General features: G+C 72.4%; 56 protein-coding genes (2 of these 56 only partly in view). 16 read left to right on the top strand and 40 right to left on the bottom strand.

The window, feature by feature from the left end; all coding sequences use genetic code 11:
* From J2S22_RS06550 to J2S22_RS06570, 5 genes are all read right to left on the bottom strand, one after another.
* Window positions 1-246 carry the beginning of an SIMPL domain-containing protein gene (locus tag J2S22_RS06550; RefSeq protein ID WP_272780549.1) on the bottom strand. 480 nt of this gene lie to the left of the window's left edge, so only the first 246 of its 726 coding nucleotides appear in the window; the start codon lies at window positions 244-246; the stop codon falls past the left edge of the window.
* 25 nt (window positions 247-271) lie between these two features.
* Complete coding sequence (gene rpsP, locus J2S22_RS06555) at window positions 272-661, bottom strand: 30S ribosomal protein S16 (RefSeq protein WP_370878183.1); 390 nt, start codon at window positions 659-661, stop codon at window positions 272-274.
* Between the two features lie 154 nt (window positions 662-815).
* Window positions 816-2,489 carry a signal recognition particle protein gene (gene ffh, locus J2S22_RS06560; protein WP_272780550.1) on the bottom strand — a complete coding sequence of 558 codons (1,674 nt, stop codon included), beginning with the start codon at window positions 2,487-2,489 and terminating at the stop codon, window positions 816-818.
* A gap of 153 nt (window positions 2,490-2,642) precedes the next feature.
* The gene (locus tag J2S22_RS06565; protein WP_272780551.1) at window positions 2,643-3,344 is read right to left on the bottom strand and encodes a hypothetical protein; all 702 of its coding nucleotides are present in this window, start codon (window positions 3,342-3,344) and stop codon (window positions 2,643-2,645) included.
* Window positions 3,345-3,453: 109 nt separating this feature from the next.
* Window positions 3,454-3,714 (bottom strand): hypothetical protein, encoded by a 261-nt coding sequence (locus J2S22_RS06570; protein ID WP_272840460.1) that lies wholly within the window; start codon window positions 3,712-3,714, stop codon window positions 3,454-3,456.
* A gap of 241 nt (window positions 3,715-3,955) precedes the next feature.
* On the opposite strand from J2S22_RS06570, the gene J2S22_RS06575 reads away from it, so the two are divergent.
* Window positions 3,956-4,978: an MBL fold metallo-hydrolase gene (locus J2S22_RS06575; protein WP_272779937.1), complete on the top strand. Its 1,023-nt coding sequence runs from the start codon at window positions 3,956-3,958 to the stop codon at window positions 4,976-4,978.
* 119 nt (window positions 4,979-5,097) lie between these two features.
* Here J2S22_RS06575 and J2S22_RS06580 read toward each other — a convergent pair whose 3' ends face one another.
* Window positions 5,098-5,769 carry a GyrI-like domain-containing protein gene (locus J2S22_RS06580; protein ID WP_272779933.1) on the bottom strand — a complete coding sequence of 224 codons (672 nt, stop codon included), beginning with the start codon at window positions 5,767-5,769 and terminating at the stop codon, window positions 5,098-5,100.
* Window positions 5,770-5,948: 179 nt separating this feature from the next.
* Between J2S22_RS06580 and dapF the strand changes: the two genes are divergently transcribed.
* From dapF to J2S22_RS06600, 4 genes are read left to right on the top strand one after another with little or no spacing between them, the layout of a single operon-like run.
* Complete coding sequence (gene dapF / locus J2S22_RS06585) at window positions 5,949-6,869, top strand: diaminopimelate epimerase (RefSeq protein WP_272779932.1); 921 nt, start codon at window positions 5,949-5,951, stop codon at window positions 6,867-6,869.
* Window positions 6,866-8,128, top strand: a complete 1,263-nt coding sequence (mtaB, locus tag J2S22_RS06590) for a tRNA (N(6)-L-threonylcarbamoyladenosine(37)-C(2))-methylthiotransferase MtaB (protein ID WP_272779931.1) — start codon at window positions 6,866-6,868, stop codon at window positions 8,126-8,128. The genes dapF and mtaB overlap by 4 nt, the downstream gene beginning before the upstream one ends.
* Before the next feature lie 10 nt (window positions 8,129-8,138).
* Window positions 8,139-8,510, top strand: a complete 372-nt coding sequence (locus tag J2S22_RS06595; protein ID WP_272779930.1) for a lysozyme inhibitor LprI family protein — start codon at window positions 8,139-8,141, stop codon at window positions 8,508-8,510.
* A gap of 55 nt (window positions 8,511-8,565) precedes the next feature.
* Window positions 8,566-8,985 carry a MaoC family dehydratase gene (locus J2S22_RS06600; protein WP_272840462.1) on the top strand — a complete coding sequence of 140 codons (420 nt, stop codon included), beginning with the start codon at window positions 8,566-8,568 and terminating at the stop codon, window positions 8,983-8,985.
* Window positions 8,986-9,084: 99 nt separating this feature from the next.
* On the opposite strand, the gene J2S22_RS06605 is transcribed toward J2S22_RS06600, so the two are convergent.
* Window positions 9,085-9,876: an RluA family pseudouridine synthase gene (locus tag J2S22_RS06605; protein ID WP_272840463.1), complete on the bottom strand. Its 792-nt coding sequence runs from the start codon at window positions 9,874-9,876 to the stop codon at window positions 9,085-9,087.
* Between the two features lie 27 nt (window positions 9,877-9,903).
* Between J2S22_RS06605 and ftsY the strand changes: the two genes are divergently transcribed.
* On the top strand, window positions 9,904-10,860 hold the full coding sequence (gene ftsY, locus J2S22_RS06610; protein WP_272779927.1) for a signal recognition particle-docking protein FtsY: 957 nt from the start codon (window positions 9,904-9,906) through the stop codon (window positions 10,858-10,860).
* 194 nt (window positions 10,861-11,054) lie between these two features.
* Here ftsY and gcvH read toward each other — a convergent pair whose 3' ends face one another.
* The 4 genes from gcvH to J2S22_RS06630 form a co-directional block, all read right to left on the bottom strand.
* A complete protein-coding gene (gene gcvH, locus J2S22_RS06615) occupies window positions 11,055-11,420 on the bottom strand; it encodes a glycine cleavage system protein GcvH (protein ID WP_272779926.1) in 366 nt (121 codons plus the stop codon).
* Between the two features lie 17 nt (window positions 11,421-11,437).
* Window positions 11,438-12,622 carry a glycine cleavage system aminomethyltransferase GcvT gene (gene gcvT / locus J2S22_RS06620; protein ID WP_272779925.1) on the bottom strand — a complete coding sequence of 395 codons (1,185 nt, stop codon included), beginning with the start codon at window positions 12,620-12,622 and terminating at the stop codon, window positions 11,438-11,440.
* A gap of 172 nt (window positions 12,623-12,794) precedes the next feature.
* Window positions 12,795-13,859, bottom strand: a complete 1,065-nt coding sequence (gene gmd, locus J2S22_RS06625; protein WP_272779924.1) for a GDP-mannose 4,6-dehydratase — start codon at window positions 13,857-13,859, stop codon at window positions 12,795-12,797.
* Window positions 13,860-13,956: 97 nt separating this feature from the next.
* On the bottom strand, window positions 13,957-14,595 hold the full coding sequence (locus J2S22_RS06630) for a septation protein A (protein ID WP_272779923.1): 639 nt from the start codon (window positions 14,593-14,595) through the stop codon (window positions 13,957-13,959).
* Between the two features lie 244 nt (window positions 14,596-14,839).
* On the opposite strand from J2S22_RS06630, the gene J2S22_RS06635 reads away from it, so the two are divergent.
* The gene (locus tag J2S22_RS06635) at window positions 14,840-15,091 is read left to right on the top strand and encodes a hypothetical protein (RefSeq protein WP_272779922.1); all 252 of its coding nucleotides are present in this window, start codon (window positions 14,840-14,842) and stop codon (window positions 15,089-15,091) included.
* Window positions 15,092-15,299: 208 nt separating this feature from the next.
* Window positions 15,300-16,325: a hypothetical protein gene (locus J2S22_RS06640; RefSeq protein WP_272779921.1), complete on the top strand. Its 1,026-nt coding sequence runs from the start codon at window positions 15,300-15,302 to the stop codon at window positions 16,323-16,325.
* A gap of 22 nt (window positions 16,326-16,347) precedes the next feature.
* Here J2S22_RS06640 and J2S22_RS06645 read toward each other — a convergent pair whose 3' ends face one another.
* From J2S22_RS06645 to J2S22_RS06655, 3 genes are all read right to left on the bottom strand, one after another.
* Window positions 16,348-17,955: a serpin family protein gene (locus J2S22_RS06645; RefSeq protein WP_272779920.1), complete on the bottom strand. Its 1,608-nt coding sequence runs from the start codon at window positions 17,953-17,955 to the stop codon at window positions 16,348-16,350.
* 177 nt (window positions 17,956-18,132) lie between these two features.
* Complete coding sequence (gene ertE, locus J2S22_RS06650) at window positions 18,133-19,395, bottom strand: N-carbamyl-l-glutamate amidohydrolase ErtE (protein ID WP_272779919.1); 1,263 nt, start codon at window positions 19,393-19,395, stop codon at window positions 18,133-18,135.
* A gap of 184 nt (window positions 19,396-19,579) precedes the next feature.
* A complete protein-coding gene (locus tag J2S22_RS06655) occupies window positions 19,580-19,711 on the bottom strand; it encodes a hypothetical protein (protein WP_272779918.1) in 132 nt (43 codons plus the stop codon).
* A 253-nt stretch (window positions 19,712-19,964) separates the two neighbouring features.
* On the opposite strand from J2S22_RS06655, the gene J2S22_RS06660 reads away from it, so the two are divergent.
* On the top strand, window positions 19,965-20,435 hold the full coding sequence (locus tag J2S22_RS06660; RefSeq protein ID WP_272840522.1) for a GIY-YIG nuclease family protein: 471 nt from the start codon (window positions 19,965-19,967) through the stop codon (window positions 20,433-20,435).
* A gap of 15 nt (window positions 20,436-20,450) precedes the next feature.
* Here the strand turns inward: J2S22_RS06660 and J2S22_RS06665 are convergent, their stop codons facing one another.
* The 7 genes from J2S22_RS06665 to J2S22_RS06695 all read right to left on the bottom strand — a co-directional run bounded on the left by J2S22_RS06665 (window position 20,451) and on the right by J2S22_RS06695 (window position 26,667).
* On the bottom strand, window positions 20,451-22,400 hold the full coding sequence (locus J2S22_RS06665) for a multicopper oxidase family protein (RefSeq protein ID WP_272779916.1): 1,950 nt from the start codon (window positions 22,398-22,400) through the stop codon (window positions 20,451-20,453).
* Between the two features lie 173 nt (window positions 22,401-22,573).
* Window positions 22,574-23,065, bottom strand: coding sequence for a hypothetical protein (locus tag J2S22_RS06670; protein ID WP_272779915.1), 492 nt, complete (start codon window positions 23,063-23,065; stop codon window positions 22,574-22,576).
* Between the two features lie 58 nt (window positions 23,066-23,123).
* On the bottom strand, window positions 23,124-23,564 hold the full coding sequence (locus tag J2S22_RS06675; RefSeq protein ID WP_272779914.1) for a DUF1924 domain-containing protein: 441 nt from the start codon (window positions 23,562-23,564) through the stop codon (window positions 23,124-23,126).
* A 23-nt stretch (window positions 23,565-23,587) separates the two neighbouring features.
* Complete coding sequence (locus tag J2S22_RS06680; protein WP_272779913.1) at window positions 23,588-24,154, bottom strand: cytochrome b; 567 nt, start codon at window positions 24,152-24,154, stop codon at window positions 23,588-23,590.
* Between the two features lie 85 nt (window positions 24,155-24,239).
* Entirely contained in the window at window positions 24,240-25,607 is a 1,368-nt protein-coding gene (locus J2S22_RS06685) for a sensor histidine kinase (RefSeq protein WP_272779912.1), read from the bottom strand.
* Window positions 25,604-26,278, bottom strand: a complete 675-nt coding sequence (locus J2S22_RS06690; protein ID WP_272779911.1) for a response regulator transcription factor — start codon at window positions 26,276-26,278, stop codon at window positions 25,604-25,606. The genes J2S22_RS06685 and J2S22_RS06690 overlap by 4 nt, the downstream gene beginning before the upstream one ends.
* Window positions 26,278-26,667, bottom strand: a complete 390-nt coding sequence (locus J2S22_RS06695; RefSeq protein ID WP_272779910.1) for a PepSY domain-containing protein — start codon at window positions 26,665-26,667, stop codon at window positions 26,278-26,280. The genes J2S22_RS06690 and J2S22_RS06695 overlap by 1 nt, the downstream gene beginning before the upstream one ends.
* A 127-nt stretch (window positions 26,668-26,794) precedes the next feature.
* Between J2S22_RS06695 and J2S22_RS06700 the strand changes: the two genes are divergently transcribed.
* On the top strand, window positions 26,795-27,133 hold the full coding sequence (locus J2S22_RS06700; RefSeq protein ID WP_272779909.1) for a hypothetical protein: 339 nt from the start codon (window positions 26,795-26,797) through the stop codon (window positions 27,131-27,133).
* A 60-nt stretch (window positions 27,134-27,193) separates the two neighbouring features.
* Here J2S22_RS06700 and J2S22_RS06705 read toward each other — a convergent pair whose 3' ends face one another.
* Complete coding sequence (locus J2S22_RS06705; RefSeq protein ID WP_272779908.1) at window positions 27,194-27,631, bottom strand: hypothetical protein; 438 nt, start codon at window positions 27,629-27,631, stop codon at window positions 27,194-27,196.
* Window positions 27,632-27,862: 231 nt separating this feature from the next.
* On the opposite strand from J2S22_RS06705, the gene J2S22_RS06710 reads away from it, so the two are divergent.
* Both J2S22_RS06710 and J2S22_RS06715 read left to right on the top strand, forming a co-directional pair.
* A complete protein-coding gene (locus tag J2S22_RS06710; RefSeq protein WP_272779907.1) occupies window positions 27,863-30,466 on the top strand; it encodes a sensor domain-containing phosphodiesterase in 2,604 nt (867 codons plus the stop codon).
* A gap of 124 nt (window positions 30,467-30,590) precedes the next feature.
* Entirely contained in the window at window positions 30,591-31,211 is a 621-nt protein-coding gene (locus J2S22_RS06715; protein ID WP_272779906.1) for an HdeD family acid-resistance protein, read from the top strand.
* Between the two features lie 114 nt (window positions 31,212-31,325).
* Here J2S22_RS06715 and xdhC read toward each other — a convergent pair whose 3' ends face one another.
* From xdhC to xdhA, 3 genes are read right to left on the bottom strand one after another with little or no spacing between them, the layout of a single operon-like run.
* On the bottom strand, window positions 31,326-32,312 hold the full coding sequence (gene xdhC / locus J2S22_RS06720; RefSeq protein WP_272779905.1) for a xanthine dehydrogenase accessory protein XdhC: 987 nt from the start codon (window positions 32,310-32,312) through the stop codon (window positions 31,326-31,328).
* 18 nt (window positions 32,313-32,330) lie between these two features.
* Complete coding sequence (xdhB, locus tag J2S22_RS06725) at window positions 32,331-34,649, bottom strand: xanthine dehydrogenase molybdopterin binding subunit (protein ID WP_272779936.1); 2,319 nt, start codon at window positions 34,647-34,649, stop codon at window positions 32,331-32,333.
* A gap of 13 nt (window positions 34,650-34,662) precedes the next feature.
* The gene (gene xdhA / locus J2S22_RS06730; protein WP_272779904.1) at window positions 34,663-36,171 is read right to left on the bottom strand and encodes a xanthine dehydrogenase small subunit; all 1,509 of its coding nucleotides are present in this window, start codon (window positions 36,169-36,171) and stop codon (window positions 34,663-34,665) included.
* A 299-nt stretch (window positions 36,172-36,470) separates the two neighbouring features.
* Between xdhA and hydA the strand changes: the two genes are divergently transcribed.
* Window positions 36,471-37,883: a dihydropyrimidinase gene (gene hydA / locus J2S22_RS06735; protein ID WP_272779903.1), complete on the top strand. Its 1,413-nt coding sequence runs from the start codon at window positions 36,471-36,473 to the stop codon at window positions 37,881-37,883.
* Between the two features lie 170 nt (window positions 37,884-38,053).
* On the opposite strand, the gene ureG is transcribed toward hydA, so the two are convergent.
* The 3 genes from ureG to J2S22_RS06750 all read right to left on the bottom strand — a co-directional run bounded on the left by ureG (window position 38,054) and on the right by J2S22_RS06750 (window position 40,038).
* Entirely contained in the window at window positions 38,054-38,668 is a 615-nt protein-coding gene (gene ureG / locus J2S22_RS06740) for an urease accessory protein UreG (RefSeq protein WP_272779902.1), read from the bottom strand.
* Window positions 38,669-38,768: 100 nt separating this feature from the next.
* Window positions 38,769-39,470, bottom strand: coding sequence for an urease accessory protein UreF (locus J2S22_RS06745; protein WP_272779935.1), 702 nt, complete (start codon window positions 39,468-39,470; stop codon window positions 38,769-38,771).
* A complete protein-coding gene (locus J2S22_RS06750; protein ID WP_272779901.1) occupies window positions 39,463-40,038 on the bottom strand; it encodes an urease accessory protein UreE in 576 nt (191 codons plus the stop codon). Before J2S22_RS06750 ends, J2S22_RS06745 begins: the two co-directional genes overlap by 8 nt.
* A gap of 206 nt (window positions 40,039-40,244) precedes the next feature.
* Here J2S22_RS06750 and J2S22_RS06755 point away from each other — a divergent pair, with 206 nt between their 5' ends.
* Window positions 40,245-41,255: a TRAP transporter substrate-binding protein gene (locus J2S22_RS06755; protein WP_272779900.1), complete on the top strand. Its 1,011-nt coding sequence runs from the start codon at window positions 40,245-40,247 to the stop codon at window positions 41,253-41,255.
* A 364-nt stretch (window positions 41,256-41,619) separates the two neighbouring features.
* Here the strand turns inward: J2S22_RS06755 and J2S22_RS06760 are convergent, their stop codons facing one another.
* Window positions 41,620-42,978 (bottom strand): UbiD family decarboxylase, encoded by a 1,359-nt coding sequence (locus J2S22_RS06760; RefSeq protein ID WP_272780587.1) that lies wholly within the window; start codon window positions 42,976-42,978, stop codon window positions 41,620-41,622.
* A gap of 192 nt (window positions 42,979-43,170) precedes the next feature.
* Between J2S22_RS06760 and J2S22_RS06765 the strand changes: the two genes are divergently transcribed.
* The gene (locus tag J2S22_RS06765; RefSeq protein WP_272780586.1) at window positions 43,171-44,169 is read left to right on the top strand and encodes an ABC transporter substrate-binding protein; all 999 of its coding nucleotides are present in this window, start codon (window positions 43,171-43,173) and stop codon (window positions 44,167-44,169) included.
* 119 nt (window positions 44,170-44,288) lie between these two features.
* On the opposite strand, the gene J2S22_RS06770 is transcribed toward J2S22_RS06765, so the two are convergent.
* The 4 genes from J2S22_RS06770 to J2S22_RS06785 all read right to left on the bottom strand — a co-directional run bounded on the left by J2S22_RS06770 (window position 44,289) and on the right by J2S22_RS06785 (window position 48,271).
* Window positions 44,289-45,182 (bottom strand): NAD(P)-dependent oxidoreductase, encoded by an 894-nt coding sequence (locus J2S22_RS06770; protein ID WP_272780585.1) that lies wholly within the window; start codon window positions 45,180-45,182, stop codon window positions 44,289-44,291.
* 287 nt (window positions 45,183-45,469) lie between these two features.
* Window positions 45,470-46,438 carry a Bug family tripartite tricarboxylate transporter substrate binding protein gene (locus J2S22_RS06775; RefSeq protein ID WP_272780584.1) on the bottom strand — a complete coding sequence of 323 codons (969 nt, stop codon included), beginning with the start codon at window positions 46,436-46,438 and terminating at the stop codon, window positions 45,470-45,472.
* 70 nt (window positions 46,439-46,508) lie between these two features.
* Window positions 46,509-47,603, bottom strand: a complete 1,095-nt coding sequence (locus J2S22_RS06780; RefSeq protein ID WP_272780583.1) for an Ldh family oxidoreductase — start codon at window positions 47,601-47,603, stop codon at window positions 46,509-46,511.
* The gene (locus tag J2S22_RS06785) at window positions 47,600-48,271 is read right to left on the bottom strand and encodes an RraA family protein (RefSeq protein ID WP_272780582.1); all 672 of its coding nucleotides are present in this window, start codon (window positions 48,269-48,271) and stop codon (window positions 47,600-47,602) included. The genes J2S22_RS06780 and J2S22_RS06785 overlap by 4 nt, the downstream gene beginning before the upstream one ends.
* Before the next feature lie 232 nt (window positions 48,272-48,503).
* On the opposite strand from J2S22_RS06785, the gene J2S22_RS06790 reads away from it, so the two are divergent.
* Window positions 48,504-49,451, top strand: a complete 948-nt coding sequence (locus J2S22_RS06790; RefSeq protein WP_272780581.1) for a LysR family transcriptional regulator — start codon at window positions 48,504-48,506, stop codon at window positions 49,449-49,451.
* A gap of 132 nt (window positions 49,452-49,583) precedes the next feature.
* Here J2S22_RS06790 and ureC read toward each other — a convergent pair whose 3' ends face one another.
* The 7 genes in view from ureC to urtE are tightly spaced (at most 29 nt apart) and all read right to left on the bottom strand, a layout consistent with a single transcriptional unit that may run on beyond the window.
* Window positions 49,584-51,293, bottom strand: coding sequence for an urease subunit alpha (ureC, locus tag J2S22_RS06795; RefSeq protein WP_272780580.1), 1,710 nt, complete (start codon window positions 51,291-51,293; stop codon window positions 49,584-49,586).
* A 28-nt stretch (window positions 51,294-51,321) separates the two neighbouring features.
* Window positions 51,322-51,657 (bottom strand): DUF6980 family protein, encoded by a 336-nt coding sequence (locus tag J2S22_RS06800; protein WP_272780579.1) that lies wholly within the window; start codon window positions 51,655-51,657, stop codon window positions 51,322-51,324.
* Window positions 51,657-51,962, bottom strand: a complete 306-nt coding sequence (locus J2S22_RS06805) for an urease subunit beta (RefSeq protein WP_272780578.1) — start codon at window positions 51,960-51,962, stop codon at window positions 51,657-51,659. The genes J2S22_RS06800 and J2S22_RS06805 overlap by 1 nt, the downstream gene beginning before the upstream one ends.
* A gap of 11 nt (window positions 51,963-51,973) precedes the next feature.
* Window positions 51,974-52,546: a formylmethanofuran dehydrogenase subunit E family protein gene (locus tag J2S22_RS06810; RefSeq protein ID WP_272780577.1), complete on the bottom strand. Its 573-nt coding sequence runs from the start codon at window positions 52,544-52,546 to the stop codon at window positions 51,974-51,976.
* Between the two features lie 8 nt (window positions 52,547-52,554).
* A complete protein-coding gene (locus J2S22_RS06815) occupies window positions 52,555-52,857 on the bottom strand; it encodes an urease subunit gamma (protein WP_272780576.1) in 303 nt (100 codons plus the stop codon).
* Window positions 52,858-52,875: 18 nt separating this feature from the next.
* The gene (locus tag J2S22_RS06820; RefSeq protein WP_272780588.1) at window positions 52,876-53,712 is read right to left on the bottom strand and encodes an urease accessory protein UreD; all 837 of its coding nucleotides are present in this window, start codon (window positions 53,710-53,712) and stop codon (window positions 52,876-52,878) included.
* Window positions 53,713-53,741: 29 nt separating this feature from the next.
* A protein-coding gene (gene urtE, locus J2S22_RS06825) for an urea ABC transporter ATP-binding subunit UrtE (protein WP_272780575.1) crosses the window boundary here: on the bottom strand, window positions 53,742-54,072 show its 3' portion. It continues 365 nt past the right edge of the window; the window shows 331 of its 696 coding nt (coding positions 366-696); its start codon lies beyond the right edge, outside the window — the gene reads right to left on this strand; it ends in the stop codon at window positions 53,742-53,744.

Below are 54,072 nucleotides of genomic sequence, written 5' to 3' on the forward strand. Positions count from 1 at the left end.
CGCCTCGTGGGCCGAGGTCGCCTTGTCGAGCGTGTCGCCGGGGGTCGCGACCTCGACGGTGAGAACGGCGAAGCTCGGTTTCGCCTCGTGCTTTCCGCTGCCCTGCACCGTGACGGTCGGCTCCGCGCCGCCGCGCCGCTCCTGGGCGGCGGCGGGCAGGGCGAGCGTCAGGGCGAAGGCCAGCGCGCAGGCGACCGCCGCGCCGATCGGCGCGATGGCGAAGCCCCGGTCCGGTCCGTCGCGCATCGGAGATCCCCCGTTTTGCTCCGGATCAGCCGGCCGCAGCCGCGGCCTTGGCCTTGGCGGCCGCGGCGGCCTTGGCCTCGGCGGCCTCCTTGGCCTTCTGCTCGGCGATCACCTTGCGCTCCTTGCGCGGGATCGCCCGCTCCGGATTGTTGCGCGGCTCGCGCTTCTGGATGCCGGCCTCGTCGAGGAAGCGCAGGATCCGGTCGGACGGGGTGGCGCCCTTGGCGAGCCAGGCCTTGGCCTTGTCGAGGTCGAACTTCAGACGGTCCGCCTGCTCCTTCGGCAGCAGCGGGTTGAAGTAGCCGATGCGCTCGATGAAGCGGCCGTCGCGCGGGCTGCGCGAGTCGGCGACCACGATGTGGTAGAATGGCCGCTTCTTGGTGCCGGCACGGGCCATCCGGATTCGCAGAGACATTCTCTCGTCCTCTCTTCTCGTCTAGGTCTGCCCGTCATTCCGGGGCGCCGCGAAGCGGCGAGCCCGGAATCCATACTCACAGACAGGGGTTATGGATTCCGGGCTCGCGGGCTTCGCCCGCGCCCCGGAATGACGGATGGGGTGGTACGCACTTTCACTTCTTCTTCCCGAACCCGGGAAAGCCCCGGAAACCACCACCGAGGCCGCCGAGCCCGGGCAGGCCCGGAATCTTCGGCAGGCCGGGCAGCGGCGGCGCCGCGGCCGGCTTCGCAGCCGGTGCGTCGCCCTTCGCGGCGTCGCCCTTGGCGGCATCGCCTTTGGGCGCCGGCAGCTCGGGCATTCCGGGCGGGACGCCGGGCATTCCGGGGGGCGCCCCCGGGAAGCCGGGGAGACCGCCGGGCGGCAGCCCGCCCGGCATGTTGCCGAGCACGCCGGGCATCCGGTCGGCGAGCTTTTCCAGATCGGCCTGGCTCGGCATGCCGCCGCCGAAGCCGAGCGCATTGGCGAGCCCGGCCAGCGGCCCGCGCTTGCCCGAGCCCATCTGCTTCATCATGTCGGCCATCTGCCGGTGCATCTTCAGCAGCCGGTTGATCTCCTCGACCTTGGTGCCGGAGCCGGCCGCGATGCGCTTCTTGCGGCTCGCCTTGAGGAGGTCCGGGGTGCGGCGCTCCTTCGGCGTCATCGACTGGATGATGGCGATCTGATGCTTGATGATGCGGTCGTCGACATTCGCGGCGGCGATCTGGTTCTTCATCCGGGCGATGCCGGGCAGCATGCTCATCATGCCGCCCAGCCCGCCCATCTTCAGCATCTGGTCGAGCTGCTCGCGCAGGTCGTTGAGGTCGAACTGGCCCTTGCGCATCCGCTCGGCGGTGCGCCGCGCCCGCTCGGCGTCGATGGTGGCGGCCGCCTTCTCGACGAGCGAGACGATGTCGCCCATGCCGAGGATGCGGTCGGCGATGCGGTTCGGGTGGAACTCCTCCAGCGCGTCGAGCTTCTCGCCGACGCCCATCAGCTTGATCGGCTTGCCGGTGACGGCCCGCATGGACAGGGCGGCGCCGCCGCGGCCGTCGCCGTCGACCCGGGTCAGCACGATGCCGGTGAGGCCGACCCGCTCGTCGAAGGAGCGCGCCAGATTGACGGCGTCCTGACCGGTGAGGGCGTCGGCGACCAGCAGCACCTCGTGCGGCTGCGCCGCTTGCTTCACCTCGGCGGCCTCGGCCATCATGGCCTCGTCCAGCGTGGTGCGGCCGGCGGTGTCGAGGACGACGACGTCGTAGCCGCCGAGCCGGCCCGCCTCGAGCGCGCGGCGCGCGATCTGCACCGGCGTCTGGCCGGCGACGATCGGCAACGTCTCGACGCCGACCTGGGTGCCGAGCACCGCGAGCTGCTCCTGGGCGGCCGGGCGGCGGGTGTCGAGCGAGGCCATCAGGACCTTGCGCTTGCCCTGCTCGGTGAGCCGCTTGGCGATCTTGGCCGAGGTCGTCGTCTTGCCCGAGCCCTGCAGGCCGACCATCATGATCGGCACCGGCGCCGGCGCGTTGAGATCGATCGGATCGGCGGTCGCGCCCAGCGTCTCGATCAGCTGGTCGTGGACGATCTTGACGACCATCTGGCCGGGCGTCACCGACTTGATGACCTCGATCCCGACGGCCCGCTCCTTCAGCTTGTCGATGAAGCCGCGCACCACGTCGAGGGCGACGTCCGCCTCGAGCAGGGCCCGGCGGACCTCGCGGGCGGCGGCGTCGACGTCGGCGGCGGTCAGCGCGCCACGCCGGGTCAGCCGGTCGAGGATGCCGGAGAGCTTGTCGGAAAGACCGTCGAACATGCGTCCGCCCGTCCCGTTGGACCTCTCCCGCGGAGAGGCAAAACCCAAACACGTGTGGCGCCCGAGGGCGCATCGCGCTGTCGGGCGTTGGCCTCCGGCCTCGCGGACCGGTCGGTTGATGTCGTCTCGGCGAGTGTCGAGAGCGACCTAGACTTACGGGCGCGACCCGCCGGAGTCAACTTTCGGAACAACCTGCTCGATCGAGAACGACCGTTGGCCGCCCAAGGCCCAGAGGAAGTCGGATCCGAACGACGGCCGCGTGGAGACGCTCAGGTCGATCTTGTTGTCCGGGGAGTTCAGAGGAACGGTCTTTCCGCCGATCGTGATGTTTTGCGTCCCGGGAGGGGCGGTCAACGTCGTCGGCCCGGTCAGAGACCTTATACTGCCGATCTGGACAGTCCGCGTCTCGCTATTGGGTCCACCTGCAATCTGGGCCGTCACCGGAATGTTCGTCGTGCTCGGGACTCCGCCGGAGACCCTGGGATCGATCGTGATGGATTTGATCGACCCTGAGGCACTCGGGCCGGGAGGGGAGGCCGCCGGTTGCGCCTGCGCGATCGAAACCAGAGCAAAGTGTTGAAACGGCAGAACATCGCTGCGCCGCGGCGCATCCGCCCCGGCCACCAGATTGGTGATGATGCCAGGCGCGGCCACCCCCGCGACCAGTGCCTGCCTCACCTCGGTCGACCCCGTGCCATAGGCGATTGCCGCACCGATCAAGGCGAACAGAGAGAGCCCGAGAAGCAGCCCGAAACCCGGAAGCGGCGTATCCGGAAGAGACACATAGGTACTCGCCAGGCGAGCCGTGGTGGGCAGAACTCCCCCGAGAGCCCCAGCGATCAGAATCGGAACCATTGCATCCTCCGAAGCAACGGAGGGCACAAATATAACACCTTCAGGTTGCATCGAAGATGCTGAACCGGATCACTTGTACTTGACGGTTCCGCTCTGCTCGGTCGCCCCTCTATTCCAGGGTCGACCCGGCCTCGCCGAGCGGCGAGCCGCGCAGCGGGCGCGCGCCGACCCGCTCGAGGATCGAGACCACCTCGCCGACCGGCCCGGTCGGCACGTCCCGCGCCTCGTGCTCGCGGATCTCCCGCGCCACGAAGGCGCAGGCCGTGGCGAGATCGGCTTGCGTGGCCCCGGTCGCGATGATCTCGGCGACGATGGCGTCGTCGACCGGATGCACGGCGGACACGACCTGGTCCCGCGTCAACTCGGACATGCGAACCTCCCGGATTTCGGAGCACGAGTCCGGGAGGTGGCGCCGGTTCCCGGACCGCTCGTGCTCACGCCAAACGGACGCGGCGCCCTGCCGCGTCTTGCTCCGGCCCGCGGATCGCCTAAGTACCGACAGCCGACCCGCAGCCCGGCTCGGGGAACGGGCGGATGGTCTCCGCGCCCCCTGGAAGAGAGATAGGAACGTGCCGTCCACCCGTCGAGGCCTGCTCCTCGGATTGTCCGGCCTGGCCGCCGCGGCGGCCGGCCTGTTCGGCGCGCGCGCCCGCGCCGCCCGCTACTACGAGGGGCCGGTCTCGGACCATTTCGACGGGACCGTGTTCCGCGACCCGCACGGGGCGTCCCCGAAGAGCTTCGCCGACCTCGCCCGCTGGTGGAGCGCCCGCGGCAACGGCGCCGACTGGCCCGACTGGGCGCCGAGCCCGCATCGCGACCGCCCGCCGGCCCGGGTGACCGGGACGCGGCTGCGCATCTCCTTCGTCGGGCATGCGAGCTTCCTGGTGCAGACCGGCGGCCACAACATCCTGGTCGACCCGGTGTGGTCGGAGCGCGCCTCGCCGTTCGGCTTCGTCGGCCCCCGGCGCGTCAACGACCCCGGCATCCCGTTCGCGGATCTGCCGAAGATCGACACCGTCTTGGTGTCGCACGGCCACTACGACCACCTCGACGCCGACACCCTGTCGCGGCTCGTCGCGGCGCACGGACCGCGGGTGATCACCCCGCTCGGCAACGACACCGTGATGGCCGACCACGACCCCGCCATCGCGGCCGAGGCCTTCGACTGGCACGACCGGGTGGAGCTCTCGCCCGAGGTCGCCGTCACCCTGGTGCCGCTGCGGCACTGGTCCGCCCGCGGCCTCCTGGACCGCAACAAGGCGCTGTGGGCCGGCTTCGTCCTGGAGACGCCGGCCGGCCGCATCTACCACGTCAGCGATTCCGGCTACGGCGACGGCTTCCGGTTCCGCGAGGCGGCCGAGCGCTACGGGCCGTTCCGCCTCGCCATCCTGCCGATCGGCGCCTACGAGCCGCGCTGGTTCATGCGCGACCAGCACATGAACCCGGAGGAGGCCGTGCAGGCGTTCCGCGACTGCGGCGCCGCGCTGGCGCTCGCCCACCACCACGGCACCTTCAAGCTGACCGACGAGGCGATCGACGCCCCGGTGACGGACCTGCGCGCCGCCTGCGCGGCGGCCCGGATCCCGGACGAGCGGTTCAAGGTGCTGAAGCCGGGCGAGGTGTGGGAGCTGTAGGTTCGGTCATTCCGGGGCGCAGCGAAGCTGCGAACCCGAAATCCAGTGGCAAACTCCGCATCCCGGGCTGGATTCCGGGTTCGCCGCTGCGCGACGCCCCGGAATGACAGTCGCGGCCGTCACCGCAGCGGGACGAACACCTCGATCACCAGCTTGTCCTCCGGCGTCGTCAGCGGGTCGGTGACGTAGACCTCGACGAACTGGTCCTGGGCGTCGAGGCCCTTGTCGTCGAGCTGGTTGGTGATCGCCTCGTAGGTGGCGTCCATCGAGTCGTAGGAGCCGCGATGGACATATTTGAGCGCCTTGCCGGCCGGGGTCTGGCCGACGGCGAGGTCGCCGGTCGGGGCCGGATCGGGCGCCTTGGCGACCGGGAAGCCGGCCCGGAAGCTGAACCCGTTGTCGTCGGTCGCGGTGTAGACCGTGGTGGCGGGGCCGGACGGGCTCACGCCCTGCTTCTGCAGATAGGCCGAGACGGTCTTCAGCGCGTCCTGGATCGCCTCGAAGGCGCGCTCCCAGCTCGCCTTGCCGGACACGTAGACGATGGTCCCGGGCTCCATCGTCACCTCCTGGCCGAACACCTCGCCGGCGGTCGCCGGGACCTGGTCGGCGGGGGGCGCCGCGGCGGGAGGCGCGGCGGGCTGGCCGGCGGCCGGCGGGGCCGCGGGCGTGGCGCCCTGCCCCTGACCCTGCCCCTGACCCTGCCCCTGCCCCTGGGCCCACCCGGGGCCGGAGTGCCACAACAGGACGGCCGCAATGCCGGCGACGATCGCGACGAAACGGCGGGCTCGCATCGGATGCTCCTGTCGGTCCTAGTACCGCGACGGATAGATCACGCCCCGGATGAACGGAAGCCCAACGCCCGGGCGGACCGGCGGGGTCCGCCCGCGCAGCCCCCGGCCGCCCCTCGGCTGGCCAAAGGGGGCGGTTCTCCCATATAAGGCGCAAAACCACGAACCACCGGCTTCCCCCGATGAGCGCCCTCGCCGACCAGCCCTATGTGAAGATGAACGGCCTCGGCAACGAGATCGTCGTCGTCGACCTGCGCGACCGGCCGGAAAAGCTCACGGCCGAGGACGCCCGCGCCGCGGCGCGGCCCGAGGGGGCGCCGTTCGACCAGCTGATGGTGCTCTATCCGCCGCGCACCCCCGGCACCGACGCGTTCGTGCGCATCTACAACACCGACGGCTCGGAGGCCGGCGCCTGCGGCAACGGCATGCGCTGCGTCGCCGACATCGTGTTCGCCGACACCGGCAGGACGGCGCTGACCTTCGAGACCCGGGCCGGCCTGATCAACGCCTGGAAGGGCGAGGCGCCGCTGGTATCGACCGTCGACATGGGCGCCCCGAAGTTCGGCTGGCGCGACATCCCGCTCGCCGAGGAGTTCCGCGACACCCGGGCGATCGAGCTGCAGATCGGCCCGATCGACGCGCCGATCCTGCATTCGCCGTCGGTCGCCAGCATGGGCAACCCGCACGCGGTGTTCTGGGTCGACGATCCGTGGGCCTACGACCTCGGCAAGATCGGGCCGATGCTGGAGAACCACCCGATCTTCCCGGACCGCGCCAACATCACGCTCGCCGCCGTGACCGGGCCGGATCACCTGACCATGCGCACCTGGGAGCGCGGCGCCGGGCTGACCAAGGCGTGCGGCTCGGCCGCCTGCGCGACGGCCGTCTCGGCCGCCCGCACCGGCCGCACCGGCCGGCGCGTGCAGGTGACGCTGCCGGGCGGCGACCTGATCATCGACTGGCGCGAGCGCGACAACCACGTGCTGATGACCGGACCGGTCGAATACGAGCGGCACGGCCGCTTCGACCCGGCTCTGTTCGCCAGGGACGTCACCGGCGCCGCGACCGCCGGCGCACCCGCCGCCGGAGCGGCCGGCCGATGAGCGTCGACGTCGTCACCTTCGGCTGCCGGCTCAACGCCTTCGAGTCGGAGGCGATCCGCCGTCGCGCGGAGGCCGCCGGCCTCGCCGACACGGTCGTCGTCAACAGCTGTGCGGTGACCTCCGAGGCCGTCCGGCAGACCCGTCAGGCCATCCGAAAGCTCAAGCGCGAGCGGCCCGCCGCGCGCGTCGTCGTCACCGGCTGCGCGGCCCAGACCGAGACCGCGACCTTCGTGGCGATGCCCGAGGTGGACCGCGTGCTCGGCAACACCGAGAAGCTGTCCGACGCGGCGTGGACCGAGACTCGCGCCGCCTTTTCGCGCGGCGTCGCCGACCCCGCCGCCAAGGCGGCCGTCAACGACATCATGGCGACGCGGAGCGGCGCCGCCCCGGCGATCGACGGCATCGAAGGGCGGGCCCGCGGCTTCGTCCAGGTGCAGAACGGCTGCGACCACCGCTGCACCTTCTGCATCATCCCGTTCGGCCGGGGCAATTCCCGCTCGGTGCCGCTCGACGACGTGATCGCCCAGGTGCGCCGCCTCGCCGCCAACGGCCATGCCGAGGTGGTGCTGACCGGCGTCGACATCACCAGCTACGGCGCCGATCTCGCGGAGACGCCGCGGCTCGGCACGCTGGTGCGCCGCCTGCTCGCCGCGGTGCCGGAGCTGCCGCGCCTGCGGCTCTCCTCGATCGACTCGGTCGAGGCGGACGACGACCTGATGATCGCGCTCGCCGAGGAGCCGCGGCTGATGCCGCATCTGCATCTGTCGCTGCAGGCCGGCGACGACATGATCCTCAAGCGCATGAAGCGCCGGCATTCGCGCCGGCACGCGATCGACTTCTGCGCCACGGTGCGGCGGCTGCGGCCGGACGTCGTCTTCGGCGCCGACATCATCGCCGGCTTCCCGACCGAGACCGAGGCGATGTTCGAGAGCTCGCTCGATCTCGTCGACGCCTGCGGACTGACCTATCTGCACGTCTTCCCGTTCTCGCCACGCCCCGGCACGCCGGCCGCCCGCATGCCGCCGGTCGCCGGCGCGGTGGTGAAGGAGCGCGCGATGCGGCTGCGCCGGAAGGGCGACGCGCTGCTTCTCCAGCATCTGGAAAACGAGATCGGCCGCCGGCGCGCCGTGCTGGTCGAGACCGGCAGCACGGGCCGCACCGAGCAGTTCACGCCGGTCAAAATCTCGGGCGGCACGCCCGGGAGCATTGTCGACGTGATCGTCACGGGCCACGATGGGCGGCGACTGCTCGCCGCCTGAGGAGGCCTCGATGAACGCCAGACTCCCACGTCTCTGCGTCGCCACCGTGCTCGCCGCCGCCACCACTGCACTCGCCGGACCGGCATCGGCCGTCGACTATTCGCCGATCGACTGCGCCCGGGCGAGCACGCCGGCCGACCGCACGATCTGCGGCAGCTACGCGCTCGGCCAGGACGAGGCCCGCATGGCGACCCTGTACGGCGTCGCCACCGCCCTGGTGGCCATGGGGCAGCGCGGCGACCTCCAGGACTCCCAGCGCGCCTTCATCAGGACGCGCGAGGCCTGCGGAACCGACACCGCCTGCCTGTCGCGCGTCTACGCGACGCGGATCCGCGAGCTCGACGCCGTCATCGACGGCATCGCGTCGCGCGGGCCGTTCTGATCATCGGGGTCGAGCGCGCCGCGTGTCGAGCCATCATCCGAGTGTTGCGATCCGCATGCGCGTCGACCCGACCGAAACGTTCTCCACCACGATGCGGGTGGGCTTCGCCGAGGCGAGCGCCTTCGCGGCGCTCGCCGGCGACCGGAATCCGCTGCATCACGATGCCGGCTACGCGGCCGGCACCCGCTACAAGGTGCCGATCGTCTCCGGCCCGCAGATGGCGGCGCAGCTGATGGGCCTTCTCGCCAGCCACTACGCGGCGAAGGGCGCCGTGATCGGCCACGACATCTCGTTCCGCTTCCACGTGCCGATCGAGGTCGACCAGGAGATCACGCTCGAATGGAGCGTCGACACGGTGACCGAGGCGCCGCACCTGAAGAGCGACGTGGTCGTCCTGCGCGGCCGCATCCTCACCAGCACCGGCAAGGTCGCGACCACGGCCAAGGCGCGCATCCTGGTGGGGGAGTCGTTCTGAGGCCGGCAGTCCGGCGCGGCTCACGCGCACGGCGGCCGGAACCATCGATCCGACGTCCTTCGAGGCTCGGGCTTCGCCCGAGCGCCTCCGGGTGATGGATTAAGGCGCTGGCCCTTGGTTCTCCCCGTCCCACCCGCAGGCCCGCAGCGTCGCGGCGAGGTGCTGCGGCACCGGGGCGGTGACGCGGACCGGCGGCTTGGTCTTCGACAGCGGCACCACGATCCCGCGGGCGTGCAGGTGCAGGCCGGGGCCGCCGAAGCGCGGGGCACGGCCGTAGATGTTGTCGCCCAGGATGGGAAAGCCCATGGCGGCGCAGTGGACCCGGAGCTGATGGGTGCGGCCGGTGAGCGGCGACAGCGCCAGCCAGGTGAGCGCCGGCGCCGTCCGCGGCCCGGAGGGAGCGCCGGCGACGTCCGGGCCGGCCGCCCCGCCGGCTTCGCCGGGTTGGCCGGGCTCGCCGGCCGCGCCGCTCCGGCCGAGGACCCGCCAGGTCGACACCGAGGGCAGGCCGGCCGGGTCCGGCTTCATCCACCAGCCGCGGGTCTCGTCGAGCCGGCCGAGCGGCATGTCGATGGTGCCCTCGTCCGCCTCCGGGCCGCCCTCGACCACGGCCCAGTAGGTCTTCTTCACCTCGCCGTGCTTGAACAGCAGCCCGAGATGGGCGAGCGCCTTGCGGTGGCGGCCCAGCACCAGGCAGCCCGAGGTCTCGCGGTCGAGCCGGTGGGCGAGCGCCGGCGCGCGCGGCAGGCCGAAGCGCAGCGCGTCGAACGACTCCTCCAGGCTCTCGCCACCCTTCGGCCCCTTGTGGACGGGCAGGCCGGCCGGCTTATCGATCACGATCATCAGCCCGTCCCGGTAGAGGACGCGCGCAAGCATCTCTTCCTGTGTCATGGCGAAAGCGCTATCACGGCACCCGACATGACCGAAAGCACCGAAGACGACGACAATACCGCCAAGCCGAGCTGGTGGCGCCGGCTCTCCAGCGGGCTCAAGCGCACCTCCGCCTCGATCGGCGGGGCGATCGCGGATCTCGTCACCAAGCGCAAGCTGGACCATGCCGTGATCGAGGAGCTGGAGGAGGCGCTGATCCGCGCCGACCTCGGCATGGAGACGGCGATCGCCATCGCCGGAAAGGTCGGCGAGGGCCGCTACGACAAGCAGGTCTCGGCCGACGAGGTGAAGGCGATCCTGGCCGCCGAGGTGGAGAAGATTCTGGAGCCGGTGGCGAAGCCCCTGGTGATCGATCCGGCCAGAAAGCCCTTCGTGGTGCTGGTGGTCGGGGTCAACGGCTCGGGCAAGACGACGACCATCGGCAAGCTCGCGGCGCGCCTCACGGCGGAAGGCCGCAAGGTGGTGCTGGCCGCCGGCGACACGTTCCGGGCCGCCGCGATCGAGCAGATCAAGATCTGGGGCGCCCGCACCCGCAGCCCGGTGATCGCCGGGACCCAGGGCGCCGACGCCGCCGGCCTCGCCTACGAGGCCCTGGAGACGGCGCGCGGCGAGAACGCCGACGTGCTGATCGTCGACACGGCCGGGCGGCTGCAGAACAAGACCGCCCTGATGGGCGAGCTGGAGAAGATCGTCCGGGTGATGCGCAAGGTCGACGCCACGGCGCCGCACGCCGTGCTGCTCGTCCTCGACGCGACGGTCGGGCAGAACGCGCTCTCGCAGGTCGAGGTGTTCGCCCGGACGGCCGGCGTCACCGGGCTGGTGATGACCAAGCTCGACGGCACCGCCCGCGGCGGCATCCTGGTGGCGGTGGCGGCGAAGTTCGGCCTGCCCGTCCACTTCGTCGGCGTCGGCGAAGGCGTCGACGACCTGTCCCCCTTCGCGGCGAAGGACTTCGCCAGGGCGGTGGCCGGGATCGAGGGGTAGGCGCGGCGCCAGCCGCTCCCCGCCAGGGACCTCTCCGCCGTCGTGCTCCGCGAAGGCGGAGCACCCAGTACGCCGCAGCCTCTCCGGGAGACCAACAGGCGTCGGTGATGACTGGATCGTCCGCCTGCGCGGACGACGACCACCGAGAGGTTCTGTCCGGCGCACGCCGCCGGGTGTCGGGCGCCCGGTGGAGCCTACCCGGCCAGCAGCGCCTTGTAGCCGGCCTCGTCGAGCAGGCCGTCGAGCTGCGCCCTGTCGGCGATCTTCATCTTGAACAGCCAGCCCTGGCCGGTCGGGTCGGAGTTGACCAGGCCCGGCTCCGCCGTCACCGCCTCGTTGACCTCGGTGACCTCGCCGGCGATCGGCGCGTAGATGTCGGAGGCGGCCTTGACCGACTCGACCACGGCCGCCGTGGCGCCCTGGTCGAAGCTGACGCCGACGCCCGGCAGGTCGACGAAGACGAGGTCGCCGAGCTGCTCCTGGGCGTGATCCGTGATGCCGACGACCGCGACGTCGCCGTCGAGCCGCAGCCACTCGTGGTCCTTGGTGAATTTCAGCATCGGGATCTCCGGATCGGTCAGGGGCGCTTGTAGCGGTTCGGCACGACCGGCATGGCGGCGACCCGCACGGGCAGCCGCCTGCCGCGGACGTCGGCGTGGAGAAGCGTGCCGACGGCGGCGTCCGCGACCGGCACATAGCCCATCGCGACCGGCGCGCCAATGCTCGGCCCGAAGCCGCCCGACGTCACCTCGCCGGCCGGTGCGCCGGCCTCCGCGTCGCGGTAGAGCGCCGTGTGGGCCCGCACCGGGGCGCGCCCCTCGGGCAGCAGGCCGACGCGGCGCCGCGTCGCGCCCTCGGCGAGCTGGCGCAGGATCACGTCGGCGCCCGGAAAGCCGCCGGCCCGCGCCCCGCCGGTGCGGCGCGCCTTCTGGATGCTCCATTCGAGCGCCGCCTCGACCGGCGTCGTCGTCGTGTCGAGATCGCTGCCGTAGAGGCACAGGCCCGCCTCGAGCCGCAGGCTGTCGCGTGCCCCGAGCCCGATCAGCGCGACGTCCGGGGTGTTCAGCAGCGTCTCGCAGATCTCCTCGACGCGGTCGGCCGGGATGCTGATCTCGTAGCCGTCCTCGCCCGTGTAGCCGGAGCGCGAGACGAGGCAGGCCGCGCCCAGGATCGTCACCGGCCGGGCGTCCATGAACCGCATCGCCGCCACCTCGGGCGCGAGCGCGGCGAGCGCCGCCTCCGCCCGCGGCCCCTGCAGCGCCACCAGGGCGCGGTCGGCGAGCGGCTCGACCGTGCACAGGCCGGCGAGCCCGTCACGAAGATGCGCCTCGTCGGCCACCTTGCAGGCGGCGTTGACCACGACGAACAGGTGGTCGCCCTGGTTCGACACCATCAGGTCGTCGCGGATGCCGCCGGCGTCGTCGGTCAGCAGCGCGTAGCGCTGGCGCCCCGGCGCGAGCGACACGATGTCGGCCGGCACCAGCGTCTCCAGCGCGCGCGCCGCATCCTCGGCCTTGCCGGAGGGCGCGCGCAGCACCAGCTGGCCCATGTGCGAGACGTCGAACAGCCCGGCCTTCTCGCGCGTGTGGAGATGCTCCTGCAGGATGCCGGCCGGATACTGCACCGGCATCGCGTAGCCGGCGAACGGCACCATGCGGGCGCCGAGCCGGCGGTGCAGCGCGTCGAGCGGCGTGCGGGCGAGCGCGGCGGGCGATGTCGCGCCGGAGGTCTCGGGGGCGGTCTCGGGGGCAGTCTCGGTCATGGCGGTCCCGGCGGGCGGCGCCGTCGGCGACGGCGCGGAGCGGCGGCGCACTGTGCGAAATGCCTCGCAGCGGCGCAAGCCTCGTGTCGCCCGTCGCGGCGCGCGATCGTTCGGATCTGATCAGATCGGCGCGCATGTCGCGCCGCGACGCCGCCTGCGCGGGTCGGCCCGCTCAGGTCGGCGCGCCGACGTTGTGCTTGCGCAGCGCCGCCAGATCGGAGTCGACCATCTCGTCGACCAGCTGCTGGAAGCTGACCTGGTGGCGCCAGCCCAGCCTGTCGCGCGCCTTGGTCGGATCGCCGAGCAGCTGGTGCACCTCGGTCGGCCGGAAGTAGCGCGGATCGACCTCGACGACGACGCGGCCGGTCGCCGTGTCGATGCCCTTCTCGTCGACGCCGCTGCCTTCCCAGGCGATCGTCCTGCCGGCGCGCGCGAACGCCTTCTCGGTGAACTCGCGCACCGTGTGGGTCTCGCCGGTCGCCAGCACGTAGTCGTCGGGCGCGGGCTGCTGCAGGATCCGCCACATGCCCTCGACATAGTCGCGGGCGTGCCCCCAGTCGCGCTTCGCGTCGAGATTGCCGAGGAACAGCTTCTCCTGCACGCCGCTGGTGATCGCCGCGACCGCGCGGGTGATCTTGCGGGTCACGAAGGTCTCGCCGCGGATCGGGCTCTCGTGATTGAACAGGATGCCGTTCGACGCGTGGATGCCGTAGGCCTCGCGGTAGTTCACCGTGATCCAGTAGGCGTAGAGCTTGGCGACCGCGTAGGGCGAGCGCGGATAGAAAGGCGTCGTCTCGCGCTGCGGCACCTCCTGCACCAGCCCGTAGAGCTCCGAGGTCGACGCCTGGTAGAACCGCACCCGCTTCTCCATGCCGAGAATGCGGATCGCCTCGAGCAGGCGCAGCGTGCCGAGCCCGTCGGCGTTCGCGGTGTATTCGGGCGTCTCGAAGCTCACCGCGACATGGCTCTGGGCGGCGAGATTGTAGATCTCGGTCGGCTGGGTCTCCTGCACGACCCGGATGAGATTGGTCGAGTCGGTGAGGTCGCCGTAGTGCAGCGTCAGCGCCACGCCGGTCTCGTGCGGGTCGCGCAGCACGTGGTCGATGCGGGCGGTGTTGAACGACGACGACCGCCGCCGCAGCCCGTGGACCGTGTAGCCCTTCTCCAGCAGGAGCTGCGCCAGATACGCGCCGTCCTGTCCGGTGATGCCGGTGATCAGTGCAATACGCTCAGCCATGCCGCGCCCGCCCAGTGGTCCGCGCCGGCCGCGCCGGTGCCGGGGCTCCCCCTCGAAGTCCGCAGGGCTTCGCAAACTGCGCCCCGCATTGCAAGGTCTATTCGGTTTCCGGCCTGTGCATACCGGGCGCCGGCGCGACGCCCGCCGAGGGGCCCGGAGCGGCGCCGCCGGACGCCGCCGCGTCGGCGGTCGCGGCGTGCCGGGCGAGCAGGCGCACCTGGGCGACGGCGAACAGGAAGGTCAGCGGCACGAAGCCGAACAGCTTGAAGTTGACCCAGAAGTCGGTCGACTGCGTGCGCCAGACCAGCTCGTTGACGACGGCCATGGCGACGAAGAACAGGATCCAGCGCAGCGTCAGCTTGCGCCAGCCCTCGTCGGTGAGATCGAACACGCTGTCGAACACCATCGCGAGCAGCGGCCGGTCGCGCCACAGGCCGACCGCCAGCACGATCGCGAACAGCATGTAGATCAGGGTCGGCTTGAGCTTGATGAAGGTCTCGTCGTGCAGCACCAGCGTCAGCCCGCCGAACACCAGGACGATGACGGCGGAGACCACCGGCATCACCGGCAGGTGCCGGGTCAGCACGAAGGAGACGGCGAGCGCCGCCACCACCGCGACCATGAAGGCGCCGGTGGCGGCGAAGATGCCGAACTTCGCATTTGCTGCGAAGAACAGCACCAGCGGGCCGACGTCGAGCGCGATCTTCAGGGTCGGATTGAGTCGGGCGTCTGACATGCGGGTTTCCACGGGGCGACGGGGAGCCCGGCTGAACTAGCACGGGGCTCCGGTGCGACGCCACTGCGGCACATCGGCCTGCCGCAGGATCATGCCGGGCCCACATGGTACCGGGAGGCCGCGCGTGTGACCACGCCGCCACAGCCATGGGCTGTTCCACGGTGCAAATCGCGTCAAAACCATGGTTGGAAATTGACCGGCCGCGAAAACGCCTCACACTGACGAATCAGGGGGAGGCCACGCCATGTCGGATTTCAGGATCAAGGACTTTCTGGATCGGCTCGGCGAGCTCGGACTGATGTTCTCGGCCACCCGCATGGCGGACGGCAGCATCCGTCTCAATCAGTGGCGCGGCATCACCTACTACGAGAACGAGGCCGACATCCGCCGGATCTGGTCGGCCGCGATGGACGGCCATCCCGGTCGCGTCCAGGACGTCGCCCGCTATGTCGAGCTGACCCAGACGCGCGCCCGCGTGCTCGGAAAGGCCGCCTGAGCGGCCTCGCTCGTCGGCGTGCGGCAGGCCGGCGCGCCCTCGTGTGGCCAGGACGCCATTGTGCAATGCGCCCCGATCCCGCCCAGGAATCGGCCCGTCATCGGCCCGCGCCCCTCACGAAATCGCCCGCCCGGTCTGGTCGATGAAGGGTCGGGGTAGCCGCGCCGGTGCCGACGAGGCCCCGCGAGCGGCCGGGAGGGGACGTGGCATGACATCACTGATCGCCCGACTGGTGGCGGGGCTCCTGGCGGTCGCCCTGCTCGCACCGCTCGTCGCGGCGGCCGACGAGCCGGCGCGCCCCGCCTTCGCGTCCTCCGAGTCCGTGCTGCACTTCATCCAGGCCTACCGGTCGCGTCCCGAGCCGGCCCGCGTGCCGGCCGCCGTCCGCAAGGCGAGCGAGACGGGCGCGCTGGCGCGGCCCGACGCCGCCGGCCTCTATGTCGGCTTCCTGGCCGGCGTGATCGCGACCCAGCCGACCCGGGCCGAGAAGCTGGTCGCCGCCCTGATCCCGTTCCCGCAGGAGGACGCCTGGGTGATCATCCGGGCGATCGCCTATTCGGGTCATCCGGACTGGAAGGGCCTGCTCGCCCGCAACGCCGCCCGCTTCCCGCAGCACGACGCCATGATCGAGGCCTATGTGAACGGCCGCCTGCCGACGCTGGCGCGGCTCGCGATCGACGACGACCCGTCGGTCTGGGCGCGCATGCGCGGCTGGTTCCGGTTCGGCGAGCCCGCCCCGCGGACCCCGGCCCTGGCGGTCGGGCCGGACGTGCTCGACACCCTGTGGGGCGTCTATTTCGCCACCGGCGACGCCGCCCCGGTCGAGCGCATCGTCGCGCTGCTGCCGTGGTCGCAGGAGCGCGACGATCTCGGCCGCCTGACCGTCGGCTGCATGGCGAAGTTCACGGTGGTCGCCAACGCGGCGCACGACCCGGCGCTGCTCGCCCTGCTGCGCACCGCGCTGGCGCAGCAGCCGCCGGCGGTCGCCGCGGTGCTGAAGGACGCCATCCAGGCCGCCGAGACGACCGATGTCGGACGCGTGCGCAAGGAGGCGATCGACGCGATCCGAGCGCTGGAGACGAGCGGCCCGGCCAAGCGGCGCGAGTCGTCGTTCTGGGGGCGGTTCGGCGACAGCGTGGTGTCGCTCGGCTGCGCCGCCGCCGGCGCCTTCGGACGGGCGGCGCTCGGCCTGCCCTGCGTCTCCGGCGGCGCGGTGGCGGCGGCCCTGCAGTGACGGCCCGGATCGGGCGGAGCGTTCAGCGCCGCGGCTCGCCCTGCGACGGCTCGCCCTGCGACGGCGCCGCCTCGGCCGGCTCGGCCGGCGGCACGGGCCCCGGCTCGGCGGCAGGCGGCGGATCGGTCGCGGGCGGCGGGGCCGGAGCGGCCTCGGCCGGCGCCGCGGCGGGCTCCGGAGCCGGAGGCGCCGCGGCGGTGGCGACGGCGCGGCCCGGATCGCCGACATAGCCGGCGAGCAGCACCACGCCAGTGTCGCGGTCGCGCAGCGCGAACCAGAACGGCTTGTCGAACACGGCGCGGGAGTTCTGGCTGCGCAGCGCCGAGCGCACCGTCGTCACCGCGGTGGCGGCGGCCGCCTCGGTGCCGGCCTCGTCGATCTTCAGCACCGTCTTCTGGATCACCTCGGCGATGCGCTGGCCCGGCCCGAACCCGTCGAGGGCGGTCGGCGACGTCCGGCCCGCCTTCAGGCCGAGCGCGTCGAGCGCCGGCAGCAGCGCGGCCCGCTCGGCGAGCGCCAGCCGCGGCAGCGCGACGTCGACCGTCGCGGCGGCGAAGTCGCGGCCGGACAGCCAGTCGGCGACCGGCGCGAAGCCCGACGCCGGCAGCGGCTTGTCCTTGCTGCCGAGCAGGACGAGGCCGAAGCGCGGCGTCGCGTAGCCGAGCTCGATCGCGACGAAGCTGTCGTCGCTGCGCATCGGCACCGCCTCGATGGTGCCCATCATCAGCGGCACCTCGACGGTCGAGCCATCGGCGCGGGTGAACGGCGCCGGCCGGGTGCGGCCCGGCGCGAAGGCGGTGCGCCAGCGGTCCTTGAAGTACAGCGCATTGACGGCGACGAGGCCGGGATCGGCCGGCACCCGGTCGAGCATCGCCGGGATGGCGCCGCGGGTCCTCTCGCCGACCCAGGCATTGATGCGGGCGAGCGACTCCGGGGTGCCGAGCGGCTCGCGGAAGACCTCGCCGCCGGCGGCCGCGACCGCGGCGAGCACCGACGGTTTCGGCGTCATCGCCGGGTCGATCCAGATCGCGTCGGCGACCGCCAGCACCTCGGCGAGGCCCTTGTCGGCCTGCACGCCGGCGACGATCGCCCGCACCGCGGCGAAGTCCACCGGCGGCGGCGCCGCCGCGACCGCGGCCTTGTCGCCCTTGCGGGGCTTCTTCGACTTCGCCTCTCTGGCGGCTTTCTCCGGCGCGGCCGCCGCCGGGGCGGCGCCGCCGTCGACGAAGCCGAGCGTGCGGGCGAGCGCCGCCTGGAGCGGCGCGTCGGCGCCGAGCGCGATCAGGGTCGCCACCATGGCGAGGCTGCCGGGCGAGACGACCAGGTTGGCGGCCTCGGGGGTCTCCTTCTGCAGCGCCTCGACGAGCCGGACGGCGAGCCGGGTCTGGGCGGTCCGCATGCCGGCGACGTCGACCGGCACGGGCGCCGGCACGGCGGCGGCCGACCGCTTCGCCGCGGCGGGCGCGCCGGGCGGCCGCTCGGTGGTCTTCTTGCGGACGGGCTTCGCCTTGTCGGAACGCTCGGCGGGGGCCGCCGCGGCCGGGGCGGCGGCGAACGGCCCGCCCGGCGGCAGCGCGAGCGGCAGCGACAGGGCCGCGACGACGGCGGCGGCGATCACCCGTGAGGACATCGCACTCTCCCAGCAGGCCGGCGCGGCACGCCATCACGGCTACACGATCGCGGCCCACGATCGCGCCCGCACGATCGCAGCCGGGCCATGGACCGTCGCCCGGGCCGGCGCGGCCGGTTCCCCATCGGAAGGGTGTCGCCGCGCGGCCCGCCGGTTCACGGCCGGCACGGAGGAATCTTAGTCCTTCGCGGCGCGGGCGTCGAACCGCAGCACCGCCTCCAGCATCACGGCGGCGCCCGCCGCGACGGCGGCCGGCTCGGCCCATTCCTCCGGGCAATGGCTGCGGCCGGCCCGGCACGGGATGAACACCATGGCGGCGGGGGCGATGCGCGACAGGAAGGCGGCGTCGTGCCCGGCGCCCGACGGCAGCGGCACGCTGGCCAGGCCGAGCGCCTCCGCCCCTTCGGCGAGCAGCGCCCGCAGGGCGGGATCGCAGGCCGCCGGGGTCGCCCGCGACAGCACGGCGCAGCGCTCGCGCGTCGTCGCGGTCGCCGCGGCGATGCGCGCCGCCTCGGCCTCGATCTCGGCCACGAAGGCCTCCAGCAGGTCGCCGTCCTCGGCCCGCGCGTCGACGACGACCCGGGCCCGCTCCGGCACCACGTTGACGGCGTTGGGCGACACCTCGATCACGCCCGTGGTGGCGACGACGTAGCCGCGCCCCGCCTGGGCGAGCGCCGCGGCCCGCTCCGACACGAAGCCGACGAAGCGGGCGGCCGCCACCCCGGCGTCGCGGCGCATGGCCATCGGCATGGTGCCGGCATGGGCGGCCTCGCCCTTGAACACGATCTCCAGCCGGACGATGCCGACGATGCCGGTGACGATGCCGATCGGGATCTCGCTCCGCTCCAGCACGACGCCCTGCTCGATATGCAGCTCCAGGAACGCCGCGACGTCGGCGCGGCGTGCCTCGGCGAGGCGGGCGACGTCGCCGCCGACCCGGTCGATGGCGTCGCCGAGCCGCTCCCCGCCGGGCCCGCGATAGTCGAGCATGGCCGGCTCCAGGCGGCCCGCCATGGCGCGGCTGCCGATGCAGGACAGGCCGAAGTCGCTCGGCTCCTCGGCCAGGCAGTCGACCACCTCGACCGGATGGCGCAGCCGGCGGCCGTCGTCCTGCAGGGCCCGCACCACCTCGAGCGCGGCGATCACGCCGGCCGGCCCGTCGAAGCGGCCGCCGGACGGCACCGAGTCGGAATGGGAGCCGAGCAGGATGGCGGGCAGGCCGGGCTCGCTGCCCTCCAGCCGGCCGAACAGGTTGGCGGCAGGATCGAGCCGCACCGCGAGGCCGGCCTCGGAAAACCGCCGGCTCAGCCAGTGGCGCCCGGCGTCGAACAGCGGCGTGAACGAGCGGCGGGTCCACGGCCGGGCCGGATCCGTGATCTCGGCCAGACCCATCAGGTCGGACCAGATGCGGCTCTCGTCGATGCCGAATGCCCCGCCCATCCCGGTCCCTCCACCACGGGCGCGCCGCCGGCGCACCTCGAGGGACCTCGTTACCACGGCGATCCGACGCGTACGAGCACAGCCGCTGCGTCCGGCGCGGGCCGGGGCGGAATGCGACGCATGGTTGTCTCGGGCAGCGGGGGTGTGGCCGACGCAGGGCGCCGGGTCGCGACGATCGGACGTGTCAGGCGGCTTGCTTGGGATCGACGGTCCGGAAGCTGGTCCGGATCACCTCGGTGCCGCACTGGTCGCAGGCGTAGGTGGTGTCCTGGATGCGAGGCTCGGCCTTGGTCGTGCTGACCGACCGGTACGACATCCGCTTGGCACAGCGCGGACAGGGAATGATGAGAGACGGTAGAGAGCTGGCGGAGGCTACGGCGAGACGGCGCATACGAGCTCCTCGGCGTTTTTCCAGTCCGTGCAATTGCGCATGCCTAGTCGAGCGCGCCGGGGCGGTACGAGTCAATACAAATTTGTGCTATGCACAATAAATGAAGGGTATGCACAGACCGCAACGGTTTCATGGTACTTGCATACAATCGAGCGATTCGCGTGCTCCTGCGCCACCGATGGTAGCCCGCCTCACCACCGCAAGTCGTGCTGCGGCCACGAGGAAAACCCGCCTCTCGGCGGCCGGTCTGCCGCCCCGGCCTGGTGCCTATGTATTAGCCATCGCGCTGGAGACGCCGCTGCCGGTGCGGCTCGCCGGCCGCCTGGCCGGCACGCTGGCGCCCGGCCGATACCTGTATTGCGGCTCGGCCCGCGGCCCCGGCGGGCTGCGGGCGCGAATCGCCCGCCACCTGCGCCGGCGCAAGACGCTGCGCTGGCATGTCGACCGGCTGACCACCCGCGGCACCGTGATCGCCGTGTGGGCGGTGCCGGACGGCGACGAGTGCGCGCTGGCCGGAGCCCTCGCCGGGCTGCCGGTGCCGATCCCCGGCTTCGGGGCGAGCGACTGCCGGCGCTGCCCGAGCCACCTGTTCGCCTGGCCGGACGGCGCCGCCCTGCCGTTCGGCCCGCCGGCCGTCTCGCGCGACTGAGGCCGGCCGCACGGCTCACGTCTTGGGGGCGCCGTGATCCTGCGGCTCGCCGGCCTGCTCGGGCCCGACCCGGAACGGCCGCATCATCTCGTTGTCCTCGTGCTCGACCATGTGGCAGTGCCAGACGAACTGGCCCGGCTTCGCGAACCGCATGCGCACCCGCGTCACCTCCCCGGGCCGGGCGATCACGGTGTCCTTCCAGCCGTCCTCCTCGGGACGCGGCGGCCGCGCCGGGCCTTCGGGCCGGCCGGTCTCGTCGTCGAGCGCGCGGCGGTCGACCACCTGGAACAGGACGTCGTGGACGTGCATCGGATGGGCGTCGCCGGTGAGATTGTGGAACGCCCAGGTCTCGACGTCGCCCGGCGCCGGGGTCTCGGTGACCGGGTCGGCCCAGTGCCGCAGCGTGACGCCGTGCGTGCGGCCGAGCGCCGGATCGAAGCCGGCGAGCGAGGTCTCGTGCGGCACCTCGCCCCTGCGGGACGGCGTCATCCGCTCGACCAGCGCCAGCGCCCGCTCGCGCACCGGCTCGGCGAGCGGCGCGATCGCCGGCAGCACGAGCCGCGCCGGCGGCGTGGTCGGGTCGGGAGCGGTCGCACGCACGACGCGGAACTGCATCACCTGGCCGGTGCCGCGGCGGTCGGACGGATCCTCGTCCGGCTCGCCCTTGTAGGGCGCGTCGGGCCCGAGATTGCGCAGCGTCACCCGGCTGCCGGGGGCGAGGCGCGAGAAGTCGACGACGAGATCGGCGCGCTCGGCCGGCGCCAGCAGCACGTCGCGCAGCTTCACGGGCGCCCGCAGGAAGCCGCCCTCGGTGCCGACCTGCCAGACCTCCACCTTCGGATCGGCGAAGCGCAGGATCAGGACGCGGGAATTGCAGGCGTTGAGGACGCGCAGACGGTAGCGCCGCGGCTCGACCTCGCAGCGCGGCCAGGCGCGGCCGTTGACCACCATCACGTTGCCGAAGAACTCCGGCACCCAGATCGGCGGCACCTCGGAGCGCGGCACGAACGGCCCGGCATGGCCGTCGAACAGGCGGCGGCTGCCCGGATAGAACAGCGAGCCGTCGGCATCGAACGACCTGTCCATGATCGCCAGCGGGATCTCGAACGCGCCGCCCGGCAGCACCGCGGCCGCGCCGCTGCCGGCGACGCCGGGCTGGTCGGCCGGATCGTCGCTGCGGATCAGATAGAGGCCGGCGAGGCCGGCATAGACGTTGAGCCGGGTCAGCCCGAGCGTGTGGTCGTGATACCAGAGCATGCCGGGCCGCTGGCTGTTGGGGTAGCGGAAGGTGACGCGGCCCGGCCCCCAGTCGCCGCGGCCGGACTTCGCCCAGAAGAAGTCGTACCAGGTGCCGACCGGGGCGAAGCCGTCGGGCAGGTCCACGGCGTCTGGCAGCACCCAGGCCTCCGGATAGCCGTCGCTCCAGTCCTCCACCGCCTCCATGCCGTGCACGTGGGTGACCAGCGGCACCGGGCCCCGGTAGGGGCCCGGCGTCGCCGTGAAGGTCGGCCGGGTGTCGCGCCGGCCGCCCGGATTGGCCCAGTGCAGGGTCGGATCGACGGGCAGCAGATGCGGCCGGAACCGCCGCTCCGGCGTCGTCAGACCGTTGATCCAGGTGATCTCGACCGGCGTGCCGCGCGTCGCCTCGATGGTGCCGCCGGGCGAGGCGAAGCTGTCGTCGTGCCCCTCGGCGCCGTAGCCCCACAGGGTCGTCGGCCCGAACGGCGGCGGCAGCATCTGCTGGCGCAGCTGGCGCGCCGCGATCCGGTAGGCGTTGGGGCCGGACCGCGGCATCGGCTTCGGCACGGCGAGCGGCAGGGCGAACCGCTCGACCCGGTCGACCCGCAGGCTGCCGCCCATCACCGGGCCGGCGACGGCCCGCGAGCCCCCGGAGGGATCCGGAGCGAACAGGCCGAGCGACGCCCCGGCTCCGCAGGCGAGAAAGCAACGGCGATCGATCGGCATGGCGTACTCCGGCTGTCCGACGACCCGACTCGCATGCAAGCGACCGTATGTGATCGGATCGCGGACCGGAAGCCGGAGCGCCGCTGCGGCCCCGGGACGCGGTGCCGCAGGCCCCGGACGAGGTGCGCGGAGTTCGCCCCATCCCCGCTCATTCTCGTCGGCCGACACCGCGCTCAGTCGTCGTCGAACCAGCCGCGCTCGGCGTCCTCGTGGCAGGCCTTGCAGTCGCCCCTGAACCTGGCGCCGTTGCGGGCGAGCGTCGCTGGCGCGACCCGGTCCTTGCGCTCGTGCCTGCGGGTCCACCACGGCAGCTCGGTGATGCGGGCCGGAGTCACCTCGGGCGGCAGCCGGCGCATCGTCTTGCTGGTCCGGCCGTCCGCGTCTGCGGCATGGGCGGCCAGATAGGCCGCGATGTGCGCCGTGGTCGCCGCGTCGAGCGCGGCATTGTCGCCGAAGTGATTCGTGAGATTCGCCGTCATGGCCCGCCAGGAGCGGGCCGGCAGCAGCCCGGCCGGGTAGACCAGGTGGCAGGCGCCGCATTCCGCTTTCACCACCGGGTCGCTCACCGGCTCCAGCCGGAGCCCGTCGGCGACCAGCGGGCTCGCGACGGTCAGGAGCACGGCGAGCGGCGCGCCGACCAGCAGCAGCGGACGCGCGATCCACATCGTCCTGTCCGAGGCCTGCCTGTCCGAAGACGTCCTGTCCGGCGTCATGCCGTCCTCCTCACTGGGCGATCAGGAAGGCGACGAGGTCGGCCCGCTCGGCCGGGCTGCAGTCGCGTCCGAGCACGTCGGGACAGTTCCGACTGAACCACTTGTCCACCGTGGCCGGATCGGACAGGCGGGTCGGCACGGCCGACGGGGCGAGCGGCTCGATGACCTTGCCGGCGCGCGCCTGCCCGGTCCGGGCGAGGTTGGTCGTGTGGCACGACGTGCAGGACGGCGTGTCGGGCTTGCCGGCGGCGGGACGGCTCATGAACAGGGCGCGGCCGCGCTCCGCCGACGGAACGAAGCCCGCATCGGCCGCCCGCGCGGCGGCGGCCTGCCGGTCCAGCACGGCGCGCTGCGCCGGTCCGGGATCGGCGAGCCCCGGCGCCGCGGCACCCGCGGCGACGAGCAGGAGGAGCGCCGGCCCGGCGCGCCGGCCGAAGCGATGTCCGGTCATGGTCGTCTCCCGATGATCGCCGGTCAGCCGCGGCGCGCCGCGCCGAGCGGGAGCATGCGGGCGATGGCACCGTCCTTCAGCACCGCGTGGTGGACGATGGCGGCGAGCGCGTGCACGCCGGCCAGGATCACGATCAGGGTCGCGCCGATCTCGTGCATGTCGCCGAGCCGGTCGGCGAGCTCGCGGTCGGGGGCGATCAGCGGCGGCAGCGTGAACAGGCCGAAGACGCCGACCGAGCGTCCCTTCGCCCACACCATCGCCATGCCGACGACCGGCACCAGGACCAGGAGGATGTACAGCGTCAGGTGCATGGCGCGGGCCGCCATCTGGACCAGCGGCGATCCGGGGATCGGCTCCGGCTGCGGCGCGGCGACGCGGCGGGCGAGCCGCAGCACCGTCATCACGAGCACCAGCAGCCCGACCGAGACGTGCAGCCCGATCATCTGGGTCCGGGCCGGACCGCGGGCCATGTCGTCCATGATCTGGCCGCTGACGAACACGCCGGCGACGGCGATCAGGGTGAGCCAGTGAACGGCCTGGGTGAAGCTGTCGTAGCGAAATCGGTCGGCGGGGACGGCATGGTCTGTCATGGCGGCGGTCCTGTCGGCTTTGTCGAAAGCCGCGTTCTGCCATGCGCCGGCTGACGCGCCTCTGACCCCCGCCGTCAGCCTGCCGTCAGCGCCCCTGTGGCCCGGCCGCCCGCGGCAGGTGGACGGCCGCGGTCATCCGGCCCGGCTCGGTCGGCCCGAGCCGCAGGGCGCCGTTCCAGGCGTCGGCGATGTCGCTCGCGATGGCGAGGCCGAGGCCGGTGCCCGGGCCGGTGTCGATGCGGCCGCCGCGCCGCAGCGCCTGCGGCACCAGCGCGGCCGGGATGCCGGGCCCGTCGTCGACCACCCGCACCACCACCTCGCCGCCGTCCGGCGCGGCCGTGACCACGACCCGCTCGCGGGCGTGGCGGGCGGCGTTGTCGAGCAGGGCGCCGAGGATCTCGGCGAGGTCGTCCGGGGCGATGCGGGCGGCGAGCCCGGGATCGACCGCCACCTCCCACTCGAGCCGGTCGCCCGCCGGGGTGCGGCGGACCACCTCGACCACCCGGGCCGCCACCGCGGCGACCGGTGCGGCCGCGTCGGCCGCGACCGCGGTGCGGCGCGCCCGGGCGAGCTCGCGCTCGACATGCCGCCGCATGGTCTCGCCGACCGCGTCGAGATCGGCGGCGATCGCCGCCTCGCCCTTGCGCCGGAGCCGGTCGACGTCGCCGGCGAGCACCTGCAACGGCGTCTTGAGCCCGTGGGCGAGGTCGGCGGCGCGGGCGCGCGCCGTCTCGACCTGGCGGTCGCGCAGGTCGAGCAGCCCGTCGACCTCGCCGGCGAGCGGCCGCACCTCGTCCGGGAAGGCGGTGCCGAGCCGCTCGGCGCGGCCGCTGCGGATCGCCGCGAGGCGCGCCTGCACGGCGGCGAGCGGCCGCAGGCCGACCCGCACCTGCACGGCGGAGGCGATCACCAGGAGGAGCGCGACCAGGGCCAGGAAGGGGAGGAGATCGCGGGTGAAGTCGGCCGTCGCGGCGGCGACGTCGGCACGGTCGCGCGCCACCACGAGCCGCACGGCGCCGCCGCCGAGCCGCGCCGGCAGGACGACGCGGCGCTCGATCGCCAGCAGGCTGGTGCCGCCCGGCCCGTCGATGTGGTGCTGGTGCAGCGCCCCCTCCGACGGCTCGTCCTGGGGCAGCGGCAGATCGATGTCCCACAGCGAGCGCGAGCGGTCGACCAGGCCGGACGGCTCCGCCGTGACCTGCCAGTAGAGGCCGGACAGCGGCTTCTCGAACCGCGGATCGTCGGGGGGATCGGCGACCACCAGCCGGCCGTCGGCGTCACGGTCGAGCCCGGCGACCAGGCGGTCGAGCACCACGGTGAGGTCGGCGGCGGTGCGCCGCTCGACATGGCGCTCGAACAGCAGCGACAGGCCGAAGGCGGCGACGCCGAGGGCGAGCAGGATCGACACGGCCCCGGCGATCAGCAGGCGCAGCCGGAGCGAGCCGGCGATCACGACGCCGCCTCGCCGCCGTCGGCGACCCGGTAGCCGAAGCCGCGGCGCGTCTCGATCGCGTCGGCGCCGAGCTTGCGGCGTAGCCGCATCACCAGCGCCTCCAGGGCGTTGGCGTCGCGGGCGTCGTCGGTGCCGTAGAGCTGGTCGATCAGCTCGTGCGGCGGCACCACGCGGTCCTTGTGGAGGGCGAGATACGCCACCAGCCGGTACTCGAGCGGCGACAGGCTCACCGGAACGCCGCGCAGCAGGACCTTCATGTCGCGCGGGTCGACGGTGAGCGGACCGGCTTCGATGACGGCGGTGCCGATGCCGGCGGAGCGGCGGATCAGGGCGCGGGCGCGGGCGACCAGCTCCTCCATGCGGAACGGCTTCGGCAGGTAGTCGTCGGCGCCGGCGTCGATGCCCTCGACGCGCTCGGCCCAGGTGCCGCGCGCCGTGAGGATCAGCACCGGCATCTGGCGCCGGTTGTTGCGCCAGCGCTTGAGCACCGCGAGACCGTCGAGCCCGGGCAGGCCGAGATCGAGCACGACGAGCGCATAGTCCTCGGTGTCGCCCCTGAACCAGGCCTCCTCGCCGTCGCCGACCACGTCGACGACGCCGCCGGCCGCGCCGAGCGCCGCGGCGATGTCGCGGGCGATGCGGGGCTCGTCCTCGACCACCAGGATGCGCATCACTCGGCGTCCTCGATGCGCTTGCCGGTCAGGGCGTCCATCTCGCCCTCGATCAGGCGGCCGTCCGGGCGCAGCACCTTCACCTCGTAGACGATGCGACCCTGGCAGTGTTCGAGCTCGACGTCGATGACCTGGCCGCCGAGCTCCTTCTCGATCACCGGCAGGATCTCGGACAGCGGCTTGGCGCGGCCTTCGGCCAGCGCCCGCAGGGCGCAGTCGTGATCGCCGCGGTGGCGGCGCCGCCGGCCTTCGCCGCGCCCGCGGCCGGCCCAGGGCGGCGGCCCGCCTCCGCCCCAGGGCGGACCGTCGCCCCGCTGGGCGAGAGCCGGAGCGGAACCGCCGAGAAGCGCGAGGGCGGCGAGAACGAAGGAGCGGCGCGGCAGGGTCATCGCGGCAGTCTCGGTCCGTCGCCCTGACGGACGCCTGACGGGCCGCGTCAGACCCGCATCAGGCCCCCTGTGCGACGCTTCCGGCCGATCGGGGAGCATCCTTCCCGACGGTTGCAAGGAGGTCGACATGATAAAGGCTCGCACGCTCGTCGTCGCGGTCGCGTTGATCGCCGCCGGAACGCTGGCGGCCGACGCGCAGGGCTACGGCTGGGGCCCCGGCTCGGGCCGCGGCCAGGGCTGGGGCTGGAGCCAGGACGGCCAGGGGCCGGGCCCCGGATACGGTCGCGGCCGGGGCCGTGGACCGGGCTGGCGGCAGGCCGGCGGCCCCTGCGTGACCGGCCAGGCCGGCCCGTGCTGGCGCGTCCAGAATCCCGAGAAGCACTCGGCCTGCTGGAAGGAGGCCGATTCCAAGGGGCTGCGCGCCCAGGCCCGGCGGTCGTTCATGACCGAGTGCATGACCAAGTGACGCCTCGGCGAGGCGGTCCGTGGCGCGGGACGACGGCGACGCCGCCCCGCGCCGCGCCCGTCACTTCACCCGGAAGGCGCCGTGACAGCCGGCGCATTGCGTGGTGATGCCGGCGAGCCCGGCGACCAGCGCCTTCCAGCCCGCCGCGTCGGGCGGATCGGCGACCGTCGCGGTCACCCGGGCGAAGTCGTCGGCGGCGCGATGGAAGGCGAAGCCCATCTCGCGGAACTCGGGCGGCATGTGGCGGCCGATGCCGAGCCCCTGGCCGATCGCCATCTCCTTGCGGGCGAGCGTCCCGGCCTCGCGGACGCGGCCGGCGCCGACCAGCTGGAGGACCTCGTCCAGCGAGGTCATGTGGGTCCGCATGTGCTCCAGGAAGGTCTCCCGTACGTCGGGCGGCAGATCGATCGCGATCCGCGGATCGTCGGACGCGGCCGCCGCCGTCGCGCTCGCCGCGATCGTCAGGGCCGCCAGCAGTCCCAGGACCTTCCCACGCATGGTTCGCCTCCGTGTCCGATCCGCGCCCACGGTCGAGACGCGCGACCGGGGACGAGCCTGCGCCCGCCGTCCTGACCGCGTGCTGACGGGACGCCGCAACACATCCTTAACCACCCCCCCGGGTCGGCGTGACGGCGCGGCGCACACTCAGCCGTCCTTAACCCACACGCCTTAGGACGACAGGACCAGATTAGCCTTGTCCCGACCGATCCCGGTCGAGAGCCCGAGTCGATGTCGCCCGCCGCGGTGCCCCCCAACGAAGTCGAACGCCTCGCCGCGCTGCGGCGCTGCGCGGTGCTCGACACCACGCCGGAGGCGTGCTTCGACCGCATCACGCGGCTGGTCACGCTGCTCACCGGCGTGCCCTTCGCGGTGATCAGCTTCGTCGACCGCGACCGGCAATGGTTCAAGTCGCGGATCGGCCTGGCGCCGGCCGAGACCTCGCGCGAGATCGCCTTCTGCGCCCATGCGATCCTGGGCGACGCCCCGCTGGTGATCGAGGACACGCTGGCCGACGCGCGCTTCCGCGACAATCCGCTGGTGACCGGCGAGGACGGGATCCGCTTCTACGCCGGGGCGCCGATCCGCACCGCCGACGGGTACAATGTCGGCACGCTGTGCGCGCTCGACCGGGTGCCGCGCCGCTTCGATGCCGGCGCGATCGACGGCCTGCGCCAGCTCGCCGGCGTGGTGGCGACCGAGCTCGAGCTGCGGGTCACCAACCAGCGGCTCGCCCGCGAGCTCACCGCCCGGGCGACGCTGGAGAGCGAGCACGCCGTGGTGCAGCGCCGCCTGCACGACCTGCTGGAGACCGCCACCGACTGGCTGTGGGAGAGCGACACCTCGCACCGTTTCACCTGGGTGTCGCTCGCCGCTCCGGCCGGGGTGCCGGACAGCGCCTTCGTCGGCCGCACCCGCTGCGAGGCGGGCGGCGGCGATCCGGCCGACCCGCGCTGGGTGGCGCACGCCGCCGATCTGGACGCCCGCCGTCCGTTCCGCGGCTTCCGCTACGCGGTACGGCGGCCGGACGGCGGCATCAGCCATCTGGAGACCAACGGCAAGCCCGTGCTCGACGACTACGGCCAGTTCCGCGGCTATCGCGGCACCGGACGCGACGTGACCGCGATGGTCGAGTCGGAAAGCGCCATGCGCGAGATGAGCGCCAAGCTGCACGCGCTGCAGGCCTCGGGCGTGATCGGCGTGATCACCTGCCACGGCGAGAGGCTGGTCGAGGCGAACGAGGAATTCCTGCGCATCACCGGCTACACCTCCGCCGACATCGCGGCCGGCACGCTGACCTGGCGCGACTTCGTCCCGCCCGAGCAGCGGGCCGAGCTCGACGACGTCCCGGCGATGCCGGCCGAGCGCGTCAAGCCGTTCGACAGCGGGTGCCTGCGCAAGGACGGAATCGCGGTGCCGGTCTCGATCAGCTCGTTCACGATCGACGGCGCCGCCCAGCACTGGATGGCGCTGGTGCAGGACGTGAGCGAGCAGAAGGCCCAGGAGGCGCAGATCCGCGACCTCGCCTTCCGCGACACGCTGACCGGTCTCCTGAACCGGCGCTCCTTCAACGAGCAGCTGACGCGCCGGCTGCGCCGGACCTCGTCGGGCAAGATCAGGAGCGGCGCGCTCCTCTTCCTCGACCTCGATCATTTCAAGGACGTCAACGACGCGATCGGGCACGACGCCGGCGACGCGCTGCTGCAGAAGGTCGCCGAGCGGCTGCGCCGCAGCGCCCGCGAGAACGACGTGGTGGCGCGGCTGGGCGGCGACGAGTTCGCCGTCATCCTCGGCGACACCACCGACCCGGAGGCGGTCGCCGGCTGCGCCCGGCGCCTCCTGGAGACGCTGAGCGAGCCGGTGCGGCACGGCGGCGACATGATCCATCCGAGCGTCAGCATCGGGGTGACGCTGTTTCCCCGCGACGGCCGCGACGCCACCCAGCTCCTCAAGAACGCCGATGTCGCACTGTACCGGTCCAAGGCGGCCGGGCGGCGCTCCATCTCGTTCTTCGATCCCGAGATGATGAACGGCGCCGTCACCCGGCTGAAGCTCCTCAACGAGGTGCGGCTCGCCATGGCGGCGCACCAGTTCCGCCTGGCCTACCAGCCGCTCGTCACGCTGCGGGGGCGCCGCCATTCCGGCTTCGAGGTGCTGATCCGGTGGCTGCATCCGCGCCGCGGCCTGCTCGGCCCGGGCGAGTTCCTCGATGCCCTGGAGGCCGCCGGGCTGCGCAGCTGGCTCGCCCGCTTCACCATGGAGACGGCCGCGCGGCAGGCCCGCGCCTGGCTCGACCAGGGGCTCGATCCCGGCTGCATCGGCGTCAACATGTCGGGGACGCAGATCAAGGCGGACGGCTTCGCCGACGACGTGCTGGCCAGCCTCGTCACCCACCGCATCGCCCCGCAGCGGCTGGTGCTCGAGGTGACCGAGCGGGTCGTCATCGCCGAGGATCCCCGCATCGAGGCGGCGCTCGCCCGCCTGCACGCCGCCGGGGTGCGCATCGCGCTCGACGATTTCGGCACCGGCTTCTCGTCGCTCGCGCATCTGCGCCGGTTCCCGGTCGACATCCTCAAGATCGACCGGTCCTTCGTCACCGATCTCGGCGCCGGCACCGGCAACGCCGCGCTCATCCGGGCGATCATCAACCTCGCCCGCAGCCTCGACCTAAATGTGATCGGCGAGGGAATCGAGACCGAGACGCAGCTCGACCGGCTCGCCGCGCTCGGCTGCGATCTCGGCCAGGGCTACCTGATCGGCCGACCGGTCTCGGCCGAGGCCGCGACCGACTGGCTTTCGGACGCGCAGCAGCCGGGCGCCGCCGCGGCCGGCTGAGCCCGCCCCGCCCTCGGCGCCCCATCGGGGGATCGGGAGCGAAGAACCGACGGCGCCTGGACGGTAACATGGAACAGTTCAGGCCCGACGGCGTTGACGTGGACACCTGGCCAGGAGAACCGCGATGCAAGCCATGCCCGATACCGCCCCGGGGCCGACGCCGCCCACCGGGGGCCCCACCCTGCAGGTGCTCGCCGGACGCTGGTGGCTGGTGCTGCTGCGCGGCATCGTCGCCATCCTGTTCGGTGTGCTGGCCTTCGCCTGGCCGGGGCTGACGATCCTCACCCTCGTGGTGTTCTACGGCGCCTTCGCGTTCGCCGACGGCATCCTGGCCATCGGCGGCGCCATCGCCGGCAAGGGCCCGACCTCGGCGCGCTGGTGGCTGGTGCTGTCCGGCGTGCTCGGCATCGCGGTCGGCGCCATCGCGTTCCTGTCGCCCGGCGCCGTCGCGGTGGCGCTGCTGATCTTCATCGCCGCCTGGTCGATCGCCCTCGGCGTGATGCAGATCGTCGCCGCCATCCAGCTCCGCAAGGAGATCGAGCACGAGTGGCTGCTGATCCTGTCAGGCGTCGTCTCGGTGCTGTTCGGCGGCATCCTGCTGTTCCAGCCGATCGCCGGCGCGCTCGCCGTGGTGTGGATGATCGCCGCCTACGCGATCGTCTCCGGCATCGTCTACATCGCCTGGTCGTTCCGCCTGAAGGCCTGGCGCGACAAGACGGCGGCGGGCGGCCCCGCGGCGGCGTGAGCCGAGCCGCAGGCGCTGCGGCACGAGTCGCGGCGCAGGCATCGCGGCAGGCCTTCTTCCCTCTCCCCTCGCGGGAGAGGGTTGGAAAGCCGTGCCGATCGGCTCGTCCTCACGTCAGATCGTTCGGGACTTTTCGCGCCGCGGCACCGCGCCCAGGCGCTCGCGGGCGACCAGCAGCTGGGCGGCGACCGAGGCGGCGATGACGGCCGGCGTCTTGCCGCCGATCTCGGGCAGGCCGATCGGGCAGACCAGCCGGGCGATCGCCTCCTCCGGGAGGCCGAGCCCGCGCGCCTGCGAGGCGAAGCGGGCCCGCTTGGTGGCGGAGCCGATCATGCCGACGAGGTCGAAGCTGTCGCGGAAGAGCGCCCGCGTCGCGATCGCGTAGTCGGTCGCGTGGGCGTGCGTCATCACCAGCGCGAGCGCCCCGGCCGGCGCCGCGTCGACTTCCAGGTCGGGCGTCTCGCTGTGCACCGGAACCGCGTTGGCCGGAACGTGCGCCGGGAAGGCGTCGGCGCGGCTGTCGATCCAGCGCACCGCGAAGGGCAGCGGCGCCAGCGCCAGCACGAGCGCCCGGCCGACATGGCCGGCGCCGAACAGCAGCACCGGGGTGAGCTCGTCGCCGTACGCCTCCGGGAACGGGTCTCCCGCCTCCGGGCGCCCGGTGCGGACGGCGGCGGCCGCCGGCGTCGCGACGATCTCGCGCCGGACGTCGCCGTCGTCGCCCAGCCGCGCGATCACGGAGAACGGGCCGCCGCGCTCGGCGGCGGCGAGCGCCGCTACGGTCTCCTGATCACGGCCGTCGAAGATCTCGGTGAGCGTCGTGACGACGCCGCCGCAGCACTGGGCGAGATCGGGCCCGAGCGTCCAGGTGCGGAACGTCGCGCGCGCCCCGGCGGGCTTCGCCAGCGCGGCCGCGGTCTCGGCCAGCACCTCGTATTCCAGCCGGCCGCCGCCGATCGTGCCCCAGAAGCCGCCGTCGGGCCGTGCGACCAGGCGGGCGCCGGCCTCGCGCGGCGACGAGCCGGCGACCCGCACGACGCTCACCAGCGCGGCGCGGCCGTGCCGGGCGATCGTCTCGGCGATGCGGGCCCAGACGGCCATGCTCTCCTCGCGACGTGATCAGCGCGCCGGCGCGAGCGCGGACGCCAGCGCCGCCGCGGCGTCGAACTCCCCGATCGCGGTGACGATCGCCTCCGGCGTCGCCGGGGCGTCGAGCCGTGCGCCGGCGCCCGGCGCGGCCGCCTCCACCGCGTCGGCGATGGCGCAGAACACCGAGACGGCGAGATTGAACGGCGGCTCGCCGACCGCCTTGGAGCGGTAGATGGTCTCCTCGCGGTTCGCCCCGTCGAACAGCGCCACGCGGAAATCCGCCGGCACGTCGGAGGCGACCGGGATCTTGTAGGTCGACGGCGCGTGGGTGAGCAGCCGCCCCTCGGCGTCGTAGACCAGCTCCTCGGTGGTGAGCCAGCCCATGCCCTGGACGAAGCCGCCCTCGATCTGGCCGATGTCGATCGCCGGATTGAGCGAGCGGCCGACGTCGTGGAGGATGTCGACCCGCACCACCCTGTTCTCGCCGGTGGTCGGATCGATCAGCACCTCGCTCGCCGCGGCGCCCCAGGCGAAGTAGAAGAACGGCCGGCCGGTGCCGCTGTCGCGGTCCCAGTGCAGCTTCGGGGTCTTGTAGAAGCCCGTGGAGGACAGCGACACGCGGGCGCAGTGGGCCGCGTGGGCGAGCTCGCCGAAGCCGATGCGCTGGTTGCCGATCTGCACGTGGTCGTCGGCGAAGACGATCTGCTCCTCCGGCACCGACCAGTTTTCCGCCGCGAACTCGGTCATCCGGGCCTTGATGGTGCGGCACGCCGCCAGCACGGCCATGCCGTTGAGGTCGCTGCCCGAGGACGCCGCGGTCGGCGAGGTGTTGGGCACCTTCTCGGTGGAGGTCGGCGTGATGCGGACGCGATCGAGCCCGATGCCGAACTCCTCCGCCGCGACCTGCGCCACCTTCTGGAACAGGCCCTGCCCCATCTCGGTGCCGCCGTGGTTCAGGTGCACCGAGCCGTCCTGATAGACGTGCACCAGCGCGCCGGCCTGGTTCATCGACGTGAGCGTAAACGAGATGCCGAACTTCAGCGGCGTCAGCGCGAGGCCGCGCCTGAGGATCGGCGATGACCTGTTGAAGTCGGCGATCGCGGCGCGGCGCGCCCGGTAGTCCGAGGTCCGCTCCAGCTCCTCGACCAGGGCGAGGCCGACGTCGTGATCCTCGATGGTCTGGCCGAACGGCGTGCGGTCGCGGCCCGGGCCGTAGAAGTTCGCCTTGCGGATGTCGAGCGGATCGCGGCCGAGCCGCCAGGCGATGGCGTCGATCACCCGCTCCGCCGCGAGGATCCCCTGCGGGCCGCCGAAGCCGCGGAACGCCGTGTTGGACACCGTGTTGGTCTTCACCCGCCGCGTGTCGATGCGGAAGGCCGGCAGATGATAGGTGTTGTCGGCGTGGAACATGGCGCGGTCGACGACGCCGGCCGAGCAGTCGGCCGACATGCCGCAGCGCGCCGCGAGCAGCACGTCGAGCCCGGCGATGCGGCCGTCCCGATCGAACCCGACCGACCAGTCGACCCGGAAGTCGTGGCGCTTGCCGGTCATCGCCATGTCGGCGTCGCGGTCGAGCCGCAGCTTGCACGGCCGGCCGGTGACGCGCGCCGCGAGCGCGGCGATCGCCGCCCACTGGCAGGCCTGGGTCTCCTTGCCGCCGAAGCCGCCGCCCATGCGGCGGATCTCGCAGGTGACGAAGGCGTCCGGCACCGCCAGCGCCCGCGCCACGATGTGCTGCACCTCGGTCGGGTGCTGGGTCGAGGAATGCACCAGCATGGCGCCGTCCTCGCCCGGGATCGCCAGCGCGATCTGGCCTTCGAGATAGAAGTGCTCCTGGCCGCCCATGCGCAGCGTGCCGGAGGCCTGCAGCGGCGCCGCCGCGATGGCGGCCGCGACGTCGCCGCCCACGAACGCATAGTCGGGCAGCACCCGCTCGCCGGTCGCGAGGCCCTGGTCGACCGTGACGGCGGGCGGCTCCGCCGCCACCTGCATGGTCGCCAGCGGCACGGCGCGGCGCGCCGCGTCGCGGCTCGTCGCCACCACGGCGAACAGCGGCTGGCCGTGGAACGCGATGCGGTCCGCGGCCAGGATCGGCTCGTCGTCCATGTGGGGCGCGACGCAGTTCCGGCCGGGGATGTCGGCCGCCGTGATCACGGCGACGACGCCGGGCGCGGCTCTGACCCTGGTCAGGTCCAGGCCCGCCAGCGCGCCGCGCGCCGTGGTGGCGCCGCCGACCGCGACGTGCAGGGTGCCGGCCGGCTCCGGCAGGTCGTCGATGTAGGGCGCCGCGCCCTGCACCTGCTTGACCGCGCTGTCGTGCGGCAGCGGCTTGCGGACGTGACGCAGCATGTCCTCGGGCTTTTCACGAAGCGACACGGGCCACCTCCCGCGGGCGCACCCGCGTCGTCGCATCCGGCACGCCGGCGATCTCGGCCAGCGCCTTGATCACGATGCTCTTGGCGGCCTGCAGCCGGTAGGCGGCGGTGCCGCGCTGGTCGGTGAGCGGCGTGAAGTCGTCGCCGATCTTGTCGGCCGCGCCGCGCCAGGTCGCCGGATCGGCGAGCGGCGCGTCGGCGAGCGCCGCCTCCACGGCGGCGGCGCGCTTCGGCACGCCGGCCATGCCGCCAAAGGCGATGCGGGCGGCGGCGATGCGGTCGCCCTGCAGCGTGATCGCGAAGGCGCCCATCACGGCCGAGATGTCCTCGTCCATGCGCTTGGTGATCTTGAACACCCGCAGCCGCGTGTCGGCCGACGGCTTCGGCACGATCAGGCGGCGGACGATCTCGCCGGCCTCGCGGTCCTGCTTTCCGTACGCGAGGAAGAAGCGCTCCACCGGCAGCGTCCTGACGCGGTCGCCCTTGCGCAGCTCGATGGTCGCGCCGAGCGCGATCAGCACCGGCGCGAGATCGCCGATCGGCGAGCCGTTGGCGATGTTGCCGCCGACCGTGCCGGAGGTGCGCACCTGGGTCGAGCCGAAGCGCCGCATCAGCTCGCCGATGTCCGGATCGATGGCGCCGAGCAGCGGCCGCGCGCGTTCGAGCGGCACCGCCGCGCCGAGCGTCAGCGTCTGCGCCGTGTCCGCGACGGCGTCGAGCCCGGCGACGCGGCCGAGATGGACGATCTTGGGCAGCGCCGCGAGCTTCTTGGTGACCCACAGCCCGACATCGGTGGCGCCGGCCACGATGGTGGCATCGGGATGCTGCTCCAGCAGCGCGGCCAGCGCATCCTCGCTCGCCGGCGCGGCGAAGAACGACGTCGCGTCGCCGACGAAGACGTCCGCGCCGTCGTCGAGCGCGGCGAGTGCCGCGAGGCGCTCCGGCGCGGTGCGTGCGAAGCGGTCGGCGGCCGGGGCGGCGAGGCTCGCTACGGCCGCGTCGACGATCGGACGGTAGCCGGTGCAGCGGCACAGATTGCCGGCCAGCACGTCGGCGATCTCCTGGCGAGACGGCGCGCCGGACACGCGGTGGTAGTGGGCGAACAGGCTCATCACGATGCCGGGCGTGCAGAAGCCGCACTGCGAGCCGTGGCCGCTCGCCAGCGCCGCCTGCACCGGGTGCAGCACGCCGTTCTGCTCCGGGCCGGTTCCGTCCGGCCCGGAGCCCGCCAGATCCTCCACCGTGATCAGCTCGGCGCCGTCGATCTGGCCCAGGAAGGCGATGCAGGAATTGATCGGCTCGTAGACGATGCGATCGCCGCGACGGCGCGCCAGCACCACCGTGCAGGCGCCGCAGTCGCCTTCGGCGCACGCCTCCTTGGTGCCGGTCGAGCGCTCGTCGAGGCGCAGCCAGTCGAGCACGGTGGTGCGCGGCGCGAACCCGCGCACGCTCACCACCCGCCCCTGGCGGATGAACTGGATGCTGTCTCGCGACATGAGTCCTCCGGGAAGCCTCGAATCATACGAAATCGAATCTTTCGCCGGTAGAGCCTAGTTTGCGCAGCCGCCGCCCAGGGGACGGGCAGCGGGCGTCCACGCCCCTCACGCCGTGGCCGCATCCTTCGAGGCCCGGCTGGCGCCGGGCGCCTCGGGTTCACGGATCGGGATCAGGCGGCGACGCGGGCCGAATGCCGCGGCGTTGCGCCGCTGTCCGGATCGGGGTAAGCCTCCCGCCCGGTCCCGCGCGGCCGCCCGATCCGTCCGGCCGCGGCTTTCCCCGCATCCGGAGCGTCTCCATGTCCGACTACGATCTTTCCATCCGCGGCGGCACCGTGGTGACGGCGAGCGACACGGTCCGGGCCGATGTCGGCATCCGGGGCGGCCGCATCGTCGCGGTCGCCGACCGGATCGACGGCGCCGCCCGCGAGATCGACGCCTCGGGCCTCCTCGTCATGCCGGGCGGCATCGACAGCCACGTCCACCTCGCGCAGCCGACCTTCGGCGGGCCGAAGATGTCGGACGACTTCGAGACCGGCACCCGGGCCGCCATCGCGGGCGGCACGACGACGGTGCTGCCCTTCGCCATGCAGCCGCGCGGCGCCGGCCTGCGCGCCGTGGTCAACGACTATCACAAGGAGGCCGACGGCAAGGCCTTCTGCGACTACGGCTTCCATCTGATCATCACCAATCCCTCGCCGAGCGTGCTCGGCCAGGAGCTGCCGGCGCTGGTCGAGGACGGCTACACCTCGTTCAAGGTGTTCATGACCTACGACGACATGGTCCTGAACGACCGCGAGCTGCTCGAGGTGTTCGAATGCGCCCGCGGCTGCCGCGCCCTGGTGATGGTGCACGCCGAGGGCTACGACGCCATCAAGTTCATGACCGAGCGGCTCGAGCAGGCCGGCAAGACCGCCCCCTACTATCACGGCGTGTCACGGCCCGAGATCGTCGAGCGCGAGGCGGCGCACCGCGCCATCAGCCACGCCGAGCTCACCGACGTGCCGATCATGATCGTCCACGTCTCCGGCCGCGAGGCGATGGAGCAGATCCGCTGGGCCCAGAACCGCGGCATGAAGGTCTACGGCGAGACCTGCCCGCAATACATCGCCCTGACGGCCGACGACATGAAGGGCCTCAACATGGACGAGAGCGGCGGCAAGTATGTGTGCTCGCCGCCGCCGCGCGACCAGGCCAGCCAGGCGGCGATCTGGCAGGGCCTGCAGGCCGGCGTGTTCCAGACCTTCTCGTCCGACCACTGCCCGTTCATGGACGGCGTCGACGGCAAGCGCAGCCCGAAGGCCAGGACCTCGTTCAAGTGGGTGCCGAACGGCATCCCGGGCGTCGAGACCCGCATGGCCGTGCTGTGGGGCCTGGGCGTCGCGCAGGGCCGCATCGGCATGAACGAGTTCGTCGCGTTGACCTCGACCAATCACGCCAAGATGTACGGGCTCTATCCGAAGAAGGGCTCGATCGCGCCCGGCTTCGACGCCGACATCGTGCTGTGGGATCAGAACCGCAAGGAGACGATCCGCCAGGAGCTGATGCACGGCGCCTGCGACTACACGCCCTACGAGGGCCTCGCCGTCACCGGCTGGCCCGTGATGACGATCCTCAAGGGCAAGCCGGTGTGCGAGGAGGGCAAGATCCTCGGCGCCCCCGGCGACGGCGCCTTCCTCAAGCGCGGCATCTCGCCCTACGCGTCGAAGTGAGGCACGTCGCTTTCTTAACCCTCTCCCGTGGGAGAGGGTCGGGCGCGAGCGCAGCTCGCGACCGGGGTGAGGGGCGTATGCGCCAATGATCGACCTCGGCCCCCCTCACCCGCCGCGCTACGCGCGTCGACCTCTCCCCGCTGGGGAGAGGTGAAGCGAAGCGTGCGTCGCTACCCCAATCCCCCCGCCTCGATCACGAACCGCTCCACCGCGTCGACGCCCTCGCCGGTCTTCATGTTGGTGAAGACGAACGGCCGTGCGCCGCGCATGCGCCTGGCGTCGCGCTCCATGTTGGCGAGCGAGGCGCCGACATGGGGGGCGAGGTCGATCTTGTTGATCACCAGCAGATCCGAGCGGGTGATGCCGGGGCCGCCCTTCGACGGGATCTTCTCGCCCGCCGCCACGTCGATCACGTAGATCGTGAGATCGGCGAGCTCGGGCGAGAAGGTGGCCGCGAGATTGTCGCCGCCCGACTCGACCAGCACCAGGTCGAGGTCGGGAAACTTCGCCCGCATCTCGGCGATGGCGGCGAGGTTCATCGAGGCGTCCTCGCGGATCGCCGTGTGCGGGCAGCCGCCGGTCTCGACGCCGGCGATGCGCTCCGGGTCGAGCGCCCCCGAGCGCACCAGGTACTCGGCGTCCCACTTGGTATAGATGTCGTTGGTGATCGCCGCGATATCGAACGTCTCGCGCAGCCGCTTGCAGAGCGTGTCCATCAGCGCCGTCTTGCCGGATCCGACCGGCCCGCCGACTCCGACCCGCAGGGGACCGTTGGGACTGCGCATGTGAGTCTTCCTTCTCCGCTCGATCTGATCAGTCACCGGTCATTCCGGGGCGCGGCCGGCAGGCCGCGAGCCCGGAATGACGACGAATGGGGTGTTCCTGTCACGACCGGAACAGCCGCGTGTACTGGGTCTCGTGCCGCATCGACGCCAGGTCCGCCCGGAAGGCGGCGCTGCCGATGTCGTCGAGCGGCGTCGCCGCGGCGCGGGCGCAGGCGGCCGCCGCCACCGGCTCGAGCGCGGCGAGCACGCGCTGGCCGTCGGTCTGGCCGAGCGGCACCAGACGCACGCCGGCCGAGATCAGGTTCGCCGCGAGCGCGTGCACGAAGCCGTGCAGCGCCGGCGTCCGCGCGATGCCGTGCCCGGCCGCCGCCACCGCGACGGCGACCGGATAGGCGATCGTCCCGTCCTGCGCGAGCGGCATCCGGTCGAGCGCCGCGCAGGCCCAGGCGGAGCGGACCGCCTCGACGAACGCCTTCCCCTGCGTCGTCGTCTCCAGATGGCGCTCGCGCGACGGGGCGAGCGCCAGCGCCAGCGTGGCCGTCTCGGCGAGCGCCGCGGCGTCGTTCTCCTCCGCCGCGCGATGGGCGTGGACGAACAGCGCCGCGTCGCAGAACAGCCCGCCCTCGCGCACCAGCACGGCGAGCCAGCGGCGCAGCGTCTCGGCGTCGCGCACGTCGCCCGCCTCGACGGCCCATTCGAGCCCGCCCGAATACGCGAAGGCGCCGACCGGGAAGGCCGGCGACAGCCACGCCAGCAGCCGCCAGAGCGCGGCCGGCGGCACCGGGTCGGTCGCGTCAGTCATGCCGATGGGGAGGAGCGCGATCGTGCGCGTGCCCGTGCTCGTGATGGCCGTGATCGTGATCGTGGTCGTGATCATGCGCATGGCCAGCGTGACCATGACCGTGGCCGTGCGCGTGGCCATGGCCATGGCCGCCGGCCGGGTCGTAGGCGCCCGATTCCGGATCGAACGGCGCGTCGACCGGCGCGAGGCGCGCGCCGAGCCCGCGCAGCATGTCCTCCAGCACGTGGTCGCGGCGGATGCGCAGGCGCTCGCCGACGATCTGCACCTCGGTGTGCCGGTTGCCGATATGCCAGGCGAGCCGGGCCAGATCGGCCGGCGTCGCCGCCGCCACCTCGACCAGCGCCTCCGGCCGCGCCGCGACCAGCACCACCCGCCCGTCCTCCAGCAGCAGGCCGTCGCCGTCGCGCAGCCGGACCGCCTCGGCGAGATCGAGCAGGAAGGCGGTGCCGGCCTCGCCGGTCATCGCCAGGCGGCGGCGGTGGCGGTCGCCGGCGTCCAGCACGACCCGGTCGACGACCGCGGCCGGCGACGCCGTCCCGCGCGGCAAGACAGTGGTGGCTCGCAACATCCCCGTCCTCGCGTTCCGCGGTCGCGTGAGCCGCGGTCTCGTACCACTTTTCATACCAGGACCGCCGGACAGACCCGCGTTTTCGCCGGATCGCACAGCGATTGAGCAGCGTGATAGCGTTTCGGGCAGCGTCCGTGAGCTTTCATCCGACGCCCCCGCCAGACGCTTCCCTGCTTTCGCGCCACCCATAGCCATCGGGGAATGCCATGACCAGCCTTCTCGACACCACCCGTCTGTCCCGCCGCTCCGTCCTGGCCGGCACCGCCGCCACGGTCCTCGTCGGCGCGCGGGCCCGCGCCGCGGACGTCAAGTGGCGGCTCGGCCTCAGCCAGCCGGTCGACAGCCCCAACTTCATCCGCCTGAAGGAGATGACCGACCGGGTCCGCGCCGAGACCGGCGGGCGGCTCGACATCTCCATGCACGGCGGCGGCGTGCTCGGCTCCGACACCCGGATGCTCGCCATGCTGCAGAGCGGCGAGATCGAGATGTACAACGCCGGCAACGTGCTCGGCCCGATCGTGCCGGTCACCGAGATGCCGGGCCTGCCGTTCACGTTCAAGAGCCCGGCCGACGTGTTCAAGGCGCTCGACGGCGATCTCGGCGACTACATCCGGGCCGAGCTGCTGGCCAAGGGCATCTACGCCTTCCGCTGGGGCGGCGACAACGGCTTCCACCACCTCACCACCAGCACCCGGCCGGTCCGCACCGTGGAGGATCTGGCCGGCATGACCATGCGCACGCCGGTGCAGGAGATGACGGTCGACTTCTTCTCGGCGCTCGGCGCCGTGCCGAAGAAGTTCCCGCTCAGCCAGCTCTACCAGGTGCTCAAGGACAAGACCTGCGACGCCCAGACCGACCCGCTGTTCCTGATCGTGCTGATGAAGCTGAACGAGGTGCAGACCTATCTGAGCCTCACCAACCACTGGTGGTCCGGCTTCACCTTCACGGCCAACGCGGCGGCCTGGAAGAGCCTGCCCGACGACCTCAAGGCCGTGGTGGAGAAGAACGTGCGGATCAGCGCGCTCGCCCAGCGCCAGGACGTCGAGAAGGCGACCGGCGAGGCGATCGGGATCCTCACCGGCAAGGGGATGATCGTGAACCAGTGCGACGTCTCCGGCTTCAAGAGGCCGCTCGGCGCCTTCTATGCGAAGTGGAAGGGCATCTACGGCGCCAAGGCGTGGTCGCTGCTGGAGGCGCATGTCGGCAGGCTGGCCTGAGCGGGCGGCGACGGGGCGGCGATCGTCGTCACCTCGACCGCGTGCCCCGGACAAGGCGCATCAGGTCGGAGACCTGATGCGCCGCAGAGCCGGACCCACGGGCGGCTCGGCAAGGGACTCTCGGCCGCCTCGTCCGACCGCACCTCGGTCCCGGTCGCGGCGCGGTGCGCCGCGACCGGGACACGGACCGGCACCGAGCCGTCCTCCACGCCAATTCCGGTTGATAAGCTCGGCGTCATTCCGGGGCGCACCGAAGGTGCGAACCCGGAATCCAGCGACAGACTCCGAAGTCTCGGCTGGATTCCGGGTTCGGCGCTGCGCGCCGCCCCGGAATGACCACCGAATCAATCAGCCGGATGCCGTCTCACGTGCCCCGGTCGCCCTGCCCGGCCAGCAGCGCGGCGAGGTCGACCCGCGGGTAGACGATCTTGCTGTAGGCGCCGCGCAGCTCGGGGGCGAGCGTCGCGTCGATGATGGTCTTGGCGATCACGCCGGTGCGGTCGGCGGCCGGATGCAGCTCGTTGCCGAGCGTGCCCGGGATCGTCACCTGGTCGCGCTCCCAGCGCACCCGGGTGGAGAGCGCCCAGAACACCTCGGTCGGGTTGAACACGTCGACGTCGGTATCGACCACCACCACGGTGTTGATGTTGACGTGGGCGTTGAGCGCGGCGAGGCCGACGGTCCGCGCCTCGCCGGGCCGCGGCTCCTCCATGGCGACCAGCGCCAGGAAGCCCGACGCGAAGGGCGGCAGATAGGCCTCGCGCACCCGCGGCGAGGCCTGCCGGCACAGCCGCTTCAGCTTGGGCTCGCGGGTCACTGCGGTGCCGAGCAGCAGGTGCTCGAAGGACGCGCCGGCGGTGGTCTGGAAGATCGGGTCGCGCCGGTGGGTGATCGCCCTGACGCGGCCGACCGGCTGCGGATGCACGCCCGAATAGTGGCCCGTGTATTCGGCCATCGGCCCTTCGGCCTCGCGCTCGCCGGCGATGATCTCGCATTCGAGCACGATCTCGGCGGTCGCCGGCACCAGGACGTCGCAGGTCCTTGCGCGCACGACGGGTGTCGGGCCGCCGCGCAGAGAGCCGGCGATCTCGTACTCGTCGCCGTCGTAGCGATAGGCGGCGGCGATCATCAGGGCCGGATCGACGCCGAGCGCGACGCAGAACGGCAGGTTCTCGCCGCGCTTCTCCGCCGCCTCGAAGAACTCGAGCAGATGCCGCCAGGTGTTGAGGTTGACGCCGATGCGGTCCTTCCCCTTCACCTGCAGCCGCACATAGGAGAGGTTGTGGCGGCCGCCGCCGGGCTCGCGGGCGATGACGACGCCGGCATTGATGTAGGGCCCGCCGTCCTTCGGGGCGTGGGTCGGCACCGGCAGGGTGCCGAGATCGACCGCGGTCTCGACCACCTCCTGGCACGGCGCCGCGCCGTCGATTTCTCGCGCCGGGACCGGGGCCCGGGTGGCCGCCTCCATCACGTCGCCGAGGTCGTCCCGGGCGCAGCCGAGCGCCAGCGCGATGCGCTCGTGCGAGCCGAGCATGCTGCCCAGCACCGGCATGGCCGAGCCCCTCACCCGATGGAAGTAGGCCGCCTTCCCGTCCTGCTCGCAGGCGCGCAGCACCGCACCGAGCTCGTGCACCGGATCGACCGGCGTCTCGATGTCGCAGACGAGGCCCTTCTGCCGGAGCAGCGCCATGAAGCTGCGAAGGTCGTCGATGCGGCCCGTCATGTGTCCTCGCGGTGGGGCTGAGCGCGCGCGGTCGAGGCGCCGGCGGACCTTAGGCACGCGCGCCGGCGAGCGTCAAACATCGTGGGTCGCGCAGCGGCGCGGCCCGGACCGGCGCGCCGCCGCACGATCCTGGCCCGGCATTTGCTAACCCTCGGATGCCCCCCGACTGCCCGGCCCAAGGAGGATGAAGACATGGTGTGGTGGGATCGACGGACGTGTCTCGCGGCCGCGCTCGGCGCGGCCCTGCTGTCCGGCAGCTTCGGCGGCGCCGCGGCGCAGGGCGCCGCCGGCGAGAAGGTCGTGATCAGGTTCACCTGGAAGCTGAAGGGCGAGTACGCGCCGCTCTTCGTCGCGCTCGACAAGGGCTACTACAAGGCCGAGGGCCTCGACGTCACGCTGTCCGAGGGCTCCGGCGCCCAGACCGTGCTCAAGGTGGTCGGCACCGGCCAGGAGCACTTCGCCTACGGGCCCGCCGTCAACGCCCTGCAGGCGGTGAGCCAGGAGCTGCCGGTCAAGCTCGTCGCCCTCTACCAGACCTCGACCCCGATGGGCGTGATCGCATTTCCCGACGTGACGCTGAAGACCCCGAAGGACATGGAGGGCAAGTCGATCGCGATCTCGTCCGGCGAGACCTTCTCGGACATGATCAGGCCCTTCGCCAAGCTGAACGGCATCGACATCGAGCAGGTCAAGCGCGTGCAGCTCGACAATTCGGCGCGCGCCAGCCAGTTCCTGGCCCGCCGCGTCGATCTCCTCTCGGTGTTCCTCACCAACGACCTGCCCAAGATGGAGCACGTCACCGGCGTCAAGTTCAACCTGCTGAAGCCGGCCGACTTCGGCCTCGCGGTGCCGGGCGCCGCCCTGATCGTCAACACGACCTGGGCCGAGCAGAATCCCGAGCTCGTCAAGAAGGTTCTGCGCGCCACCGCCAAGGGCTACGCCGACGCCATGGCGGATCCGGTCGCCGCCTCGCAGGCCTTCCAGAAGCACCTCACCATCAAGGAGGACCCCGGCGTGCTCGAGCGCCAGGTGAAGGCCACCATGGCCTCGACCAACGCACCGGCCGGCAAGCCGATCGGCTGGCAGGACGAGACGACCATCGTGAAGGCCCTCGACCTCCTGACCGAGACCGGCAGCCTCAAGGGCCGCAAGGATCCGGGCGCGTACTACACCAACGCCTATCTGCAGTGAGCCGGCGGTCGCCGGTCAGGGATGCCCGCGCGCGTCGCGGGCATCCGCGTCTTCGCCGGACCACCGACGGCTGATCGCATGGATGGCCGGGACGCGCCCGGCCGTGACGGTGCGAAGACTCAGGACCGCTCCTGCCGCAGTCCCGACAGCTCCTGGACCAGGGCGCCGACGGCGCCCCAGTCGGCGTCGCCGCGGCCGGTCTGCACCAGCGCGCCGAGGAGCTGGAGGATGCCGGCGGACACCGGGGCGTAGACGCGGCTCCCGGTCATCGCCGCGACGGCGATGCGCAGGTCCTTCTCCATCAGGCGGGCCCGGAATCCGGGTGTGAAGTCGCGCGCGATCAGGCGCAGCGCATGGCGCTCCAGCACGGCGCTCCGCGCGGCGCCGCCGAGCAGCGCCTCGCGCACCCGCTCCGGGTCGACGTCCAGGGCCAGGGCCAGTGCCACCGCCTCCGACGCGCCCAGCATGGTGGCAGCGACGCAGATCTGGTTGCATGCCTTGGCCACCTGCCCGGCGCCGGCGTCGCCGATATGGACGATCGTGGTGGCGATCGCCTCCAGGCAGGGCCGCACGCGATCGAGGACCTCGGCGGGGCCCCCGACCATGCAGGAGAGCGTGCCGTCGGCGGCGCCCTTCTGGCCGCCCGACACCGGGCAGTCCAGCATGGCGACGCCGCCCTCGGCGAGCCGCGCCGCGAAGGCGCGGGTCGCCACCGGATCGATGGTCGAGGTGTCGATCACCACGGCGCCGGGCGAAAGCCCGGCCGCGATGCCGCTTTCGCCGAACAGCACCGCGCCGACGTCCTCGGTCGCCGGCAGGCACAGGAACACGACGTCGGCGCCACGCGCCGCCGCGGCGGCCGACGCCGCGAGCGTCGCCCCCAGCGCCACGACGGGCGGCGCCTTGGCGGACGTGCGGCTGAACACCGTGAGGTCGAATCCCTTGCGGGCCAGGTTGGCGGCCATGCCGCCGCCCATCACCCCGAGGCCGACGAAGGCGATCTTGAGTGGCATTCCGTATCCTGTCGCTGACGGATCGCACGCATGCGCCGTTACACCGAATCGCCCCTCGTGGTGAGGAGCGCTCCGGAGGAGCGCGTCTCGAACCATGCGGCCACCACGCGGCCGCCCTCGCCCTCCGAGACGCGGCCTGCGGCCGCTCCTCGGGGTGAGGGCGGAGACAGCGCAGACACGCGTCCGACCGCTCATACTGTTTCCGGGTGATCAGTTCGCCGTCATTCCGGGGCGCGGCGCAGCCGCGAACCCGGAATGACCACCTGGTTGATCAGCCGGATGGCGTATCACCCCTTGCGCAGCGCCAGCACCTGGTTCGAGGTGTCGGCCATCGCCTTCATGAAGGCGGGGCCGTCGAGATAGCCGAGCTCGACGTTCATCTTGCGGGCGAGCTCGGCCATGCGGTCGCTCTTCATCACCTTGGTGAACAGCTCCTGGTGCCAGCGCACGATCGGCGCCGGGGTGCGCGACGAGATCAGCAGCCCCTTCATGTTGTCCATCACGACCGGATAGCCGAGCTCCTTCAGGCTGGGCACGTCCGGGATGATGGTGCTGCGGTCCGACAGCGTCGCCAGGATGTGGGCGTTGCCGGCGTCGTACTGCGCCTTGGCTTCGGCCGGGATCACCAGCGTCATCTCGATGTTGCCGCCGAGCACGTCCTTGAAGGCGTCGGCGCCGCCGCGATAGGGCACGTGATTGAGCTCGATGCCGGCCGCCTTCTCGAAGGCCTGGAACCCGGCGTGCAGGATGCCGCCGACGCCCGACGAGCCGTAGGCGAGCTTGCCGGGATTGGCCTTGGCCTTCTTCACCAGCGCGTCGACGCTGTCGAGCGGGCCCTTGCGGCTCGTCACCAGCACCATGTGCTCGCGGCTGACCCGGCCGATCGCCTTGAAGTCGTCGAGCCTGTAGTTGAGCTTGGTGTAGTGCGGCAGCGTCGTGCTCTCGCTGCCGCCGCCGAGCAGCAGCGTGTAGCCGTCCGGCTCGAGATGGGCGACCACGTCGGCCGCGATGGCGCCGGCGCCGCCCGGCCGGTTGACCACCACGAACTTCACCGGGGCCATCTCGTCGGCCGCCGCGGCGTAGAGACGGGCGATCACGTCGGTGCCGCCGCCGGCCTGGAAGCCGACGAAGACCTGGATCATCCGGATCGGCTGCCAACCGGCCTGCGCGGCGGCCGGCGACACGCTGCGCGACAGGGCTCCCGGAATCGCCGCCGTGCCGAGCGCTGCGGCGAGGAAACGACGTCGGTCGATCATTGCTCTCTCCCACGATGACGGTGTTCTGTGTTGTCGGGGGCTCCGTCCGCCCCGCTGGAACGGGGCTGCCTCAGGCTCCGGCGGCGACCTTTCCGCTGCCGCTCCCGCCGGCGGCGATCGGCGCCGGCCAGGCGACGCCCCGCTCGCGGCCGAGGGCCGACAGCTCGTCGACCAGGGCGGGCGGCAGCACGATGCCGCCGGCGCGACGCGCCGTGGCGAGCCGGTGCTCGTGCTCGCCGGCGTAGAGGATCTCCGTGAAGCCGTCGGCCCTGGGCTCCGCCTTGAGCAGCGCGATGTAGTCGGCGAGCCGCTCGGTGAACATGGTGAGCGGCAGGAAGCGGCGGATGTCGAGCACCAGGAAGAAGTGGCCGACGTTCTGCGGCGCGTGCCAGTCCTCGTACATGTTGCGGATGTGCGGGCCGTAGCCCGCGCCGGTGAGCACGCCCGACAGGATGTCGATGCCCATCGACAGGCCCGAGCCCTTGGCGCCGCCGACCGGCAGCACCGCGCCGTCGAGCGCCGCGTCGGCGTCGGTGGTCGGCCGGCCCTGCCTGTCGATCGCCCAGCCGAGCGGGATCGTCTCGCCCTTCTTGGCGGCCGACAGGATCTTGCCGCGCGCCACGTGGCTGGTCGCCATGTCGAGCAGGAACGGCGCGCCCTCGCGGGTCGGGACCGCGATCGCCAGCGGGTTGGTGCCGATGAAGGGACGCAGCCCGCCGGTCGGCGGCATGGTCTGCGAGGCGTTCGACATCACGATCGCGGCGTAGCCGACCGCGGTCGCCTGCTCGGCGAAGAAGGCGGCGGTGCCGAAGTGATTGGAGGCGCGCACGCCGACGCAGGCGACGCCGTGCCGGCCGGCGCGGTCGAGCGCCACCTCCAGCGCCTTCTGGCCCACATAGGCGCCGAAATTGTTGCCGCCGTCGATGCGCACCGTTGCGCCGTCCTCGCGCTCGATGCGCGGCTCGGCGGCGACGTCGATCATCTTGCCGGCGACACGCTTCAGATAGATCGGCATGCGCAGCACGCCGTGCGAATCGACGCCGCGCAGGTCGGCGCAGACGAGCGATCGGGCGACCACCGCGGCGACGCGCGGCGGCACGCCGGCCGCCTCGAAGACCGCGGCGCAGAAGCCGCCGAGATCCTCGGCCCGGATCGCGCCGCTCACGGCACGAAGCCCTTGGCCTTCAGGGTCGCGTCGACCCAGCTGCGGTCCACGCTGCCGTCGGCGATCGAGGCGAGGATCACCGTCTCGCGCTCCATCTGGGCGTGGCAGAGCGTGGCGATGGCGGGCGCCTCGTCGCGCGGGATGGCGAGCACGCCGTCGGCGTCGCCAATGACGATGTCGCCGGGCCGCACCGGCATGCCGCCGATCGAGATCAGGCCGTTGATCTCGCCGGGCCCGTCCTTGTACGGCCCGCGATGGGTGACGCCGCGCGCGTAGACGGCGAAGGGCTGGGTCGCCATGCTGTCGGTGTCGCGCACCGCGCCGTCGACCACGAAGCCGAGGATGCCCTTCCGGGCCGCGAGCGTCGTCATGATCTCGCCGAGGATCGAGTTGGTCAGCTCGCCGCCGGCGTCGACGACGATGACGTCGCCCGGCTCGGCCAGATCGATCGCCTTGTGGACCATCAGGTTGTCGCCCGGGCGGGTGCGCACCGTCAGCGCGACGCCGAGGAGCGGCGTGCCGTCGTGATACGGCCGCAGGCCGGTGCCGCCGGCGAACAGGCGGGCCATGTTGTCGCTGGCGATCGGGGTGGGGACGCCGCGGAACGCCGCGAGCAGGGCGGGATCGATGGCGGGGGCGCGGGGGGCGATGCTGAAGCCGATGGGCATGGGACCTGTTCCGGACTCGTTGGTGCCCAAACGCTAGGCGCCGCTTGAACAGACGTCCAATAACTTGCTAGGCTTGGATTGATACGGATTTAGTATCATCAGTCATTCCGGGGCGCGCCGAAGGCGCGAGCCCGGAATCCATACTCCCGGTGCCGGTGGCTCACGCGAGACCGGGGTTATGCGTTCCGGGCTCGGCGCTCGCGCGCCGCCCCGGAACGACGGAAGGCCCCCCATGGATCTCCTCCGCCTGAAGAGCTTCCTGGTCCTCGCCGAGAGCCTGCATTTCGGCCGGGCGGCGGCGCGGCTCGGGGTGGCGCAGCCGCATCTGAGCCGGCGCATCCGCGAGCTGGAGGCCGAGATCGGAGTGCGGCTGTTCGCCCGCACCCAGCGCCGGGTCGAGCTGACCGCGGCCGGGGCGACGCTGCGGCTGCGCGCCATCCGCATCCTCGACGAGGTGGAGAAGGCCAAGGTCGAGGCGCGGCAGATCGGCACCGGCTCCGCCGGGCGGCTGCGCATCGGCTTCATCCACTCGTCGACCTACGGGGTGCTGCCGGCGATCATCCGCTCGTTCCGGGCGATGCGGCCGGCCGTGATGCTCGACCTGGTCGAGATGACGATGATCGAGCAGGTGCGGGCGCTGCGCGCCGGCGACATCGACATCGGCCTCCTGCGCTCGCTGCCCGACGTGCCCGACATCGCCTTCGAGACGGTGCTGCGCGAGCCGTTCCGGCTCGCCGTGCCGGCCGACCACGCCTTCGCGGGCCGCGCCGCGGTGGCGCTGCCCGAGCTGTCCGGCGAGCCGCTGGTGCTGTTTCCGCGCGAGACGAGCCCGCTGTTCCACGCCCGCATCACGGCCGCCTTCGAGCGCGCCGCCGTGACCCCGGTGATCGTCCAGGAGGCGACCCAGATCCACACCGTGATGGGCCTCGTCGCGGCCGGGATCGGCCTCGCCCTGGTGCCGTCCTCGGCGGAGCGGCTGCCGCGCGCCGGCGCCGTGCTGATCGCGCTCACCGACCCGCCCGAGCCCGCCGACGTCAGCGTCGCCTGGCGCGCCGCGAGCCGGCCGCTGCTGGTGACGCCGTTCCTGGAGGCGGCGCACGCGGCGGCGGTGGGGCTGGACGCGGCAGGCACACCGGCGAAGGTGCTGACCAGACCGGCTCCTCGAAAGCAGCGAAGCTGACCGGCTCGGTCGTCATTCCGGGGCGGCGCGCAGCGCCGAACCCGGAATCCAGCGGCACGTGCTGAATGTGTGGCTGGATTCCGGGTTCGCGGGCTTTCAGCCCGCGCCCCGGAATGACTGGAGAGCTTCTGATCAGAACAGGAAATACCGCTGCGCCATCGGCAGCACCTCGGCTGGCGCGCAGGTGAGGAGCTCGCCGTCGACGCGGACCTCGTAGGTCTCGGGGTCGACCTCGAGCAGCGGCGTCGCGTCGTTGTGGATCAGGCTCTTCTTGCCGATCTTTCGGGTCTTCTCGACGGCGACCAGCTCCTTCTGGATCCCGAGCTTCTTGCCGAGGCCGGCGCGCACCGCGGCCTTGGAGGCGAACACCAGGGACGAGGCGGTGAGCGAGCGGCCGAACGCCGCGAACATCGGCCGGTAGTGCACGGGCTGCGGCGTCGGGATCGAGGCGTTGGGATCGCCCATCGGCGCCGCGACGATCGAGCCGCCCTTGATGATGCAGTCCGGCTTGACGCCGAAGAAGGCCGGCGACCACAGCACCAGATCGGCGAGCTTGCCCTTCTCGACCGAGCCGATGTGCTTCGACACGCCGTGCGCGATCGCCGGGTTGATCGTGTACTTCGCGACGTAGCGCTTGACCCGCAGATTGTCGTTGTCGCCGCTCTCGCCCTTCAGCGGGCCGCGCTGCTTCTTCATCTTGTCGGCGGTCTGCCAGGTGCGGATGATCACCTCGCCGATGCGCCCCATGGCCTGCGAGTCCGACGACATCATCGAGAGCGCGCCGATGTCGTGCAGGATGTCCTCGGCCGCGATGGTCTCCTTGCGGATGCGGCTCTCGGCGAAGGCCAGATCCTCGGCGATGGACGGGTCGAGATGGTGGCACACCATCAGCATGTCGAGATGCTCGTCGATGGTGTTCTTCGTGAACGGCCTCGTGGGATTCGTCGACGAGGGGAGGACGTTGGGCAGGCCCGCCACCTTGATGATGTCGGGCGCGTGGCCGCCGCCGGCGCCCTCGGTGTGGAAGGCGTGGATGGTGCGGCCCTTGAACGCCGCGATCGTGTCCTCGACGAAGCCCGACTCGTTGAGCGTGTCGGTGTGGATCATCACCTGCACGTCGAACTCGTCGGCGACCGACAGGCAGCAGTCGATCGCGGCCGGCGTCGTGCCCCAGTCCTCGTGCAGCTTGAGCGCGCAGGCGCCGGCCTTGATCATCTCCTCCAGCGCGGCCGGGCGCGAGGCGTTGCCCTTGCCGGCGAAGCCGAGATTGACCGGAAAGGCGTCGGCCGCCTGGATCATCCGGGCGATGTGCCACGGCCCCGGCGTGCAGGTCGTCGCGTTGGTGCCGGCCGCCGGCCCGGTGCCGCCGCCGAGCAGCGAGGTGACGCCGGACATCAGCGCATCCTCGACCTGCTGCGGGCAGATGAAGTGGATGTGGGTGTCGAAGCCGCCGGCGGTGAGAATCTTTCCTTCGCCCGCGATGATCTCGGTGCCCGGCCCGATGACGATGGTCACGTTCGGCTGGATGTCGGGATTGCCGGCCTTGCCGATGGCGGCGATGCGGCCTTCCTTGAGGCCGACATCGGCCTTCACGATGCCCCAGTGGTCGAGGATCAGCGCGTTGGTGATCACCGTGTCGACCGCGCCCTGCCGGTTGGTGATCTGGCTCTGGCCCATGCCGTCGCGGATCACCTTGCCGCCGCCGAACTTCACCTCCTCGCCATAGGTGGTGAAGTCCTTCTCGACCTCGATGATCAGGTCGGTGTCGGCGAGCCGCACCCGGTCGCCCGTGGTGGGCCCGAACATGCCGGCATAGGCGGAACGCTCGATTTTCACGGCCATGTCGATGTGCCTGCTCTCGATGTGCGTGCTATTGGTTCGTGGCGGGCATGCGCCATGCCGCTGAACGGTATTTTTCGGGGAGCGCGTCGGTGTCGGACGGGTCCAGGCCCAGCGCCTCGACCTCGTCGAACCAGCGGTCGCGCTGGCTCTCCGGCAGCCTGGCGCCGCACCACGGACAGTAGGCGATGACGACGTAGGACGGCCCGCCGTCGTGGACGATCAGCCCGTACTCGTCGAACTTGTCCGCGTAGACGATCAGCGCGTCCGGGCAGTCGAACGGATCGGCATGCTCGGCACAACTGAAATCGAGCTGATGGCGCATCTGCTCGCAGCAATGCGCGGCGCGGGCTGGCGCATCGACCATCAGAGCTTGCCCATCACGTCCTGCCGGAAGCCGTAGACGGTGCGCTTGCCGGCGAGCGGCACCAGCGTCACCTCGCGCGACTGGCCGGGCTCGAAGCGCACCGCCGTGCCGGCGGCGATGTCGAGCCGCAGGCCGCGCGCCTTGCGGCGGTCGAACTTGAGCGCCGGGTTGGTCTCGAAGAAGTGGTAGTGCGAGCCGACCTGGATCGGCCGGTCGCCCGTGTTGGTCACCGTCAGGGTCACGGCCTTGCGGCCGGCATTGAGCGTGATGTCGCCCTCGGCGGTCAGAATCTCGCCCGGGATCATGGTCGTCTCCTTCAGGGCTTCGGCGCCGGCGGGGCCGGCGGCAGCTCGCGCACCGTCATCATCTCTGCCGCGGAAATCGCCATCACGGCGTCCCAGCGGCCGGCGCCGGTCGTCTCCTTGTTGATGTCGCGCAGCCGCGGCCAGATCGCCGCCGGCACGGCGTATTCCAGCGTCCGTCCGCTCGGCTTGTGGCGGATCACCACGCGGCCGAACAGGGTGTCGCCGGCCGGCGCGTCGGACACGCGCAGCGTCGCCTGGCCGGGCGAGGCCCGGGTGGCGATCATCACGCCGTCGACGATGCACGGGCACGGCGCGCCCGGGCTGGAGAAGTAGGTCACGTCGAGCTCGCGCGGCGCGGCGCCGAGCCTCCGGCGGGCGTCGTCGCCGATCCGGATGCCGGCCGCGATCAGCGAGCCGAAGCCGCCGTGCACGCGGGCCCCGAGCGACACCCACAGGTCGCGCTCGTCCGGAGGCGTCGTCTCGATCGGCCCGTCATGGGCCGCGACCGGCGCCGCGAGCGGCTCGACCGCGAGCAGCACGGCGAGCGCGCCGGCCGTCGCGAGGGCGCGGTGACGGAACGTCATCGGCGGCCTCAGCGAATCGGGTTGTGCACGGTGACGAGCTTCGAGCCGTCCGGGAAGGTCGCCTCGACCTGGATCTCGTGGATCATCTCGGCGATGCCGTCCATCACCTGGGCCCGGGTCAGCACCGTGGCGCCGGCCGACATCAGCTCGGCGACGGTGCGGCCGTCGCGGGCGCCCTCCAGGATGAAGTCGGAGATCAGCGCCACCGCCTCCGGATGGTTGAGCTTGACGCCGCGCTCCAGCCGGCGGCGCGCCACCATGGCGGCCGTGGCGATGAGCAGCTTGTCCTTTTCACGCGGTGTGAGATGCATCGAAGGTCCGTCTCGTTTCTAGTTCAGCCAGAGCGGCGGCAGCGGTCCGGCGAGCGCCACCGTCAGGGCCGTGGAGAGATCGTGCCGCAGGCTCTCGCCGTCGGGGGCGCAGAATCGCACCGCCGTCATGCCGTTCCATGACGAGGCGCCGACCTCGCCGCGCAGCCCCTCGCAGGCGCGTAGCGCGGCCACGAAGGCCTCGTCGGCCGGCATCAGGAGGATGATGGCGATGGCGACGCCGCCGCCGGCCACGGCCGGCTCGCGCAGCGTCTCGGCGATGGCGCCGTCGAGCCGGATCGTCTCGGCATAGACCAGCCGGCCGGCGCGCCGCACCCGCCAGCGGTCCGAGAACCAGCCCTCGGCGACCGTCTCGTTCATGCCGGAGCGGCCGAACACCACGGCCTCGGCGAGCAGCAGCCGGGCGTTCTCGGCGAGGTCGATGTCGATGGTGCGGGCGAGCCGCGAGCGGTCGAACAGGATCATCTCGCGCGGCATCCAGGCGAGGCTCGCGCCGCGGCCCACGGTCAGCTGCACCCGCATGCTGGCCGGCGCGCCGGGCGAGCGGTAGACCTTCTCGGCCGACGAGGTGGTGATCCGCAGCGACGCCCCGTCCTCCACCGCGATGGCGAGGTCGGCCCGGTCGCCGCCGGCGATGCCGCCGGCCGTGTTGACGATGACGGCCTCGAGGTCCGCCGACGGCCGCGCCGTGGTCGGGAAGCGGACCCGCAGCGAGCCCTCCTCGAACACGTGGGTGCGGCGGCTGACGCCCTCGCGCAGGCCGACGCCGAGCCGGATCGTCCCCGCCGCCCGGTTGGCCGCGAAGGTCTCCTCGTGCGACAGCGGCTGCTCGCCCACCACTCCCCCTGCCCTCTCCGACCGACGCCTCAGAGCGCGAGCGCGCGGCGCAGGGCTCCCTCGTCGAGATCGGCGCGGCCGGCCGCGTAGACGACGCTGCCGCGATCCATGACGGCGAAATGATCGCCGAGTTCGCGGGCGAAGTCGAGATACTGCTCGACCAGCACGATGGCGATGCCGCCGAGGTCGCGCAGATAGGCGATGGCGCGGCCGATGTCCTTGATGATCGACGGCTGGATGCCTTCGGTCGGCTCGTCGAGGAGGAGGAGCCGCGGCCGCATCACCATGGCGCGGCCGATGGCGAGCTGCTGCTGCTGGCCGCCCGACAGGTCGCCACCGCGCCGCCCCAGCATGTCGGCC

This window comes from Rhodoplanes tepidamans (assembly GCF_030813915.1).
GTDB classification, from domain to species: domain Bacteria; phylum Pseudomonadota; class Alphaproteobacteria; order Rhizobiales; family Xanthobacteraceae; genus Rhodoplanes; species Rhodoplanes tepidamans.

Coding starts and splice junctions, on each gene's coding strand:
- rpsP (WP_370878183.1), bottom strand. CDS start 661: ATGTCTCTGCGAATCCGGATGGCCCGTGCCGGCACCAAGAAGCGGCCA.
- ffh (WP_272780550.1), bottom strand. CDS start 2,489: ATGTTCGACGGTCTTTCCGACAAGCTCTCCGGCATCCTCGACCGGCTG.
- J2S22_RS06565 (WP_272780551.1), bottom strand. CDS start 3,344: ATGGTTCCGATTCTGATCGCTGGGGCTCTCGGGGGAGTTCTGCCCACC.
- J2S22_RS06570 (WP_272840460.1), bottom strand. CDS start 3,714: ATGTCCGAGTTGACGCGGGACCAGGTCGTGTCCGCCGTGCATCCGGTC.
- J2S22_RS06580 (WP_272779933.1), bottom strand. CDS start 5,769: ATGCGAGCCCGCCGTTTCGTCGCGATCGTCGCCGGCATTGCGGCCGTC.
- dapF (WP_272779932.1), top strand. CDS start 5,949: ATGAGCGCCCTCGCCGACCAGCCCTATGTGAAGATGAACGGCCTCGGC.
- mtaB (WP_272779931.1), top strand. CDS start 6,866: ATGAGCGTCGACGTCGTCACCTTCGGCTGCCGGCTCAACGCCTTCGAG.
- J2S22_RS06595 (WP_272779930.1), top strand. CDS start 8,139: ATGAACGCCAGACTCCCACGTCTCTGCGTCGCCACCGTGCTCGCCGCC.
- J2S22_RS06600 (WP_272840462.1), top strand. CDS start 8,566: ATGCGCGTCGACCCGACCGAAACGTTCTCCACCACGATGCGGGTGGGC.
- J2S22_RS06605 (WP_272840463.1), bottom strand. CDS start 9,876: ATGACACAGGAAGAGATGCTTGCGCGCGTCCTCTACCGGGACGGGCTG.
- ftsY (WP_272779927.1), top strand. CDS start 9,904: ATGACCGAAAGCACCGAAGACGACGACAATACCGCCAAGCCGAGCTGG.
- gcvH (WP_272779926.1), bottom strand. CDS start 11,420: ATGCTGAAATTCACCAAGGACCACGAGTGGCTGCGGCTCGACGGCGAC.
- gcvT (WP_272779925.1), bottom strand. CDS start 12,622: ATGACCGAGACTGCCCCCGAGACCGCCCCCGAGACCTCCGGCGCGACA.
- gmd (WP_272779924.1), bottom strand. CDS start 13,859: ATGGCTGAGCGTATTGCACTGATCACCGGCATCACCGGACAGGACGGC.
- J2S22_RS06630 (WP_272779923.1), bottom strand. CDS start 14,595: ATGTCAGACGCCCGACTCAATCCGACCCTGAAGATCGCGCTCGACGTC.
- J2S22_RS06635 (WP_272779922.1), top strand. CDS start 14,840: ATGTCGGATTTCAGGATCAAGGACTTTCTGGATCGGCTCGGCGAGCTC.
- J2S22_RS06640 (WP_272779921.1), top strand. CDS start 15,300: ATGACATCACTGATCGCCCGACTGGTGGCGGGGCTCCTGGCGGTCGCC.
- J2S22_RS06645 (WP_272779920.1), bottom strand. CDS start 17,955: ATGTCCTCACGGGTGATCGCCGCCGCCGTCGTCGCGGCCCTGTCGCTG.
- ertE (WP_272779919.1), bottom strand. CDS start 19,395: ATGGGCGGGGCATTCGGCATCGACGAGAGCCGCATCTGGTCCGACCTG.
- J2S22_RS06655 (WP_272779918.1), bottom strand. CDS start 19,711: ATGTCGTACCGGTCGGTCAGCACGACCAAGGCCGAGCCTCGCATCCAG.
- J2S22_RS06660 (WP_272840522.1), top strand. CDS start 19,965: ATGGTAGCCCGCCTCACCACCGCAAGTCGTGCTGCGGCCACGAGGAAA.
- J2S22_RS06665 (WP_272779916.1), bottom strand. CDS start 22,400: ATGCCGATCGATCGCCGTTGCTTTCTCGCCTGCGGAGCCGGGGCGTCG.
- J2S22_RS06670 (WP_272779915.1), bottom strand. CDS start 23,065: ATGTGGATCGCGCGTCCGCTGCTGCTGGTCGGCGCGCCGCTCGCCGTG.
- J2S22_RS06675 (WP_272779914.1), bottom strand. CDS start 23,564: ATGACCGGACATCGCTTCGGCCGGCGCGCCGGGCCGGCGCTCCTCCTG.
- J2S22_RS06680 (WP_272779913.1), bottom strand. CDS start 24,154: ATGACAGACCATGCCGTCCCCGCCGACCGATTTCGCTACGACAGCTTC.
- J2S22_RS06690 (WP_272779911.1), bottom strand. CDS start 26,278: ATGCGCATCCTGGTGGTCGAGGACGAGCCCCGCATCGCCCGCGACATC.
- J2S22_RS06695 (WP_272779910.1), bottom strand. CDS start 26,667: ATGACCCTGCCGCGCCGCTCCTTCGTTCTCGCCGCCCTCGCGCTTCTC.
- J2S22_RS06700 (WP_272779909.1), top strand. CDS start 26,795: ATGATAAAGGCTCGCACGCTCGTCGTCGCGGTCGCGTTGATCGCCGCC.
- J2S22_RS06705 (WP_272779908.1), bottom strand. CDS start 27,631: ATGCGTGGGAAGGTCCTGGGACTGCTGGCGGCCCTGACGATCGCGGCG.
- J2S22_RS06710 (WP_272779907.1), top strand. CDS start 27,863: ATGTCGCCCGCCGCGGTGCCCCCCAACGAAGTCGAACGCCTCGCCGCG.
- J2S22_RS06715 (WP_272779906.1), top strand. CDS start 30,591: ATGCAAGCCATGCCCGATACCGCCCCGGGGCCGACGCCGCCCACCGGG.
- xdhC (WP_272779905.1), bottom strand. CDS start 32,312: ATGGCCGTCTGGGCCCGCATCGCCGAGACGATCGCCCGGCACGGCCGC.
- xdhB (WP_272779936.1), bottom strand. CDS start 34,649: ATGCTGCGTCACGTCCGCAAGCCGCTGCCGCACGACAGCGCGGTCAAG.
- xdhA (WP_272779904.1), bottom strand. CDS start 36,171: ATGTCGCGAGACAGCATCCAGTTCATCCGCCAGGGGCGGGTGGTGAGC.
- hydA (WP_272779903.1), top strand. CDS start 36,471: ATGTCCGACTACGATCTTTCCATCCGCGGCGGCACCGTGGTGACGGCG.
- ureG (WP_272779902.1), bottom strand. CDS start 38,668: ATGCGCAGTCCCAACGGTCCCCTGCGGGTCGGAGTCGGCGGGCCGGTC.
- J2S22_RS06745 (WP_272779935.1), bottom strand. CDS start 39,470: ATGACTGACGCGACCGACCCGGTGCCGCCGGCCGCGCTCTGGCGGCTG.
- J2S22_RS06750 (WP_272779901.1), bottom strand. CDS start 40,038: ATGTTGCGAGCCACCACTGTCTTGCCGCGCGGGACGGCGTCGCCGGCC.
- J2S22_RS06755 (WP_272779900.1), top strand. CDS start 40,245: ATGACCAGCCTTCTCGACACCACCCGTCTGTCCCGCCGCTCCGTCCTG.
- J2S22_RS06760 (WP_272780587.1), bottom strand. CDS start 42,978: ATGACGGGCCGCATCGACGACCTTCGCAGCTTCATGGCGCTGCTCCGG.
- J2S22_RS06765 (WP_272780586.1), top strand. CDS start 43,171: ATGGTGTGGTGGGATCGACGGACGTGTCTCGCGGCCGCGCTCGGCGCG.
- J2S22_RS06770 (WP_272780585.1), bottom strand. CDS start 45,182: ATGCCACTCAAGATCGCCTTCGTCGGCCTCGGGGTGATGGGCGGCGGC.
- J2S22_RS06775 (WP_272780584.1), bottom strand. CDS start 46,438: ATGATCGACCGACGTCGTTTCCTCGCCGCAGCGCTCGGCACGGCGGCG.
- J2S22_RS06785 (WP_272780582.1), bottom strand. CDS start 48,271: ATGCCCATCGGCTTCAGCATCGCCCCCCGCGCCCCCGCCATCGATCCC.
- J2S22_RS06790 (WP_272780581.1), top strand. CDS start 48,504: ATGGATCTCCTCCGCCTGAAGAGCTTCCTGGTCCTCGCCGAGAGCCTG.
- ureC (WP_272780580.1), bottom strand. CDS start 51,293: ATGGCCGTGAAAATCGAGCGTTCCGCCTATGCCGGCATGTTCGGGCCC.
- J2S22_RS06800 (WP_272780579.1), bottom strand. CDS start 51,657: ATGGTCGATGCGCCAGCCCGCGCCGCGCATTGCTGCGAGCAGATGCGC.
- J2S22_RS06805 (WP_272780578.1), bottom strand. CDS start 51,962: ATGATCCCGGGCGAGATTCTGACCGCCGAGGGCGACATCACGCTCAAT.
- J2S22_RS06810 (WP_272780577.1), bottom strand. CDS start 52,546: ATGACGTTCCGTCACCGCGCCCTCGCGACGGCCGGCGCGCTCGCCGTG.
- J2S22_RS06815 (WP_272780576.1), bottom strand. CDS start 52,857: ATGCATCTCACACCGCGTGAAAAGGACAAGCTGCTCATCGCCACGGCC.